Origin of the sequence: Microbacterium jejuense (assembly GCF_019511665.1) — a bacterium.
Classification (GTDB): Bacteria; Actinomycetota; Actinomycetes; order Actinomycetales; family Microbacteriaceae; genus Microbacterium; species Microbacterium jejuense_A.
Genome location: NZ_JAEUAW010000015.1, coordinates 1 through 54,546, shown reverse-complemented (window position 1 = coordinate 54,546; position 54,546 = coordinate 1). Strand labels below are relative to the sequence as shown.

Here is a 54,546-nt window from a genome sequence, read left to right as displayed (position 1 = left end):
GCCGCTCCAGCGGGTCGCCGTGCCGCGTGGTCGCGACGTAGAGCGCCGCGAACTCGGCCACGGCGTGCGCGCCGCCCGGGATCTCGCCGACCGGCGCCGTGAGCGCCGCGTCGCGCCGTGTTCGTCGCCACCATGCCCATGCCAGCGCGGCGAGCAGGCCGACGGCGACGGCGATCATGATCGCCAGGGCCCCCTCGCGGGTCATGCGCGCACCCCCGGGGCGTTCAGGACCGCGCCGTCGGCGACGGTGACGGTGCCGGCGTGCAGCGTCCACCGCACGTCGCCCGGGAGCTCGCGCCCGAGGTACGGCGAGTTTACGCTGCGTCCGCGCAGGTCGTCGGTCGTGAACGTGCGTCGCGGCGAGGGATCGTAGAAGGCGAGGGATGCCGGCTGCCCGGCCGTCAGCGGCGTCCCGTGCCCCGCGAGCCGGCCGATGCGCGCGGGCTCGCGCGACATGATGCGCGCGACGTCACCCCACGTGATGAGGCCGGTGTCGACCATCGCCTGCTGCACGACGCGCAGCGCGCTCTCCAGGCCCACCATGCCGTTGGCGGCCGCGTGCCACTCGCACGCCTTGGCCTCGGCCGGGTGCGGTGCGTGGTCGGTGGCGACGATGTCGATCGTGCCGTCGGCGAGGCCCTCGCGCACGGCGAGCACATCCTCCTCACGGCGCAGCGGAGGGTTGACCTTGAAGCGCGCGTCGTAGTCGCGCACGAGCTCGTCGGTGAGGAGCAGGTGGTGCGGCGTGACCTCGGCGGTGACGTTGACGCCCCGCTTCTTGGCCCACCGGAGGATGTCGACGGAGCCGGCCGTCGACAGGTGGCACACGTGCAGGCGCGAGCCGACGTGCTCGGCGAGGAGCACGTCCCGCGCGATGATCGACTCCTCGGCGACCGCCGGCCAGCCGGCGAGGCCGAGCTCGGCCGACACGGCGCCCTCGTTCATCTGGGCGCCCTCGGTGAGGCGCGGGTCCTGCGCGTGCTGCGCGATGACGCCGTCGAACGCCTTCACGTACTCCAGTGCGCGCCGCATGATCAGCGGGTCCCACACGCAGAAGCCGTCGTCGCTGAAGACCCGCACACGGGCACGGGAGTCGGCCATGGCGCCGAGCTCGGCCAGGCGCTCGCCCTTCTGCCCGACCGTGACGGCGCCGATGGGCTGCACCGTGACGAAGCCGGCGGCCTCCCCCAGTGCGAGCTCCTGCTCGACGACGCCGGCGGTGTCGGCGACGGGCGACGTGTTGGGCATCGCGAACACGGCGCTGTAGCCGCCGGCCGCGGCCGCCCGCGATCCGGTGAGGATGGTCTCGGATGCCTCGTACCCGGGCTCGCGCAGGTGCGTGTGCAGATCGACCAGACCCGGCAGCAGCACCAGACCGTCGGCGTCGACCACGGTGGCACCCGCGCGGCTGAGGCCCGGGCCGATCTCGGCGATGACGCCGCCGTCGACGAGGACGTCGGCCGCCGTCGTGCCTTCGACCAGGGCTCCGCGGAAGAGGATGGTCTCGCTCATCGGGTGTTCTCCTTCGCGATCTCGGTCGTCGGGTCGTCCGCACCCGCCAGCAGCAGGTAGAGCGCCGCCATGCGCACCGAGACGCCGTTCGTCACCTGCTCGAGGACGGTCGAGCGCGGCGAATCCGCGGCTTCTGCGGAGATCTCCAGGCCCCGGTTCATCGGTCCGGGGTGCATCACAATGCTATCGGCGCCCAGCGCGCGCAGCCGAAGCGGGTCGAGTCCCCAGCGGCGCGAGTACTCGCGCTCGGTCGGGAAGTAGGCGGCGTTCATCCGCTCCAGCTGGATGCGCAGCATCATGAGGGCGTCGGGGCCGGCGGCGATCGCCTCGTCGAGGTCGTACAGCACGCGCACGGGCCAGCCCGACACGTCCTGCGGCACGAGCGTCGGGGGCGCGACGAGCGTCACCTCGGCGCCCAGGGCGTCCAGCAGCCACACGTTCGAGCGGGCGACGCGGGAGTGCAGGATGTCGCCCACGATCGTCACGGTGACACCGGCGAGGTCGCGTCCGCGGCTGTCGCCTGCGAAGCGGCGCTTGCGGATCGTGAACGCGTCGAGCAGCGCCTGCGTCGGGTGCTCGTGCGTGCCGTCGCCGGCGTTGACGACACCAGCGCTGATCCAGCCGCTCGTGGCCAGCGTGCGCGGCGCCCCGGAGGCTCCATGACGGATGACGACGGCATCCGCCCCCATCGCCTGCAGCGTCTGAGCGGTGTCCTGCAGGGACTCGCCCTTCGAGACGCTCGAGCCCTTGGCCGAGAAGTTGATGACGTCCGCCGACAGGCGCTTGGCTGCCGCCTCGAACGAGATGCGCGTCCGGGTCGAGTCCTCGAAGAAGAGGTTCACGACGGTCTTGCCGCGCAGCGTCGGGAGCTTCTTGACCTCGCGGCGCTGTGTGTCGGCCATGTCTTCGGCGACGTCCAGGATGCGCAGCGCGTCCTCGCGCGCGAGGGTCTGGGTGTCGAGCAGATGCCTCATGCCCCGATCACCGCCCCTCGATCGTCACGGAGTCGCTGCCGTCGTTCTCGGTGAGCAGCACGTTGACGCGCTCCTCCCGGGAGCTCGGCAGATTCTTGCCGACGAAGTCCGGGCGGATCGGCAGCTCGCGGTGTCCGCGGTCGACGAGGGTCGCCAGGCGCACGGCGGCGGGACGCCCGATGTCCTGCAGGGCGTCGAGGGCCGCGCGGATGCTGCGGCCCGAGAACAGCACGTCGTCGACCAGGACGACGACCTTGCCGTCGATGCCGCCGTCGGGGATGTGCGTGCGCTGGGGCGCGCGGGTCGGATTGCGGTGCAGGTCGTCGCGGTACATCGTGACGTCGAGCGACCCGATGGGGACGGGGGCACCGCCGAACTGCGCGACGAGCGCGCCGATGCGGTTCGCGAGCGTGACGCCGCGAGTGGGGATGCCGAGGAGGACCAGGCCATCGGGTCCCTTGTTGGACTCCAGGATCTCGTGCGAGATCCGAGTCAGGGCCCGGGCGATGTCGGCCTCATGCAGCACGATGCGCGTGCTCATCCGCCGCTCCCTTCTCCGCCTCACAGGACGGGGTTAAAGGTTGCTGTGATCGCCCACCAGTCTACGACACGGAGCCGGGGCGGATCGTCGCGATCCGCCCCGGCTCCGATGTGCGGGTCAGTTCTGCCCCGGCGCGGCGCGGAGCGCTCGGGATGCCACGACCATCGCGGCGGCCACGAGCACGATGTCCTTGAGGATGTACTGCGCGGTGAGTGTCGGGCCGGGGGTGAACAGGTCGCCGGTGAAGAACGCCAGCGGCGACAGGATGCCGACGAACGTGACGGCGAGCAGGGCGAGTGCGAACCGCTGGAAGACGCCGATCACGAGCAGGAGGCCCACGAGGGACTCCATCGCCGCGGTGAGGGCCATCGCCGGGTAGCCGGTGACGACCCCGAACGACAGAGCGTCCCATGTGCGGACCACGAGGGCTTCGATGGGGCTCACGCCGGGGAAGAACTTCAGCGCGCCGAACACGAGGAAGACCAGGCCGAGGGCGACCCGGAGCGCGGGGATGCTCCAGCGCTCGAGGAAGACCTTGACCGCGGCCTCCGCGCGGGCCTCGAGATCGAGGGCGGCGCGCAGCGGGCTCGTGCGGCGGGCGGGCGGTGCGACGACGCCGGCGGCGCCGTGGACGGGAACGGTGGTCATGACGGACTCCTTCGAGTTCTGATCGCCCGTCTGGCGGGCACGGTGATCAGGACTCGCTCCCCCGGCTCGGTGATACGCCGCCGGCGACATTCAGCGCCGCTGCACAACGAAGCGCCCGCCTGAGCGGGCGCTTCGTTGTATGAGCTCTACAAAGGCGGGTCTCAGGCGGCCGGTGCGGCCGTCGTGCGCTCGTCCTCCACCTGCGACGCGCGGATCGGGTGCCCCTGGCTCGTGAGGCACCGGCCGGAGGCCAGGTCCCACTTCCAGTCGTGCAGCGAGCACGTGAGGACGCCGTCCTCGATCTTGCCGGTCTTGGTGAGGTCCGCGCGCAGGTGCGGGCACCGGCGCTGCACGGTCCACTCCCCGAGCTGCGCGTCCTCGGTCTGGTCGGTCTGCTCGGCGTACCAGTTCTCGACGTACTCGATGCGGTCGCGCGACAGGCACTTCAGGAAGGTCGTGAGGAACTCGTTGAATTTGCCGCTGCGCCCCACCTCGAACTGCATCGACAGGAAGATCGAGTTCGACCAGTCGATCTCGTGGTCGCGGATGTTCGTCGAGACGAGGTCGGCGGGGATCGTGTACCAGTAGATGCACTCCTCGCCGTCGTACTCGCGCACCTTGGCCTTGGGGAAGTCGACGACCATGTCGAGGTCGCCGATGCGGAACCGCACGTTGCCGCCCACGCCGTTTCGGATCGTGCGGGCGCGGCGCAGGAGCGGCTCCCACCACTCCTTGATCGCGGCCAGCATCTCTTCGGGCGGCAGCACGGGGGCGCGGGATGCCTCCTCCGCACGGATCTCATCCTGGCGGGTGTCGCGCTGCTCGGCGAGGTACGACCACTTGTCGTCGAAGATGCGGTCGATCTCGGCCTGGGTGTAGAGAGTCTGCGTGATCGAGACGTCGCGGCCGGCGATGTCGACGACCGTGCCCGGCAGGAACTCGTACCCCTTCTGGTCGGGCCGCTGCTCGCGCATGTGGGCGAGGAACTCGCGCTGATCGGTGAAGATGGCGTCGCCGTCGAGGCCCTGGCCGTTGTAGCGGAACAGCTCCTCGCGCAGGAACATCGGCGGCCCCGCCATCGGGAAGACGTGCTCGGCGTCGACCTTCTCGATGTAGTACATCGCGCGCTTGTTCTGCGCGTCGCGCTTGAGCTTCGCGAAGTTCTGCTTCGCGTCCTGCGGCAGGTCGTAGACCATGGGCCACCAGATGGCGCCCGACACCTGCGTGAAGTACACGTCCGGCTTCGAGAACGCCATCAGCTTCTCGAGGTCGAGCGGGTGCGAGTCGTTCTGGTTCAGGATGCTGGCCGTGCCGTCGTCCACGCTCAGCGACGAGTCGCCGATGGGGCCGTCGCTGGGCGCGCGCAGAGGGGTGACCATGAGCTTCAGCGGTCCGAACTCCAGCGGCACGCCGGCCTGCGTGTAGACGATGTTGTCGTAGCCGAGCCTGCGGAGGTCCTGCTCGAGGTCGTCCGTCGGGTACTCGGGCAGCAGCACCTTGATGTCCTTCGGCACCACGCGCTCCATGAGGGCCGGATCGAAGTGGTCGCGGTGGCGGTGCGACACGTACAGGAAGTCCGCGTTGCCGTACTTCTCCCAGTCGAGGCCCCGGTTGTCGGGGAACGGGAACCAGGATCCGAAGAACGTCGGACCGATGACCGGGTCGCAGAGGATGCTGCCGCCCGCCGTCTCGATGAACATTCCGGCGTGGCCGAGGCCCGTGACGCGCATGCGAGGCCCTTCCCTTTCGATCGGTGGAACCCGTCGATTCTAGGCGAGACGCCCCCGTTCGCCTTGATCGACCGGCCGTGCAAAAGCGTCCGCCCGGCGAGGGCTCAGGTCGACGGCCACGCGCCTTCCTGGCGCACCAGGGCGAACAGATCCCCCACCGGCGCGAGATGCTGCAGCTTGTCGGGGTTGAGCTGGTTGGCGATCGCGCCGATCGCGCCGTCGTGCACATGCAGGGTCAGCACCGACAGCGTCGCGCCGTCGCTGCTGCGGAACACGATGCACGGCTCGCCGTTGGCGCGGGTCATCCGCAGCGTGACGCCGAGCGTGGCGCCGCGGCGCATCAGCCCGACCAGGAACCGCGCCACGGCGAGGTCGCCGGTCATCGGGCGCTGGATCGCGGGCGCCCTGCCGCCGCCGTCCGCCGTGAACACGACGTCGTCCGACAGCACGCGCATCACCGCGTCGACGTCGCCGGCGCGCAGTGCATCGACGAACTCGCCGACCAGCCGCGCAGCGTCGGCGTCGTCGGCGTTGTACCGGGCGGAACCGGTGGTCACGCGCTGCCGCGCGCGATGCAGGATCTGGCGGCAGGCGGCCTGGTCGCGCTCGACGATCCGGGCGATCTCGGCGTAGTCGAACCCGAGCGCCTCGCGCAGCACGAAGACCGCGCGCTCCACCGGGCCGAGGCGCTCGAGCATCGTCAGCACGGCCAACGACACCGTCTCGTCCTGCTCGATGCGGTGCGCGGGGTCCTCGTCGTCGACGAGGAGCGGCTCGGGCAGCCACGGTCCCACGTACAGCTCGCGCGTGCGGTGCGCAGACCGCAGCGCGTCGATCGACAGGCGCGTGGCGACGGTGGACGCGAAGGCGTCGGGCCGGTCGATCGCCTGCCCGCCTGCCGTGCGCTCGTGCAGACGCAGCATGCCCGCCTGCACGACGTCCTCGGCATCGGCGACGCTGCCGAGCATGCGGTACGCGATCGAGAACATGAGCGGGCGGAGCGTCGGAGCTTCGACGGCGAGATCCATGCCCCGAGCCTGTCACAACGGGGTGGGGTCCTCCGTCGAAGGGGGTGAAGAGAGAGGAAGAACCCATGAAGATCTTCATCGCAGGTGCGACCGGCGCCGTCGGATCCCGCCTCGTCAGCCCGCTCGTCGCCGCCGGTCACGAGGTCACCGGCACCTCGCGGAGCGAGGCCGGCGCCCGTCGGGTCGATGCCGCCGGCGGACACGGCGTCGTGATGGACGGCCGGGATGCGGCATCCATCCGACGGGCCGTGCTCGACGCGCAGCCCGACGTCGTCGTGCACCAGCTGACGTCGCTGTCGGCGGGCTTCGACTTCAAGAGGTTCGACGAGGTGTTCGCCGTCACCAACGAACTGCGCACGCGCGGGACGGACGCCCTGATCGCCGCGGCGCACGAGGCCGGGACGGAACGCATCGTCGTGCAGAGCTACACGGGGTGGCCCAACGAACGCACCGGAGGCCCGGTGAAGACCGAGGCGGACCCGCTCGATGCGCACCCCGTGCCCGCCGCCGCGAACACCCTCGCCGCGATCGCCCACGCCGAACGCGCGACGGTGGCCGCCGGCGGCCTCGCGCTGCGGTTCGGCAGCTTCTACGGTCCCGGGCAGTCGCTCGGCGAGGGCGGCGAGATGCTCGAGGCGGTCCGCAAGCGCCAGGTGCCGATCGTCGGCGGCGGCGCCGGTGTGTGGTCGTTCTGTCACATCGACGACGCGGCGTCGGCCACGATCGCCGCCATCACCCGCGGCGACGCCGGCGTCTACAACATCGTCGACGACGAGCCGGCGACCGTCTCGGTGTGGCTGCCCGAGCTGGCGCGGGCCATCGGCGCCAAGGCGCCGCTTCGCGTCCCGGCGTGGATCGCCCGCAGCCTCATCGGCGACTTCGGCGTGGCATGGATGACCACCGCGCGCGGTTCGTCGAACGCGAAGGCCAAGGCGCAGCTCGGCTGGACGCCGCGCTACGCCAGCTGGCGGGAGGGATTCCGCACCGGCCTCGGCACGCGCTGACTCAGGCCTCGAACAGGCCGCGGATGTCGTCGGCGGTGAGAGCCTTTCCGAACAGGGCGTCGTCGTCCATGACCGCGCGGAACAGGCGTGCCTTGCGCTGCTGGAGGGCCATCACCTTCTCCTCGATGGTCCCGTTCGCGATGAGCCGATAGACCATGACGCTGCGCTCCTGGCCGATGCGGTGCGCACGGTCCACGGCCTGCGCCTCTGCCGCCGGGTTCCACCACGGGTCGAGCAGGAACACGTAGTCCGCCTCGGTGAGCGTGAGCCCGAAACCCCCGGCCTTGAGGCTGATCAGGAAGACGGGCGCCTCACCGCCGCGGAATGCGGCGACCGCGGCATCCCGGTCCCGCGTCGAGCCGTCGAGGTACGCGTAAGGGATTCCGCGCGCCTCGAGCTCGGCGGCGGCGAGTCCCAGGAACGACGTGAACTGGCTGAACACGAGCGCGCGGTGACCCTCGGCGAGCACCTCGTCGAGCTGCTCGAACATCGCGCCCAGCTTGCTGGGCGCGATGTGGGCGTGCGCGGGGTCCACGAGCTCGGGCGCGAGCGCCAGCATGCGCAGCAGCGTGAGCGACCGGAACACGATGAAGCGGTTGCGATCGAGGTCGTCCAGCAGTCCCAGCACCTTCTGACGCTCGCGCTGCAGGACGGTGTCGTACAACGCACGGTGCGCGGCGCCGAGCTCGATGCGCACCTCCTGCTCCTGCTTGGGCGGCAGATCCGCCGCGACCAGCTCCTTCGTACGGCGCAGCACCAGTGGGCGGATGCGGCGGCGCAACCGCGCCAGACGCCCCGCGCGGTACTCCCCGCCCTCCTGGTTCTCGGGCACCTTGCCCTTCTCGATCGGCCCGACGTACTCCTCGCGGAACCGCCGCGCCGAGGCGAACAGGCCGGGCGCCGTCAGCGACAGCAGCGCCCACAGCTCGGTGAGGCTGTTCTCCATCGGCGTGCCGGTGATGGCGAACACGACGTCGGCGCGCAGGTCGCGTGCGGCCCGATACACCTTGGTCTGGCTGTTCTTCACGAACTGCGCCTCGTCGAGGACGAGTCCAGCCCACTCGACCGCCGCGAACTCGGGCTCGTCCAACCGCAGGAGCGTGTACGACGTGACGACGAGATCTGCGGATGCCGCCGCCTGCGCGACCGTCATCCCCCGCTTCGCGCGCGTCGCGTCGACCACCTCGACGCGCAACCCGGGCGTGAAGCGCGCGGCCTCCGTCCGCCATGTCGACAGGACGGACGTGGGCGCCACGACGAGGAACGGGCGCCGCTCGCCCTGCTCGACCGCGTGCGTGATCAGCGCGAGCAGCTGCAGCGTCTTGCCGAGCCCCATGTCGTCCGCGAGGATGCCGCCCAGGCGGTGCTGCCACAGGAACGCGAGCCACTCGAAACCGGTCCGCTGATACGGCCGCAGCTCGGCGTCGAGTCCCGACGGCGGTGGCGCTGACGGCACCGAGTCGACATCGCGCAGCGCCTCGACGGTGGCTCGCCACGAGACGGCCGGCACGGCCTCGTCGGCGAGATCCTCGAAGTCCGCCCACAGCGCCGTCTGGTACCGGCTGATGCGCGGGCCCGTCTCCCATTCGTCGAGGTCGCCCGCCTCGTCGATCAGGTCTCGCAGCCGCTGCAGAGACGGATGCGAGAGCGAGAAGTAGGCGCCGTCGCTCAGCAGGATCTTCCTGCGTCCGCGCGACAGCGCGGTGAACAGCGTCCCGAACGGGATCGTGCGCCCGTCGATCGACACCACGACGCCGAGGTCGAACCAGTCGGCGTCGGTCGTCTCGACCGTGCTGATCTCGATCCTCGGGTCGCCCGCGAGTTCGCGGTAGCGGGGCCGCTCCCCCGACAGCTCGACGTCGACGTCGGGATCGGCCTCCAGCAGGGGAAGCAGGACGGCGGAGAACTCCGCCGCCTCCAAGCCGCTCAGGGTACCGGCGGCCGCGAAGTCCACCGGCGAGGAATCCCGCCACAGAGCCTCGACGCGATCACGGACGGCGAGCTCGGCGGCCGCGTCGCGGTCCTCGCCGTCGGCGCCGCCGAGTCCCACCAGCGGGCCGTCGCCGTACCGCCACGCCACGGTGAACACGATGCGATGGCCGTCGTCGAAGCGCACCGACACGACGAGTCGAGGGCCCGCCGCGGGGGCCACAGCGATACCCGGTGCGGCGACCTCGACGCGCCGGGCGATGCGTGGCAGGTGGTCGCGCACGAACTCGACCGCGTCGTCCGCGGGTACCCTGACCGGCTCCCGGGCGGCGAGCAGGGCCGGCACGGGGTCGGGCAGCGCCACCCGCGCGAGCAGCAGGTCGATGCGGTCGTGCGAGACCACGAAGCGATAGAGACCGGTGCGTCCGACGGGTCGCACGGTCGCGGCATCCACCCGCTCGCCGTCGAGGACGACGACCGGTGCGACCTCCAGCCCGCCGCCGGTCCGGCGCGCCTCGACCGACACCGACGCGTCCTCGGCCAGCGCGACGGTCGTGCCGCGCCGGGTCGGGACGACAGGGATGCCGCGGTCCGCAGCGGCGGCGAGGTGCGGCCACAGCAGGCTCGACTCGATGTCGTCGAGGGTCAGCCACTCCGAGACGTCAGAGAACGCCCCGAACGAGCGCACGTCGCGACCGATGCTGTGCAGCTCGGCGAACCAGCGCGCCTGCGCCGGATCGAAGGCCGTGGACGGCCGGCGCAGGGCGTCCCACGAGACGCCGCCCTTGATCCACGACGTCGAGCGGCTCGAGCGCTGCAGCGGGCGCAGACCCACCAGCACGTCCGCGCCGAACTGGTGCAGACCGCGCGGCGTCGCCGTCTCGACGCGCGCCGGCGCCCAGCTCGAGGTGCCGTGCCGCACCCGCTGGCGCAGCTCGACCCCGAGCGCGAGCGGCACGCGGTCATGGGCGGGCGAGGTGCCACGGGCGAACACGCTGCGCCACTCGGCGCCCTCCGGCGCCGCGGGCGCCTGCTGCGCGAGCCGGTTCGCCGCGAGCAGCACCGCGACCGTGTGCTTGCAGTCGAACTGGACGGGGCATGTGCACGACGTCGCGGCGATCGGCCGGTCGGACCGCTGCGGATCGAGCCGGATGCGGCAGCGGTACGCCTGGCGGCTGCTTCCGGCCACGCTCGCTTCGAGCACAGAGGTGAACGGATCCCACGTCAGCTGCTGGACCGCGCCGTCGGCGAAGTAGGCGACGCCGCGCTCGTACGTCCCGCTGTCGGTGAACCGTCGGATGTGCGCCGGGTCGGTGAACGGCGGCGCAGCGTTCGTCGGGGTCACGGCATCCATCCTGCCAACAGCCGCGGACACGCGGCCGGGCGAAGCCGGCTCAGGATGCGCGCGCGATGTTGGCGAGCACGCCGTGGACGAAGGCGCCCGATTCGTCGGTCGAGAACTCCTTGGCGAGCTCGACCGCCTCGTCGATCGCGACGGCGGTGGGCACCTCGTCGTTGAACAGGATCTCCCACACGCCGATGCGCAGCACGGCACGGTCGACCGCCGGCATCCGGGTGAGGGTCCAGTCCTTCGCGAACGTGGTGATCTGCTCGTCGATCGCGTCACGGTTGTCGATCACGCCGTCGACGATGTCGCGGGCGTACAGCCATGACGCCTGCCGGGCGGGCTCGCCCGCGGCGCGCTTCGCCTCGGCGGCGAGGATCGTCGCCGGCTCGTCGCCGCGGACGTCCGCCTGGAACAGGATGTCGAGCGCGCGCTTGCGCGCCTTCGTGCGGGCGCTCACGCCTTACTTCTCGCGGCCGAGGTACTCGCCCGTGCGGGTGTCGACCTTGACCTTCGTGCCGGTCTCGAGGAACAGCGGAACCTGGATCTCGTAGCCGGTCTCGAGCGTCGCGGGCTTGGTGCCCGCCGACGAGCGGTCGCCCTGCAGGCCGGGCTCGGTGTAGGTGATCTCGAGGACGACGGATGCCGGAAGCTCGATGTAGAGGGGGTTGCCGTTGTTGAGGGCGATCTGCACCTGCTGGTTCTCGAGCAGGAAGTGCGCGGCGTCCCCGACGGTGGCGGCGCCGACCGTCAGCTGGTCGTAGTCGGCGACGTCCATGAAGACAAAGCTCTCGCCGTCGTTGTAGAGGTACGTGAAGTCGCGGCGGTCGACGTTCTCGATGTCGATCTTGGCGCCGGCGTTGTAGGTGCGGTCGACGACCTTGCCCGAGACGACGTTCTTGAGCTTCGTGCGGACGAACGCGCCGCCCTTGCCGGGCTTGACGTGCTGGAACTCGACGACGCTCCACAGCTGTCCGTCGATGCTGAGGACGACGCCGTTCTTGATGTCTGCGGTGGAAGCCATGAGGTGAGTATGTCCGTTCGTCGGGGAAAGTCGTGCGGGGCCGACGCACGCGATGGCGCACAGCCGACAGGACATTCTACGGGATGCCTCGCGGCGAGGCGGATCGTCAGCCCTCCGCCTGTCCTGTCAGGATGTCGATCAGCCGGGTCGTCGCGGTGGCGTAGCCCGCGATCCCCTCGCCCACGACGTGCACGACGGCGACGTCGGCCACGTAGGAGTGGTGACGGAACTCCTCGCGGGCACTCACATCCGAGATGTGCACTTCGGCCACCGGCAGTCCCACCGCCGACAGCGCGTCGCGCAGCACCACGGACGTGTGCGTGAGGCCACCGGGATTGATCACGATGCCGGCGCAGTCCTCGCGCGCCGCGTGGATCGCGTCGAGCAGCACGCCTTCGTGGTTGCTCTGGATCGCCCGGACCTCGAAGCCGCGCCGGGCGGCGGCATCCGTCGTCGTCTGCTCGACATCGGCGAGCGTCTGCGTGCCGTAGATGTCGGGTTCGCGCGTGCCGAGGAGGTTGAGGTTGGGTCCGTTGACGAGGAGCAGGCGGCGCGGCGTGGTCACCGGCCCACCCTACCGTCGCCTCAGGCGGGCTGCACCGGCGACGACGGCTGCGCGTCCTCGGCGCGGTATTGCGCCAGCAGGGCCTTCTCGCGCTCGAACTTCGGGAAGGCGAAGAACACGAGCACCGCGCCGATGACGACCGCGATGATGCCGGCGAGGTACGCCCACGTCTGGCCCTGTTCGAACGACTCCCGTGCGGCCTTGATGATCGCGTCGGAGTACTGCGGATACTGCTCGGCGACGTCGGCAGCGCTGGCGAACGACTTCGTGAGCTGGCTCTGCACCGACGCCGTGATCTGATCGGCGTTCGGGGCGTCGCCGATGAGCTTCGCCGCGGATGCCGCGTACCCGGCCGTCAGCAGGGCGCCCAGGATCGACTGCATGATGGCGCCGCCGAGGTCGCGCTGGAGATCCGCCGTGCCCGAGGCCATGCCGGCTCGACGCACCGGCACCGCCCCCGTCAGCGAGTGCGATGCCGGCGTGCCGGCGAGTCCCACGCCCGCCCCGACGAAGGCGTATCCGAGCCCGACGGCCCAGTAGTCGGCGGTGCCGGTCCACAGCAGCAGCATCGTGAGGAATCCCAGCAGCACCGCGGCGTACCCGACGAGGAGCGTGAAGCGGGCGCCGCGGGACTCGACGAGCTTGGCCGACCGCGGCGCGAGCAGCACCATGAAGACGGCGGCGGGGAGGATCGCGAGACCGGACTCGAGCGTCGAGTAGCCGAGGACGTTCTGGAGGTACTGCTGCCCGATGAACATGGCACCCATCAGCGCGCCGAACACGATGATGCCGGCGCATGCGGCCACCCAGAAGACGGGCCGGGCCGCGATGGCGAGGTCGTACAGGGGGTTCTTCGCCCTGCGCTGACGGATGACGAACGCGATGAGCGCGGCCGCCCCGATGATGGTGAGGCCGAGCACCAGCGTCCCGGCGTCGGGGACGGCGGCGAAGTTGATGGCCAGGATGATGCCGCCGACGAGGATCACCGAGAGGATCCCGCCGAGGTTGTCGACGGGATCCGTCGACTCGTTGACATGGCTCGGCACCACCTTGATGACGAGTGGGATCGCGACGAGGATCAGCGGGATCGTCAGCAGGAACACCGAGCCCCAGTGGAAGAACTCCAGGAGCACTCCCGACAGCAGCGGGCCGAGGGCCGAGATCGCCCCGCCGGTCGCAGACCACAGCGCGATCGATCGTGTCCGGGCGGCACCCGACCACAGTGCCGTGATGAGGGCCAGCGTCGTCGGGTACGCCATGCCGGCCGCGAGGCCGCCTACGATGCGCGCGATGATGAGCACGTCGATGCTCGGCGCGAAGGCGGCCACGAGTCCGGCCGGCAGCGAAAGCAGCACGCCGGTGAGCAGCATCATCTTGCGGCCGTACCGGTCGCCGACGGCACCCAGCCACAGGACGGACGCCGCGAGGCCCAGCGAGTACCCGACAGCCACCAGGTTGAGCTCCGTCTGCGAGGCGTCGAACGCCTTGCCGATGTCGGGCAGAGCGACGTTGGCGACCGACAGCGGGAGGTTCGCCACCGCGGCGACGAGGATGAGGGTGGACAGGATCGCCCCCGCCTTGGCCGGCGCGTCAGTGGTGACGCTCATGACGACTCCCTTCGACAGGCGCATCTCCTGCGCGGCGCCAGTCTGGCAGTCGGGGCGAGCCGGCCGCATCACCTGATCCTGGTGAGACCGCTCAGGCTCAGAGGGAGCGCGCCATCTCGAGCTCAGGGCCGATCGGGCCGGTGAACGTCACTCCCGTGGGCGTGAACCCGTTGCGCCGATAGGCGGCTTGCGCGCGGACGTTGTCGGCGTGCACGTCGAGGGTCAGCCGGTGGAGACCCTGGGATGCCGCCCACGCGGCGGCCGCGTCGAACAGGGCGTCGATCGTGCCGGTGCCGCGGTGCGCGGGGTTCACGTAGACCCCGACGACGTCGGCACGACGGTCGTCGACGTACCGGCCGAGGTGGTCGGTCTGTCCCGTCGCGCGGATGAGCACCGAGAGGCTTCCCACCCAGCTGCCGTCCTCCTCCTCGGCGACGAACTGCGCGGCGACCTCGCTCTCGGCCGCCTGCACCGTGCGCTCCCGCCAGAACCCCTCGGTGCGCGTCCTCGCCTGCGCAGGGGTCTCGAGGAACGCGATGGCGGCGTCGGGATCGCTCGTCGCCTCCAGGCGCAGCGCGCGCACGTCGGGCCATTCGTCCGCCCGCACGCGTCGCACTGCGCGCACGCTCATCCCGCGACCTCCTGGTACGCCGCGAACAGCAGCGACTCGTCGGGCGCCTGCAGCACGGTGGGCTTCGCGATGTCGTCGAGCACGATGAAGCGCAGCATGCCGCCGCGGCTCTTCTTGTCGCGCTGCATGGTCGACAGCAGCTGCGGCCAGGCGCCGGGTCGGTAGCTCGTCGGGAGGCCGAGGGACTCGAGGATGTCGCGGTGGCGCTGGGCGGCGGCATCCGGAAGCCGGCCCGCCAGCCGCGACAGCTCCGCCGCGAACACCATGCCCACCGAGATCGCCGCGCCGTGCCGCCAGCGGTACCGCTCGGCGTGCTCGATCGCGTGGCCGAGCGTGTGGCCGTAGTTGAGGATCTCGCGCAGCCCCGCCTCACGCAGGTCCTCGCCGACGACGCGCGCCTTCATGTCTATCGCCAGCTCGATGGTGCGCCGGAACGCGTCGCTGTGCGGATCGACCGCCGTCTCGGGGTCGGCCTCGACCAGGTCGAGGATCTCGGGCGCCCAGATGAATCCCGCCTTCACGACCTCGGCGTAGCCGGCGACGCGCTCGTTGCGCGAGAGGCTGTCGAGCAGGTCGAGGTCGCACAGCACGGCGCGCGGCGCCCAGAAGGCGCCGACGAGGTTCTTGCCCTCGGCGGTGTTGACGCCGGTCTTGCCGCCGACGGCCGCGTCGACCATGCCGAGCACGGTGGTCGGCACCTGCACGACTTCGACGCCGCGCAGCCAGGTGGCGGCGACGAAGCCCGCGAGGTCGGTCACCGCGCCGCCGCCGAAGCCGACGACGGCGTCGGTGCGGGTGAAGTCGGCCTTGCCCATGACCTGCCAGCAGAAGGCGGCCACCTCGATGCGCTTGCCCGCCTCGGCGTCGGGGATCTCGGCGAGCAGCACCTCGCGCTCGCCCACGAGCTGCGTCCGCAGGCGCTCCGCCTGCTCGGCGAGCGTCGGCGGGTGGATCACGAGCACCTTGCGCGCCGCGGGCGGCAGCGCCTCGCCGAGGGACGAGAGGATGCCGCGCCCCACGGTGATGTCGTAGCTCGCGTCGCCGTGCACGCTGATGGTCGTGGCATCCGTCATGCCGTCTCCTCCGGGTCCAGCTCGCCGCGCACCCACGAGACGAGCGCGTCGACGATGTCCTGAATGGGGCCGCTGGACGTGTCGAACGTCACGTCGGCGAGCTCTTCGTACACGGGGCGGCGCTCCTCGTAGATCGCCGTCCACCGTTCGATCGCGTCGTCGCCCTGCAGCAGCGGGCGGTTCGAGTCCCGCACACGTCCCGCGACGACACGGGGTGCGACGGTGAGCAGCACGACGCGGCGCCGGGCGAGGTCGGCGCGGGTGTCGGGATGCAGCACCGCTCCCCCGCCGAGCGACACGATGCCGCCGGTCGCCAGGCCCTCGGCGACCGCGGCCCGCTCCAGTCCGCGGAAGTGCGCCTCGCCGTGCTCGGCGAACAGCCGCTCGATCGGGCCGTGGTCGCGCACCACCGCGGCGTCGGTGTCGAAGAACGGCACTCCGAGGGCCCGCGCGGCCTTCTTGCCGATGCTGGTCTTGCCGGCCCCCATCGGGCCGATCAGCACGACGGCGTCAGAGCGCGAGGTCATGGCTGACAGCGACCTCGCCGGTCAGGGCGGTGTCGCTCTCGGCGGCGGTGCGCAAGGCGTCCGGGATCGCCGCGAGGTAGCCCTCGAGGTTGCGCCGGGTCTCGGCGACGCTGTCGCCGCCGAACTTCTCGAGCACGACCTCGGCGAGCACGACCGCGACCATCGCCTCGGCGACGACGCCCGCAGCCGGGACGGCGCAGACGTCCGAGCGCTGGTGGTGGGCCTGAGCGGCATCGCCGGTGGCGACGTCGACGGTGTGCAGCGCCCGCGGGACTGTCGCGATCGGCTTCATGCCCGCGCGCACGCGCAGCACGGTGCCGGTGGACATGCCGCCCTCGGTGCCGCCCGCCTTGTCGCTGGAACGGGTGATGCCGTCCTCTGCGGTGTACAGCTCGTCGTGCGCAGCGGAGCCGCGACGGCGCGTGGTCTCGAAGCCGTCGCCGACCTCGACCCCCTTGATCGCCTGGATGCTCATGAGCGCCTGTGCGAGCTTCGCGTCGAGGCGGCGGTCCCAGTGCACGTGCGAGCCGAGCCCCGGCGGGAGGCCGTACGCGAGCACCTCGACGATGCCGCCGAGCGTGTCGCCGTCCTTCTTGGCCGCATCGACCTCTTCGACCATGGCCGCGCTCGTGGCCGGGTCGAAGCAGCGCAGCGGGTCGGCGTCGAGCGCGTCGACGTCGTCGGGCGTCGGCAGGGCGGAACCGGCCGGCACCTGGACGGGACCGATCGACAGCGTGTGGCTGACGAGGCGGATGCCGAGCTCGCCGAGGAACGCGCGGGCCAGGGCGCCGAGGGCGACGCGCGCCGCGGTCTCGCGCGCGCTCGCGCGCTCGAGGATCGGCCGGGCTTCGTCGAAGCCGTACTTCTGCATGCCCACGAGGTCGGCGTGGCCGGGGCGCGGACGCGTGAGCGCGGCGCCGCGGCCGCGGGACTTGTCGGTGAGCTCGACGGGCTCGGCGCTCATGACCTCGACCCACTTGGGCCATTCGGTGTTGCCGATGCGCAGCGCGATGGGGCTGCCGAGCGTGTAGCCGTGGCGCACGCCCGACGAGATCGTCAGCTCGTCCTCTTCGAACTTCATGCGCGAGCCGCGGCCGTAGCCGAGCTTGCGGCGCGCGAGATCCGCCTGGATCGCGGCGCGGGAGATCGGGACGCCCGCAGGCAGGCCCTCCATGACGGCGACGAGTTCGGGGCCGTGGGATTCGCCGGCCGTGAGCACGCGGAGCATTGCTCCAGTCTCCCACGCCCGGCGCGCCGGTTACGCCGCGGCGGTGCCCTCGAGCACTCCCCGCATCGCCCGGAGCACGCGGTCCTCGGCGTCCAGGGGGGTGTCGGGGTCGCCATGGCGGAAGATCCGGATCTGCAGCAGTGCCTGGTGCAGCAGCATCCCGAGCCCTGAACGCGCTGTCGCTCCCGCACGGTCCCACGCCGCCGACAGCGCGGTCGGCCAGTGGCCGTACACCACGTCGAGCAGCAGACCGCCGGTGTCGGCGAGGGCGTCGGCCGCGGCATCCTGCACCGGCGCATCACCGGGGAGCGTCGCGATCGTGAGCGGCACCTCGTGCGAGAGGGATGCCGCGAACGGCGCTGCCGTGACCTCGACGCCGAGGCGCTCGCCCAGAGCCACCAGGGGCGCGACGGCCTCGGGACGGCGGGCGACCACCTGGATCTCGCGCGCCCCGAGCTCGCTGAGGGCCACGACCGCGGAGGTCGCCGTCGCGCCGGCGCCGACGATCCGTGCGCTCGGCACCGTGGTGAGTCCGTCGTCGGCGAGGGTGCGGACGATGCCGCCGACGTCGGTGTTGAACCCGCGCGGCCCGTCCGGATCGAGCAGCAGGGTGTTGACGGCGCCGGTCAGCTCGGCACGACGGTCGAGGTTCGCCGCCGCCGCGTACGCCACGCCTTTGAGCGGCATCGTGAGCGACAGCCCGCGCCACGCGTCATCGAGCGTCGCCAGCTCAGCCGCGAACGATCGTTCGCCCACGCGGCGACGACCGTAGCTCCAGTCGAGCCCCAGCACGTCGTACGCGGCGGCGTGCAGCTGCGGCGAGCGGCTGTGCGCGATCGGATCGCCCCACACCTCCAGGCGCGCGGCTGCCGGGTTCAGCACCCCGAGTCCGGGTGCTCGGAGCACCACTGCTGCATCTGCTTCACGTACTTCAAGTGCTCGTTGTACGTGTTGGTGAAGATCGTCTCGCCGGTGTCCATGTTGACTGTCACGAAGTAGAGCCACGGACCGTCGGCGGGGTGCATCGCGGCGTCGATCGCCACATCGCCGGGGTTGGAGATCGGGCCGATCGGCAGCCCCGTGTGCACGTAGGTGTTCCAGGGGTTGGGGTCGTTCTGCGCCTCGTCGGACGTGCTGGCGGAGCCCGCGTGCAGCTCGCCGTAGCCGTACTGCGCGGTCGAGTCCATCTGCAGCTTGCCGAAGGTCTCTTGGTTGTTCGCGTCGAGCCGGTTGAGGATCACGCGCGACACCTTCTGCATGTCGGCCTCGTACCGCGCCTCGCGCTGGATGATCGACGCTGTCGTGAGGATCTCCTGGCGCTTCTCGACGGGTACGCCGGCGGCATCCAGCGACTGGATCGTGCGGTTCACGAGCGTCTGGATCGCGGCCTGGGCGGTTGTGCCCGGGTCGAACGTGTACGTCGCCGGGAACAACCAGCCCTCCAGCGGCTGCCCGCCGGCCGCGGCGATCGCGGGGTCCACCGAGATGCCGTAGACGGAGGGGTCGGCGGCCGCCGCCTGCAGGTCGGCGAGCGGGATGCCGGTGCCCTCCGAGATGCGCTCGAGTGTGCCGTCGACGCTGTAGCCCTCGGGGATCTGCGCCGTGTTCTCCTGCCGATTGGCGGGGTCCATCAGCGCCGCGAGGGCGGCCTCGCTCGTCATCTGCTTCTGCAGCTTGTAGACGCCCGGCTGGAAGTTGGGGTTCTGGCCGGTCTCGATCAGGTAGTCGTAGAAGGCGCCCGCGGTCTTGGTGACGCCTGCGTTGAACAGCGCCTCCGAGATCGGCTGACCCGTGTCGCCCGACATGATCGTGATCGACGTCTCGCCGTTCGCGAGGCCGGCCTCGTAGTCCTTGGGCTCTTCCCAGCCCATGACCTTGCGGATCTGGGGCTCGTACGTGTTCCAGACGTACAGCCCGCCCGCGGCGATGCCGCCCAGGATCAGCAGCACCACTCCGAGCGCGATCCAGCCGCCGATGCGGCGGCGCTTCTTGTTCTTGGCCGGGGGCACGTGTCCGATGTCGTCCGTCGAGGTCGACCCGCTGAACAGGTCGTCCAGCGTTCCCGTCGCGGGGCGCTGCTCTGCCCGTTCGGGCGTCTTCTCGGGCATCGTCGCCGTCCGGGTGGCCGCGGCGGTCACCGTCGCGGTCGCGCCGGTGTTGCCCCGACTGTAGGGCATCGCGGGCGCCGTGTCTCCGGAGAACAGCCACGGATCGGTCTCGGGCGTCGCGTCGACGTCACTGCGGGTGGGGCGCGGAGCGCGCAGCGGCACCGGCTGGAACCCGCTGCCCGGTGCGTCCTCCGGCGCCGGCTCCACTGGTCCGGGGGTGGGTTCCGGTGCCGTGGAACCGCTCCCGACGACCGGCGTCGACCCCGTGATGAGGGACTCCCACGACACCGCGGGCGCCGAGTGCTGCGCCGGGGCGGCCTGTGCCGGCGCGGGCTGCGCCGGCGCGGGGGTCTGCGGGTTCGCCGTCGGGGTCGCGCCGGTGGCCGCCTGCCGGGCGGCGGCCTCACGGGCGGCGCGGCGCGACAGCGGCGCTGCCGCGCCGTCGGGCGATGAGTCGGGCATCAGGCGGGCTCCTGGGGGACGGGGGTTCCGGGCGGGCGGCCGGTGCTCTTCTCGACATCGAGTGCCTGCTGAAGCAGCACGACAGCGGCGACCTGGTCAACGATGCTACGCGACGATCGCTGGGATCGCCCCGAACTGCGCAGTGCCGCGTGTGCCGAGACGGTCGAGAGCCGCTCGTCGACGAGGCGGACGGTGAGTCCTGACGCGGCTGCGAGGGCCGCCGCGACGTCGCGCGCATCCTGGGTCGACGGCGTGTCTTCGCCGCGCAGATTCAGGGGCAGACCGACGTACAGCTCGAACGCCGAGTGCTCGTCGGCCAGAGCGACGATCCTCGCCACGGTGGCCTCGTCCCGTGGCACCGTCTCGACAGGGGTGGCGAGCAGGCCGTCGGGGTCGCACTTGGCGACCCCGACGCGCGCCTTGCCCACGTCGACGCCGAGTCGGGTGCCCCGCCTGAAGTCGCTCACGCCGCGACGGCGTCCTTCACCGAGCCGAGCGCGGCCGGCAGGGCCGCCGCATCCGTTCCGCCGCCCTGCGCGACGTCGTCGCGACCACCGCCGCCGCCGCCGAGCACTCCCGCGGCCGCCTTGGCGAGCACTCCCGCCTTGGCGCCGGCGCTTCGTGCGGCGTCGTTGGTGGCGACGATGACGACCGGACGATCGTTGACGACGGCGCCGAGCGCGACGACCGCCGCGTCCGAGCCGAGGCGCTCGCGCACCTGCAGGGCCAGCGAGCGCACGTCATCGGCGGATGCCGCCGACCCGAGCGACTCGGCCACGACGAGGGTGTCGCCGACGCGGGTCGCGGCGGCAGCCAGCGCGGGCAGGCGGTCGCCGAGCGCCTTCGCCTCGAACGCGGCGATCTTCTTCTCGGCGGCCTTGAGGTTCGCCTGAAGCTCCGCGATGCGCTGCGGCAGCTGTTCGCGCGGCGCCTTGAGCGACGTCGTCAGCTGCGACACCAGCGCCCGCTCGGCCGCCAGCGACCGGAAGGCGTCCAGCCCCACGAGGGCCTCGACGCGGCGGTTCGAGGCGCCGACCGACGATTCGCCCACGAGGCTGATGAGCCCGATCTCGGCGCTCGTCGACACGTGGGTGCCCGCGCACAGCTCGCGCGACCACGGTCCACCGATGTCGACCATGCGGACCGTGTCGCCGTACTTCTCGCCGAACAGCGCCATGGCGCCGAGCGACTTCGCCTCGTCCAGCGGCAGCACGCGCGTGGTCACCTCGAGGTTGTCGCGCACCGCGTTGTTGGCGATCTCTTCGATCTCGCTCTTGGTCTCGTCCGACAGCGCCTGACCCCACGAGAAGTCGAAGCGCATGTAGCCGGCGCGGTTGAGCGACCCCGCCTGCGTCGCCGTCTTGCCGAGCGTGTCGCGCAGGGCGGCGTGCACCAGGTGGGTGGCGGAGTGGGCCTGGCGGGCGGCGCGGCGGTTGGCGGCATCCACGACCGACGTCGCCGGCTGGCCGACGCCGACCTCGCCGGACGACACCTCGACGGTGTGGCTGATGAGGCCGGGGACGGGCTTCTGCACGTCGAGGACCTCGAGCTCATAGCCCGGGCCCACGATGACGCCCTTGTCGGCGACCTGGCCGCCCGACTCGGCGTACAGCGCGGTCTCGGCGAGGATCACCTCGGCGATCTGGCCGGTCGTCGCACGGTCCACCGACACGCCGTCGACCAGGATGCCGAGCACGCGCGACTCGGTCTCGAGGTCGGAGTAGCCGGTGAAGCCGGTCTCGCCGAGCGCACGCAGGTCGCGGTAGACGCTCGTGTCGGCCAGCTGGCGCTTGCGGGCGCGGGCGTCGGCCTTGGCACGGGCGCGCTGCTCCTGCATGAGGGTGTCGAACGCCGCGCGGTCGACCGAGAGGCCCGCCTCCTCGGCGATCTCGAGCGTCAGGTCGATCGGAAAGCCGTACGTGTCGTGCAGGAGGAACGCCTCGGAGCCGGCGATCGTCGTGCCGCCGGAGGACTTGGTCTCGACGAGCGACTCCTCGAGGATCGACTCCCCCGCCGCGAGCGTGCGCAGGAACGTCGCCTCCTCGGCCAGCGCGTACTGCGAGATGCGGGCCCAGTCTGTCTCGACGACCGGGTACGCCTCCTTCATGGCGTCGCGGGAAGCCGTGAACAGCACCTCGAACGTCGGCCCGTCGACGCCCAGCAGACGCATGGAGCGGATGGCGCGGCGCATGAGCCGGCGCAGGATGTAGCCGCGACCGTCGTTGGACGGCGTGACGCCGTCCGACATCAGCATGAGCGACGAGCGCACGTGGTCGGCCACGACCCGGAAGCGCACGTCGTCCTCGTGGTTCGCGCCGTACGTGCGGCCCGAGAGCTCCACGGCCTTGTCGAGCACCGGACGCACCTGGTCCGTCTCGTACATGTTGTCGACGCCCTGCTTGATGAACGCGATGCGCTCCAGGCCCATGCCGGTGTCGATGTTCTTGTTGGGCAGCTCGCCGACGATGTCGAAGTCGTACTTCGAGCGGACGTTCGTGATCTCGTACTGCATGAACACGAGGTTCCAGATCTCGACGTAGCGGTCGTCATCGGTCGCCGGTCCGCCGTCGACGCCGTAGGCGGGGCCACGGTCGAAGAAGATCTCCGAGCAGGGGCCCGCGGGGCCCGGAAGCCCGGTGCTCCAGTAGTTGGTGTCCTTGCCCAGGCGCTGGATGCGCTCCGCGGGCAGGTCGGTCAGCTGCAGCCAGAGGTCGTGCGCCTCGTCGTCCTCTTCGTAGACGGTGACCCAGAGGTCCTTCGGGTCGAAACCCAGACCGCCGTCCGCCTCGGAGCTCGTCAGCAGCTCCCAGGCGTAGCGGATGGCGCCCTCTTTGAAGTAGTCGCCGAACGACCAGTTGCCGAGCATCTGGAAGAACGTGCCGTGACGCGGGGTCTTGCCGACCTCTTCGATGTCGTTGGTGCGGATGCACTTCTGGTTGTCGGCCGCCCGCGCATACGGAGCCGGCACGTCGCCCGACAGGTACGGGATGAACGGCACCATGCCGGCCACCGTGAACAGCAGCGCCGGGTCGTCGGTCACCAGCGACGCCGAGGGGACGATGGTGTGGCCGTTCTTCTCGAAGTAGGCGAGGTAGCGCTGCGCGATCTCAGCGGTCTTCATGCGGGTCCTTGCTGTACGTGCGGATGCGTGTCGGGCGGCACGCCGACTCGCCGGCTCTGCCGGTGAGCGGTCGTGCGCGGGTCAGTCGGTGAGCTTGTCGGCCGCGCCCTTGGCGGCGTCGGCGACCGCGTCGGCGGCGGTGGACGCCGCGTCCTTGGCGGTGCCGGCGGCGTCGGCTGCGGCATCCCGCACATCGTCGACGATGCCGGCGAACCGGGCCTCCTGCTCGCGGTAGGCGTCGCCGATGCGGTCGGTGAACTCGGTGATGCGCGCGTCGACGTCGGCGAGGATCTCGTGGCCTCGCGGGTCCTTGTTCATGAAGTGCGCCGCCACGAACCCTCCGGCGATGCCGAGCAGGAACCACACCAGGTTCTTCATGTCACCACTTCCTTGCGGGCCGCCGGGGCGCGGCATCCCTCCATCGTAAGGGGAAACGACGAAGGGCGTCGGGTGACCCCGACGCCCTTCGTGCTTCGGTCGTCGAGCGAGCGAAGCGAGACGAAACGCTTAGCGCGCTGCGTAGTACTCGACGACGAGCTGGACGTCGCAGACCACGGGGACCTCGGCGCGCTTGGGGCGGCGCACGAGACGGGCCTGGAGCTTGTCGAGCTCGACCTCGAGGTAGCCCGGAACCGGCGGCAGGACCTCGGCGTGACCGCCGAGAGCTGCGACCTGGAAGGGCTCGATGCCCTCGCTCTTGGCCTTGACGTGGATGAGCTGACCCGGCTTCACGCGGAACGACGGACGGTCGACGAGCTGGCCGTCCACGAGGATGTGGCGGTGCACGACGAGCTGGCGCGCCTGCGCGGTGGTGCGGGCGAAGCCGGCGCGCAGGACGAGCGCGTCCAGACGCATCTCGAGCTGCTCGACGAGGTTCTCACCCGTCAGGCCCTGGGTGCGGCGAGCCTCGTTGAACTGGATGCGCAGCTGCTTCTCGCGGATGCCGTACTGCTCGCGCAGACGCTGCTTCTCGCGGAGGCGGACGGCGTAGTCGCTGTCCTGCTTGCGCTTGGTGCGGCCGTGCTCACCCGGAGCGTAGGGGCGCTTCTCGAGGTACTTGGCGGCCTTCGGGGTGAGGGCCACGCCGAGAGCGCGGGACAGACGGACCTTGCGGCGGTCCTGGGACTTCGTTGCCACGAAGTGTTCCTTTCGATGACGCTGCCGTGTCTTTCACGGCTCGCGGACGTATCGCCCTGTCTTCGCCCTGTCCGGACTGCACGCCGGGGCACGCCGGAAGGTAGGTGAAGAAGAGAGGGGATGCCCGAAAACTGCGTTTCGAGCCGCTCAAGCTTATCAGACGCGGGGCTTCGACCCGGTCAGGCGTCGTTCAGGTGCTCAGTCGCCGTCGAGGATGCGGCGGATCTTCTCCAGGCGGGCCTGCACGTCGCGCTCGGCGCCCAGCGCCTTCGGCTGGTAGTAGCGGCGGCCGCGCAGCTCGTCGGGGAGGTACTGCTGCGGCGAGATGCCGATCTCGGAGTCGTGCGGGTACACGTATCCCTTGCCGTGGCCGAGCCGCTTGGCGCCCGGGTAGTGGGCGTCGCGCAGGTGGATCGGCACTCGGCCGAAGCCGCCACCCCGCACATCGGCGATCGCGGCGTCGATCGCCAGGTATGCCGCGTTGGACTTCGCCGTGGTGGCGAGGTACACGGTGGCCTCCGCGAGCGGGATCCGGCCCTCTGGCATGCCGATGAACTGGACCGCGTCGGCGGCGGCGACCGCGATCGGCAGCGCCTGCGGGTCGGCGAGGCCGATGTCTTCGGCCGCCGAGATGATGAGGCGGCGCGCGATGAACCGCGGATCCTCCCCCGCCTCGATCATGCGTGCGAGGTAGTGGATGGCGGCGTCGACGTCGGAGCCCCGGATCGACTTGATGAACGCGCTGATGACGTCGTAGTGCTCGTCGCCCTGCCGGTCGTAGCGCAGCAGCGCGCGGTCGACGGCCTGCGCCACATGGTCGGCCGTGATCTCGGGCACCTCGCCCGCGTCGGCGGGCTCGGGCGCTGTGACGTCCTCGTCGTCCTCGCCCTCTTCGACCGAGGGGACGGCGAGGGATGCCGCCGCCTCGAGCGCCGTGAGCGCCCGGCGGGCATCACCCGAGGCCAGGCGCACGAGGGCATCGCGTGCGTCGTCGCCGAGCTTCACGGCGCCGCCGAGGCCGCGGGCGTCGGCCACGGCCCTGTCGAGCAGCATCGCGAGGTCTGCGTCGGTCAGCGGCTTCAGTGTGAGCAGCAGGGATCGCGACAGGAGGGGTGAGATGACCGAGAACGACGGGTTCTCGGTGGTGGCGGCGATGAGCACGACCCACCCGTTCTCGACACCCGGGAGCAGCGCGTCCTGCTGCGCCTTCGTGAAGCGGTGGATCTCGTCGAGGAAGAGGATCGTGGACTGGCCGTACAGGTCCCGCTGCGTCAGCGCCTCCTGCATGACCTCGCGCACGTCCCTCACGCCGGCGGTGACGGCCGACAGCTCGACGAAGCGGCGCCCCGAGGAGCGCGCGATCGCCTGCGCGAGAGTCGTCTTGCCGGTGCCCGGCGGCCCCCACAGGATCACCGACGTCGCGGCTCGGGCCGCGGCATCCGGATTCGCCAGCGTCACCAGCGGAGAGCCCGCCCGCAGCAGATGGGACTGCCCCGCGACCTCGTCGAGCGACGACGGGCGCATGCGCACGGCCAGCGGCGTCAGCCCCTGGAACAGCGCGGTCGGCGTACTCACCGTTCCAGGCTATCCCGGGGGTGCGACACCGGATCCGTCCCGGTTTGGCCGCCGTCGCGGCGCACCGTAGGATCAACCCGCCCCGGACGGTGGACCGGAGTGCGCCTGGACGAGACAACGAGGAGGCCCCGTGGCCGGCGGTGGCAAGGATCGAGACGCACGTGCCGCACGTGAGCGGACGCGGACCTATCAGGCCCGCCGTCAGTTCCACGAGGAGCAGGCCCGACGCCGGAGCCGGGACAACCTGATCGCCGGGATCGTCGGCGGCATCCTCGTGCTCGGCATCGTGGGGATCCAGACCGCGTACTTCGTGGCCGGTCCCGGTGCGCCCGAGCCCACGCCGACCTCGACGTCGACGCCGGCCCCCACCCCCACCTCCACCGACGCGCCGACACCGAGCCCCACGCCGACGCCGACCCCCTGAGGGCGCGGGTGGCGGCGCGGCCGACGCCGTCCGCAACGACATCGGCATGAGGCATCCGCCGTACTAGGCTGTGAGCCGTCCTACTCCCACAGACGGCGCGAGCCGCGATGAGGTGCATCCCGTGACTGCCGCAGCAGACCCCCAGCCCGAGACCGACGCCCCCGAGCTCCCCGAGAACGGCGAGCCCGAGACGACCCCCGCCGAGACCGCTGCCGCCGACGGCGCGGCCGAAGCGGATGCCGCGACCGATGACGCCCCCGCGACCGAGGCCTCCGAGACCGAGGCCGACGCGGTCGACGCCGCGACGGTCAAGACGGAGGCCGCTGACAGTGAGGCCGTGGAGGTCGAGGCGGTCGAGATTGTCGACGTCGTCGAAGACGCCGAGGGCGATGTCGTCGCCGTCGAGGTGACCGAGGTCGTCGCCGAGGCCCCCGCCGGTGCCGACGAGCCGTGGGGCCGCGTCGACGACGACGGCACCGTGTCGGTGCGCGAGGCCGGCGGATGGCGCGTCGTGGGCCAGTACCCCGACGGATCGCCCGAAGAGGCGCTCGCCTACTTCGAGCGCAAGTACGCCGATCTCGCGAGCGAGGTCACGCTGCTCGAGGTGCGCCACCGCCGGGGCGGCGCGTCCGCCTCCGATCTGCGCGCCACCGCGCGCACGATCAACGGGAAGCTCGAGGGCGCCGCCGCCGTGGGCGACCTCGCGAGCCTGGTCGCCCGTGTCGCCGCTCTGACCGAGGCCCTCACGGCGCAGTCCGAGACCGAGGCCGTCGCCGCCCGCGAAGCCGTCGACGAGGCCGTCAAGGCGCGCACCGAACTCGTCGAGAAGGCCGAGGCCCTCGCCGCCCGCGACCCGCGCACCGTGCAGTGGAAGCAGGCGACGGCCGAGATCAACGGCCTGTTCGACCAGTGGCAGTCGCAGCAGCAGAACGGCCCCCGCCTGCCGAAGTCGACCGCGCAGCAGCTCTGGAAGCGGTTCCGCGACGCCCGTGCCACCGTCGACAAGCACCGCCGTGCGTTCTACGCCGAGCTCGATGAGGCCCACAAGGGCGTCCGCGATCGCAAGACGCGGCTCGTCGAGAAGGCCGAGGCCCTCGCGCCCAAGGGCGAGGACGGCATCCCCGCGTACCGCGACCTGCTCGACGAGTGGAAGACCGCGGGCCGTGCCGGCAAGAAGGTCGACGACGCGCTGTGGGCGCGGTTCAAGGCTGCCGGCGACGCGCTGTACGGCGCCCGCGTCGAGCGCGAGACGGCCGACGCCGAGGCGTCGCGCGAGAAGATCGAGGCCAAGCGCGCGCTGCTCGACGAGGCGAAGGCCGTCGGCGACGAGCGTGACATCGCCAAGGCTCGGTCGATCCTCACCGGCATCCAGCGCAAGTGGGACGAGATCGGCCGCATCTTCCCGCGCGACGCCGAGCGTTCACTCGACGACGAGCTGCGCCGCATCGAGAACGCCCTGCGCGGACGCGAGGACGCGGACTGGAAGCGCAACGATCCCGAGCAGAAGGCGCGCGCCAACGACATGACGCGTCAGCTCACGGACGCGATCCAGAAGCTCGAGGACGAACTGGCCGCCGCGAAGAAGTCCGGCGACAAGAAGGCGATCGCGCAGGCGACCGATGCGCTCGAAGCACGCAAGTCGTGGCTCAAGGCGCTCGGCGGCTGACATCGACGCCGATCTGAACTGAGCCCTGCGGCCGGCACGATGTGCCGGCCGCAGGGCGTTTCACGTCTGTTGTCCACAGGCGGCGGGATGCGGCATCCCTCCATCCGCCCCGTGCGGCACACTTCACGCATGGGTTCGCCGTTCCTGTATTTCGTCGACGACCGGCTGTCTCAGGCCGAGCTCACCGCCGCCTGCCTCGACGGACACCTCGTCGAGCTCGGCGACGCGTACATGCCGGCCGACGCCGTCGAGACCGCGGCGCTCCGCGCGGGCGCGCTCTCACGGCTGCTCGGCGAGACGCTGGCGGCCACGCATCTCACCGCGGCGTGGATCCATGGCGGACTGCTGCACCCGCCCGCGCGTCACACCGTGCAGCGCGCGGTGCCGCGCCGCCTTCACCTCATGCCCGACCGCCACGTCGTGTACCGCGACTCAGCGGTGCCCGCCGACGACCTCGAACTGGTGGGCGGCGTGCGGGTGACCACGCCCGCGCGGACGCTCGTCGATCTGGCGAGGACCACGGATGCCGCTCACGCACGCGCCGCCGGCCTGCTGGCGCGTGCCCACCCCGCCGCGATCGCGCCGGCGATCGCTCGGCTGGAGCACGGCAGGCTCCCCCACAAGAACGTCGCGCTCGGCGTGCTGCGGTCGATCGACGCGGAGATCGCGCGCGTCAGGACGACGTGACGCGGTACACGTCGTAGACGGCGTCGATGCGGCGTACGGCGTTCAGGACGCGGTCGAGGTGGACGATGTCGCCCATCTCGAACACGAAGCGGCTGAGCGCGAGGCGGTCGTTCGTCGTCGACACCGTCGCCGAGAGGATGTTGACGTGATGCTCGCTGAGCACACGGGTCACGTCGCTCAGCAGACCGGAGCGGTCGAGGGCCTCGACCTGGATCTGGACGAGGAAGACGCTCTTGGTCGTGGGCGCCCACTCGACGTCGATCAGGCGCTCGGGGTCCTCCATGAGCGACTTCACGTTCGTGCAGTCGGCGCGGTGGACAGAGACGCCGCTGCCGCGCGTCACGAAGCCCAGGATCTGGTCACCGGGCACCGGCGTGCAGCACTTCGCGAGCTTCACGAGGATGTCGGGAGCACCGCGCACGAGGATGCCCGAGTCGCCGCCGCGCGGGGCGCGAGAGCGCCCGACCGGCGGAAGGTCGATCGGACCGGTGGCCGTGTCGTTCGCGGCGACCAGCGCGGTGACCTTCTCGATGACCGACTGCGTCGAGACGTGGCCCTCGCCGACCGCGGCATAGAGTGCCGACACGTCCTCGTACCGCAGCTGGTGCGCCACCTCTGAGAACGAGTCCTGGCTCATGAGCCGCTGCAGGGGCAGGTTCTGGCGCCGCATCGCGCGGGCGATGGACTCCTTGCCCTGCTCGATGGCCTCTTCGCGCCGTTCCTTCGTGAACCAGCCGCGGATCTTGTTCCGGGCTCGCGTGCTCTTGACGAAGCCCAGCCAGTCCTGCGAGGGACCTGCGTCGGGGTTCTTCGAGGTGAACACCTCGACCACGTCGCCGCTCTTGAGCTCGGACTCCAGCGGCACGAGGCGTCCGTTGACCTTCGCGCCCATGGTGCGGTGGCCCACCTCGGTATGCACCGCGTAAGCGAAGTCCACGGGTGTCGCCCCCGCGGGCAGACCGATCACCCGGCCCTTCGGCGTGAAGACGTAGACCTCTTTCGCCCCGATCTCGAAGCGCAGGGAGTCGAGGAACTCGCCGGGGTCGGCGGTCTCGGCCTGCCAGTCCGAGATGTGCGCGAGCCACGCCATGTCGGTGTCGACGGCCTTGGAGTCCGACTTGCCGCCGTTCATGCGCTCTTTGTACTTCCAGTGCGCCGCGACGCCGTACTCGGCCTGCTGATGCATCTCGTGCGTGCGGATCTGGATCTCGACCGTGCGCCCGCCGGGGCCGATCACTGTCGTGTGCAGCGACTGGTACAGGTTGAACTTCGGCGTGGCGATGTAGTCCTTGAATCTGCCGGGCAGCGGCGTCCAGCGCGCGTGGATCGCGCCGAGCACCGCGTAGCAGTCACGCACGCTGCCGACGAGGATGCGGATGCCGATGAGGTCGTAGATGTCGTCGAACTCGCGGCCGCGCACGACCATCTTCTGGTACACGGAGTACAGCTGCTTGGGGCGGCCCATGACGCGGCCGCGGATGCGCAGTTCGCGCAGATCGCTGTCGACGGCGTCGATGACGTTCTGCACGTACTGCTCGCGCTGCGGGGTGCGCTGCTTGACGAGGCTGTCGATCTCGGCGTACAGCTTCGGCTGCAGCACGGCGAACGAGAGGTCTTCGAGTTCGGACTTGATCGCCTGGATGCCGAGCCGGTGCGCGAGCGGGGCGTAGATCTCAAGGGTCTCGGTGGCCTTCTTGCGCGTCTTCTCAGGCGGCACGAAGCCCCACGTCCGCGCGTTGTGCAGACGGTCTGCGAGCTTGATGAGCAGCACCCGGATGTCGCGCGACATCGCCACGATCATCTTGCGGACGGTCTCGGCCTGCGCGCTCTCGCCGTACTTGACCTTGTCGAGCTTGGTGACGCCGTCGACGAGCATCGCGACCTCGTCGCCGAACTCGGCGGTCAGCGTGTCGAGCGAGTAGTCGGTGTCTTCCACCGTGTCGTGCAGCAGGGCCGCCGCGATCGCGCGGGGTCCGAGGCCGAGATCGGCGAGGATCTGCGCGACGGCGAGCGGATGCGTGATGTACGGCTCGCCGCTCTGCCGGGCCTGACCGGAATGCGCGCGCTCGGCGACCGAGTACGCGCGCTCGATGATCGAGAGGTCGCCCTTCGGATGATGCGTGCGAACCGTGCGCAGCAGCTGCTCGACGTCGTCCCGGCGGGCCGAGCGCGAGAAGATGCGCGGCACCAGGCGGCGCAGCGACGACGATTGGGCGGGCGGGATGGTCTCGGTCACGCGATCGCCTCCCCTCCGCCGAATCCCACAATCCTACGCCCGCGACCGAGGGCGATCGGCCGCGCGCGACCGGGCCGGCGTCGTGCCGGCCCGGTCGTCGCGTCAGACCGGAGTGCCTGCGAGGGCGCGCGCGTCGGTGACGCGCTGGTCGCGCGCCTTGATGGCCGGCTCGTTCTCGCGAAGCAGCGAGTACAGCGGCGAGGCGACGAACAGCGTCGAGTACGCGGCGACGATGGTGCCGACGAAGATCGACAGCGACAGGTCGGTGAGCGTCTGCGCGCCGACCCAGATCAGGCCGATGAACAGGATCGCGCCCGTCGGCAGGATCGCGACCACCGTCGTGTTGATCGAGCGCACGAGCGTCTGGTTGACCGCGAGGTTCACGGACTCGCCGAACGTGCGCCCCGACACCTCGCCGTCCTCGCTCGTGTTCTCTCTGATCTTGTCGAACACGACCGTCGTGTCGTACAGGGCGTACGACAGGATCGTCAGGAAGCCGATGACGGCGGCGGGCGAGATCTCGAAGCCGAACAGCGCGTAGACGCCGATCGTGATCACGAGCACGTCGACCAGGCCGATGATCGCCGAGACCGACATCTTCCACGTGCGGAAGTACAGCGCGAGGATCAGGAAGGTCAGCGCGAGGAAGATCGCGAGACCCCACAGCGACTGGCGTGTGACATCGGCTCCCCAGCTGGGACCGATGAACGAGGCGCTGACCTCGCTCTCGGGCACGTCGTACGCCTCGGCGAGGGCGGCGGTCACCTGGCGGCTCTCGCTGTCTTCGAGCTGGTCGGTCTGAACGCGGACGCTGTCCTCGCCGACGGTCGTGACCTTGGTGGTGGCGTCGGGGACGACCGAGTGCACGGCCTCGGTGGCGATCAGCTGGTCGACCGGCGTTGCCACGCCGCTCACCGTGAACTGCGATCCGCCGGTGAACTCGATGGAGAACTGGATCGGGCGGAACAGCGGCACGAGGGCCGAGGCGACCACGAGGATCGCGGCGATGAGGAACCACAGACGCCGGCGGCCGACGAAGGGGAACGACGTCTTGCCGGAGTAGAGGTCGTTGCCGAGCTGGCTCATGGAGCGCATCAGTCGTCTCCCTCCTTGAGAGTCGTGACGGGTTTACCGCTCTCGGCGGCCGTCTGCTCCGCCTGCTTGCGCTCGGCGATGGTCTGCCGGCGTGCGGCCTCGCCGCGCGACTTGGCATTTCGGCGTCCAGCGGTGCCCGTGGTGAGCACCGGGTCGCGGAACTGGGCGCGACCGCGGTACACGGCGCCGAGCGCGGTCGGGTCGAGACCCGACAGCGGATGCCCCGAGCCGAAGAACTTCGTCCGTGCGAGCAGCTGCAGCACCGGGTGGGTGAACAGGATGAAGATCAGGACGTCGATCGCGGTCGTGAGCCCCAGGGTGAAGGCGAAGCCCTTGACCGTGGCATCCGCGAGGATGTAGAGCACGACGGCGGCGAGGATGTTGATCGACTTCGAGATGTAGATCGTGCGCTTGGCGCGACCCCAGCCGTCCTCGACCGCCGCGGTGATCGACTTGCCGTCGCGCAGCTCGTCTCGGATCCTCTCGAAGTAGACGATGAACGAGTCGGCGGTGAAGCCGATCGTCACGATCAGACCCGCGACACCGGCCAGCGACAGGCGGAAGCCCATGCGCCACGCCAGGATGCACAGCGTGAGGTAGGTCAGCACCGCCATCACGGCGAGCGAGGCGATGATGATGAAGCCCAGCGCGCGGTAGACGATCAGCGAGTACACGGCCACGAGCGCCAGACCGATGAGGCCCGCGATGAGGCCGATCGCCAGCTGCTGCGAGCCGAGCGTCGCCGAGATCGAGTCCGAGCTCACGACGGTGAAGCTCAGCGGGAGCGCACCGTACTTGAGCTGGTCGGCCAGGACCTTCGCGCTCTCCTGCGTGAAGCTGCCGGTGATGCTCGGCTTGCCGTCCGTGATGACGCCGTTCATCGACGGCGCCGACAGCACGTAGCCGTCGAGGACGAACGCGAACTGGTTCAGCGGAGCGGTCGCGCCGTACAGGCGCTGGCTGATCTCACCGAACGTCTGGGTGCCCTCGGCGTCGAACTGGAGGTTGACGGCCCACTGGTTGTTGGTGGTCTGCAGGCCGAAGGTCGCGTCATCGATCGACGAGCCGTCGAGCTCGACAGGACCGAGGATGTACTTGACCGTGCCGTCGGCGTCGCACGTGATGAGCGGCTCGTCCTTGGGCGCGTTCGCCGGGTCGTTCGCCGGATCCGAGCAGTCGTAGGCCAGGTACTCGGCCTGCAGCGCCGGCGTGATCCAGGCCGTGTCGCTGCCGTTGGTGGGCGACGCGGTCGGCGTCGCCTGCAGCGAGGGATCGGGCGTCGGGTACGGCGTCTCGTTGCCGTCGTCGCCGACGAACGTGTTCGCGGGGGCGCCGGTGTACAGGACCGCGCGCAGCTGCAGCTGCGCGGACGCCTCGATGCGGTTGCGCGTCTCTTCGTCGGCCTGGCCCGGGATCTGGACCACGATCTGGTTGCCGGCCTGCGTGGTGACGTCGGCCTCGCCGACGCCCGAGGCGTCGACACGCTGGCGGATGATGGTGACCGCCTGCTGCATCTGCTCGGTCGACGGGTCGGCGCCGTCCTCGGTCTGGGCCTCGAGGACGATCTGCGTGCCGCCCTGCAGGTCGAGCGCGAGGGACGGGACCCACGAGCTCTTGCCGAACACGTAGACGCCGAGCGCGTTGATGCCGACGAGGATCGCCACGATGGCGAGAAGGCCGGTCAGCGCGCGCCACGCATGCCGGACGGGAGTGGATGTCGCCACGTCTTCGCTTTCTGGAGGTGCCCGAACGGGCGAACGGTCAGACCTTAGTCCTGTGCCTTGGCGCCGGGCGTGGAGTCGCCCTTGTCGGCGTCCTTATCCTTCGCCGCGGCGGCATCGTCGCTGATCGAGCTGATGTCGCCGTTGGCGACGCCCTCGGCGTACTCGGCGTGGCTCTCTTCGGCCTCGAGGTACTCGTCCTCGGTGACCGCGCCGGCGCCGGGCGTCACGACGCGCAGGATGGCCTGGCTGTGGACCTTGATCTCCACGCCGGGGGCCAGCTCCACGATGGCGGGCTGGTCGAGGTTGTCGGCGTCGTACGACACGATCGTGCCGTAGAGGCCGCCCTGCAGCAGCACCTCCGAGCCGGGCACGGTCTGCCGCGCCTTCTCCTCCTGCTCGGCCTTCTGCTTCTGCATACGGCGGCGTGAGCTCCAGAACATGAAGACGAGGAGCACGACCAGCAGGATGATGAGGCCGTAGTTGCTCAGGAAGGCAGCGAAGTCCATGGAGCCGGTGGCACCTTTCGGGTCAGGCACGCGCCGTGGCGGCGGTGCCTTGCAGGAGGAGGGTAGGCGAACGCCTGCAGCGATTATAGGTCATCGAATCCGAGCACCGATTCGACGCTCGCGACGCCGAGGTGCGCGTACGCCTCGGGCATGGCGATGCGGCCGCGCGGCGTGCGGCCCATGAAGCCGATGCGCACGAGGTACGGCTCGACGACGGACTCGATGGTGTCGGGCTCCTCGCCCACGGCCACCGCCAGCGTGCTGAGGCCCACCGGACCCCCGCGGAAGCGGCGGACGAGTGCATCCAGCACCGCGCGGTCGAGGCGGTCGAGCCCGATCGCATCGACGTCGTAGAGGTCGAGGGCGGCGTCCACCGTGGCGATGTCGGCTCCGGTGCGACCGTGGACGACGAGATAGTCGCGCACGCGGCGCAGCAGGCGATTGGCGATACGGGGCGTGCCACGCGAGCGACGGGCGATCTCGGCGCGCGCCGCCGGCGGCAGCGAGACGCCCAGCATGACCGCCGAGCGCTCGATGACCCTTTCCAGCTCTTCGGGTTCGTAGTACTCCAGATGCGCCGTGAACCCGAAGCGGTCGCGGAGCGGGTTGGGAAGCAGCCCCGAACGAGTCGTGGCGCCCACGAGCGTGAACGGCGCGAGGTCCAGCGGGATGCTGGTGGCGCCGGCGCCCTTGCCGACCATGATGTCGATGCGGAAGTCCTCCATCGCGAGATAGAGCATCTCTTCGGCCGATCGGGCCATCCGGTGCACCTCGTCGATGAACAGCACCTCCCCCGGGGTGAGGCTCGACAGGAGCGCCGCGAGGTCGCCCGCGTGCTGGATCGCCGGGCCGCTCGACAGCCGCAGCGGGCGGTTGCTCTCGTGCGCGACGATCATCGCCAGGGTGGTCTTGCCGAGCCCGGGCGGCCCCGACAGCAGGATGTGGTCGGCGGGCCGCTGCTGGATGCGCGCGGCATCGAGCAGCAGCTGCATCTGTCCGCGCACCTTCTGCTGACCCACGAACTCCGACAGCGAGGTCGGCCGCAGCGCCCCCTCGATGGCGAGCTCGGTCTCGTCGACGGGCTCGCTGTCGTCGCGGACGTCAACCACCGACGGTCTCCTTCCGTGCCGGGCCCAGCGCCGCCAGCGTCAGGCGCAGCAGCGCCGGCACGGATCCGCGGTCGGACTCGGAAGCCTCGGATGCCGTCGCCTCGACGGCCTCGGCCGCCGTGCGCTCGGACCAGCCGAGGCCGACCAGCGCCTGCACGACCTGGGCCGGCACCGCGGCGGAGGCGGCGGCATCCACTCCCCCCGAACCGGGGGCACGGGTCACCGCGATCTTGCCGGCGAGCTGCACCACGATGAGCTTCGCCGTCTTGGGGCCGATGCCCGACACGCGGCGGAACGGGGCGTCGTCGTCGGCGGCGACCGCATCGGCGATCTGGGGCACCGTGAGGGTCGCGAGCACGCCGAGCGCCGATTTGGGTCCGACGCCGGTGACCCCCAGCAGCTGGCCGAACACCGTCAGCTCTTCGCGGGTCTCGAAGCCGAACAGCGACAGGGCGTCCTCGCGGACGATCAGCGTCGTGTGAAGGAGGACGGTGTCGCCGAGGTGGGTCGTGCGTGCGACCTGCGGGGTCACCGCGACGTGGAGTCCGACTCCCCCGACCTCGACGACGACCGAATCCGCATCGACGTGCACGGCGGTGCCGCGGACTGAGGAGATCATGCTGCGAGCCTACGGTGCGGTTCGGACGTTTGTTCGACCGACACGCGTGTCAGCGACGCGCGAGGCGCTCCGCATCGGCCCACGCGCGCTGCGCGGGCGTGAGGGGCGACGACGAGCGCCCCATCGACGCCGGGGCGCCCCGCCATGCGTGGCACAGCGCCAGGGCGAGGGCATCAGCGGCGTCGGCCGGCTTCGGAAGCTCTTCGAGGCGAAGGACGCGGGCCACCATCGTCTGCACCTGGCGCTTGTCTGCGTTGCCGTACCCCGTGATCGCCGCCTTGACCTCCGACGGCGTGTGCGTCGCCGCGGGGATGCCGCGCTCACCCGCGATCAGCAGAGCGATGCCGCTCGCCTGGGCGGTGCCCATGACCGTCTGGCGGTTGTGCTGTGCGAACACGCGCTCGACGGCGACGACGTCGGGAGCGTGCGCCTCGAGCACGGCCCGCAGCCCTGCGGCGATGACCGCGAGGCGCTCCTCGATCGGCGCGTCGGCGTCCGAGCGCACGACGCCCACATGGACGAGCTGCGCGGACCGGTCGGCCGCGACGTCGACCACCCCGACGCCGCAGCGGGTCAGGCCGGGGTCGATTCCGAGGACGCGGAGGGACCCGCGCGAGCTGCCGGTGCGCACTCCCCCACGCTAGATGAGAGAAGCGGATGCCTCGGCCAGGCGCGCTGCGCCGGGCGGAGGCATCCGCTCCAAAGAGTTGTGCTCAGTCTTCGTCGGACTCGAGCTCGGCCTGCACCTCGGCGGTGAGGTCGAAGTTGCTGTAGACGTTCTGGACGTCGTCGCTGTCTTCGAGCGCGTCGATGAGGCGGAAGACCTTCCGCGCCGTGTCGGCGTCGACCTCGACCTTGAGGTTGGGGACGAACTCGACGTCGGCGGACTCGTACTCGATGCCGGCATCCTGCAGCGCCGAGCGCACCGCCACGAGGTCGGACGCCTCGGTGATGACCTCGAAGCCCTGTGCGTGCGGCTCGACCTCTTCGGCGCCGGCCTCGAGGACCGCCAGCATGACGTCGTCCTCGCTCGTGCCCTCGCCGCCGACGACGATGACGCCCTTGCGCGTGAAGTTGTAGGCGACGCTTCCCGGGTCGGCGAGCGTGCCGCCGTTGCGCGTCAGCGCCGTGCGCACCTCGGCGGCCGCACGGTTCTTGTTGTCGGTCAGACACTCGATCATGAGCGCGACGCCGTTGGGGCCGTACCCCTCGTACATGATGGAGGCGTACTCGACGGACTCGCCGCCGATGCCCGCGCCGCGCTTGATGGCGCGATCGATGTTGTCCTTGGGGACGGACGTCTTCTTCGCCTTGAGCACGGCGTCGAACAGCGTCGGGTTGCCCTGCAGGTCAGGCCCGCCGAGCTTTGCGGCGACCTCGATGTTCTTGATGAGCTTGGCCCACGACTTCGCACGGCGCGCGTCGATGACCGCCTTCTTGTGCTTGGTCGTTGCCCACTTGGAATGCCCGGACATGGTCCTCCTGAAATACGCTCGTCGGCGGAACGCGCGTGAACGCCTCGCCCGACGGACTAGTTTATCCCCCGGCTACAGGGCGAACTCGAAACCGAACCGCGACGACAGCAGTGCGACGAGGTCGCGCGGCACCTTCGTGAGGTACGCCGGGGCGGGCGCCAGCGTGTCGGGCGCACCGATGAACGGGAAGTACACCGGGCCCTCGGTGAGCGCCTCGACGCGGTCCCTCACGGCGACGATCTCGGATCCGACGCGACGCAGGCTCGGCAGAGTGATCGGCGCTGCGAGGCGCAGCGTGTCGCTGATCGGCATGCGCCAGTGCGGCAGGTCGTCGCCGCGCCGGTCGCGGGTCTCCTCGCCCAGCGGGCCGAGCACGCGCCCCCACGCCGCGATCCCCGGGACGGGAAGCGTGCGGTCCCACACGAACAGCGTGTCGCCGGGCTCGGTGTAGCCGACGAGCTCGTGCGACCACTCGAACCGGTGCTCGTCCCGCGCCTTGGGGGCCGAGAGCGCATCGCCGACGACGCCGCGCGACGGCGCGATCATCCAGTAGCGCTCCTCGGGGTGCTCGCGCCACCAGGCGTTGATCGTCATGGCTGAGAATCTACCCCGCAGCGTCGCGTGCACGGGTTCGGCTCACGCGCTCGCGCACGAGATCGAGCAGGAGCGCGTGGAAGCGTCGCTCCCCGGTCACCTCGGGGTGGAACGACGTGCCGAGCAAGGCGCCCTGGCGGACGGCCACGACGCGGCCGTCGTCGAGGGTCGCGAGCGCCTCTGCCCCGGGACCGACCTCCTCGACGAGCGGTGCGCGGATGAACGCCGCGTGGACCGGCGGGCCCCCCAGCGCCTCGACGTCGAGGTCGACCTCGAACGAGTCGACCTGGCTGCCGAACGCGTTGCGCCGCACCGTCACGGCGAGCCCGCCGAACGTCTGCTGCCCCGGCGCGCCGTCGGCGATGCGGTCGGCGAGCAGGATGAGGCCGGCGCACGTCCCGTAGACCGGCATCCCGTCGGCGATCGCCTCGCGGATCGGATGCCGCATCCCGAACGCGCGGGCGAGCTTGTCGATGACGCTCGACTCGCCGCCCGGGATCACGAGGCCGTCGACCGCGGCGAGCTCGTCGGGCCGCCGGACCGCCACGACGTCGGCGCCCAGGTCCGCGAGCACGCGGGCGTGCTCGCGGACGTCGCCCTGCAGCGCCAGGACGCCGACGCGCGGAGCCGTCACCAGCCGCGCTCGGCGAGCCGGTGCGGGGCGGGAAGGTCCGCGACGTTGATGCCGACCATCGCCTCGCCGAGCCCGCGCGACACGTCGGCGATCACCTTGGGGTCGTCGTAGAAGGTCGTCGCCTTGACGATCGCCGCCGCGCGCTCGGCCGGGTTCCCGGACTTGAAGATGCCCGACCCGACGAACACGCCGTCGGCGCCGAGCTGCATCATCATCGCCGCGTCCGCGGGCGTCGCGACGCCGCCGGCGACGAAGAGCACGACGGGCAGCTTGCCGGTCTCGGCGACCTCCGCCACGAGCTGGTAAGGCGCCTGCAGCTCCTTGGCGGCCACATAGAGCTCGTCCTTGCTCATGGAGCGCAGCGCGTTGATCTCGGCGTTGATCTTGCGGATGTGCTTGGTCGCCTCCGAGACGTCGCCGGTGCCGGCCTCGCCCTTCGAGCGGATCATGGCCGCGCCCTCGTTGATGCGGCGCAGCGCCTCGCCGAGGTTGGTGGCGCCGCACACGAACGGCACCGTGAAGTTCCACTTGTCGATGTGGTTGACGTAGTCCGCGGGTGAGAGCACCTCGGACTCGTCGATGTAGTCGACGCCGAGCTGCTGCAGCACCTGCGCCTCGACGAAGTGGCCGATGCGCGCCTTCGCCATCACGGGGATCGAGACGGCGTCGATGATGCCGTCGATCATGTCCGGGTCGCTCATGCGCGACACGCCGCCCTCGGCGCGGATGTCGGCGGGCACGCGCTCCAGCGCCATGACGGCGACGGCGCCGGCGTCCTCGGCGATCTTCGCCTGCTCGGGCGTGACGACGTCCATGATGACGCCGCCCTTGAGCATCTCGGCGAGGCCGCGCTTGACGCGGTCGGTTCCCGTGTCGGCAGTGGTCACTGGGGTTCTCCTTCGACGGGTCGCGCGTGCGGCGCGACGGATGAGGACAATGCGGATATTGACCTAGGCCAAAAGATAGCATGGTCTGCGTCCTACAATCGGCGGACCGGCGAACAGCAGGGACGGTGCCATGACCTCCGACATCCGCGGCCGATCCGCGACCGAGATCGCCGACAGCGTGCGGGCCCTCATCGAGCGCGCGCACCTGCGTCCCGGTGACGCCCTCCCCCCGGTGCGCTCGCTCGCGGACGAGCTCGGGGTGAACCGCAACACCGTGGTGGCCGCGTACCGGCAGCTGACGCAGGCGGGCGTCGTCGTCACGCGCGGTCGCGGCGGCACGCGCGTGGCCGACCTGTCCCCCGTCGCGCAGGAGGGTTTCGCACCCGACAGCGTGCTGCGCGACGTCGGCACGGGCAACCCCGACCCGAACCTCATCCCCGACATCTCGCCCGCGCTGGCGAGCATGGCCGGGCGGCCGGTCCTGTACGGCGAGCCGGTCATCGATCCCGGCCTGGAGCAGTGGGCCCGCGGCTGGATGGCCCGCGACCTCGACGCCGACGATCTGCGCCTCACGATCACGAGCGGCGCCGCCGACGCCGTCGAGCGTCTTCTCGCCCAGGCGCTGACGCGCGATGACGCCGTCGCGCTGGAGGACCCGTGCTTCCTCACGAGCATCCACACGGTCCGCATCGGCGGCTACCGCGCCGTCCCCGTGCCGGTGGACGACGAGGGCATGACCGTCGGAGGACTGCGCGCGGCCCTCGAGCAGGGCGTGCGCGCCGTCGTGCACACGCCCCGTGCGCAGAACCCGACGGGTGCCAGCCTGTCGGCGGAGCGCGCCGCGCAGCTGCGCGACGTCCTGCGCGACCACCCGTACGTCCTGGTGATCGAGGACGACCACTTCTCGATGCTCTCGCAGCAGCCCTTCCACTCGCTGATCTCGCCCGGGCACCGCCGCTGGGCGCTCGTGCGCTCGGTGTCGAAGTTCCTCGGGCCCGACATGTGCCTGGCGGTGACCGCATCCGATCGCGAGACGGCGGAGCGGCTCGCGATGCGCCTGACACCGGGCACCACATGGGTCAGTCACCTGCTGCAGCGGCTGACCCACGCGCTGGTGACGGATGCCGCCACCGCCGCATCGATCACACGTGCGGGCGCGCACTACGCGTCGCGCAACGCGGCGTTCGTGTCGCTGCTGCAGCAGCACGGGCTGGAAGCCGCCGCCGGCGACGGCCTCAACCTGTGGCTCCCGCTGCCCGTGGCCGCGCGCGCCGTCTCGGAGCAGCTCATGCGCCGCGGCTGGCTGGCGCGGGCCGGCGACGAGTTCGTGCTCGCCGGCGACGAGCCTTCGCAGCGCCTGCGGCTGACCGTCCACGACCTGGACGACGCGGATGCCGCACAGCTGGCCGCCGACCTCGCGGGCGCCGTGGCCGCCGCACGCGGCAGGGCCCTCGTGCGGGAAGTGGGATGATCGAGCGGTGAAGATCCTCTCGATCCAGTCGGCGGTCGCCTACGGCCACGTCGGCAACTCGGCAGCCGTGTTCCCGCTCCAGCGCATCGGCGTCGAGGTCATGCCGGTGTACACGGTCAACTTCTCCAACCACACCGGGTACGGCGCGTGGCGCGGTCCGATGATCAGCCCGGACGACGTGCGCGAGGTGATCCTCGGCATCGAGGAGCGCGGTGCGTTCCCCGGCATCGACGTTGTCCTGTCGGGCTACCAGGGCGGCGAGGGCATCGCCGACGTGATCCTCGACACGGTGGCCCGCGTGAAGGCCGCGAACCCCGACGCCGTCTACGCGTGCGACCCCGTGATGGGCAACGCCAAGTCGGGCTGCTTCGTCGCCCCCGCCATCCCGGTGCTGCTGCGCGACCGTGTCGTGCCGGCGGCCGACATCATCACGCCCAACCAGTTCGAGCTCGGCTTCCTCACCGAGACCGAGCCCGCCGACCTCGAGTCGACACTCGCCTCCGCCGACCTCGCTCGTGCGATGGGGCCGAGCACGGTCCTCGTCACCAGCGTCGAGCGCCCCGACCGCCCCGAAGGGACGATCGAGATGCTCGCGGTCACCGACGACGGCGCATGGATCGTCCAGACGCCGCACATTCCCATGAAGGCGAACGGCTCGGGCGATGTCACCGCCGCGCTGTTCACGGCCCACTACCGCCGCACCGGCGACGCAGCCGACGCGCTGGCCCGCACGACGTCGAGCGTCTTCGACCTGCTCGAGCGCACGCACGCCTCGGGCGAGCGCGAGCTTCAGCTCATCGAGTCGCAGGAGGCGTACGCCAACCCGCGTCTGCAGTTCGCCGTCGAGCAGGTGCGCTGACGGCTGTCGAGAAGGGGATGCCGCGGCCCGCGGCATCCCCTTCTCTGCTGTCGGGGCGCTCTCTCTGCGCTCAGGCGTTCCAGGCGTCCGCGACCGCGCGTCGCACGTCGCCCAGCAGCTGGGGCAGCGCCTTGGTCTTGGCGATGATCGGGAAGAAGTTCGCGTCGGAGGCCCACCGCGGCACGATGTGCTGATGCAGGTGCTCGTCGACGCCCGCACCCGCGACGTGGCCCTGGTTCATGCCGATGTTGAACCCGTCGCAGCGCGACACCTGACGCAGCACCCGCATCCCCTGCTGCGTGAGAGCGCCGATCTCGGCGACCTCTTCGTCGGTCGCCTGGTCGTACGTCGCGATGTGGCGGTACGGGCAGACCAGCAGGTGCCCCGAGTTGTACGGGAACAGGTTCAGCAGCGCGTACGCGGTGCGGCCGCGGAAGACGATGAGGCCGTCCTCGTCGGACTTGCGCGGCGCCTCGCAGAACGGGCAGTCCGTGCGCAGCACTTCGGGACCCGCCTGGATGTAGGCCATCCGGTGCGGGGTCCACAGCCGCTGGAACTCGTCCGGCACGCCCGGAAGGGTCGCGGCGTCGACGAGGGCCGGGTCGGCGGCATCCGTCTCCGCAGCGCCGCCGGGTCCGGCCTCGTCGTTCACGCGCCCTTCGACAGGCTCAGGGACCGTGACTTCGCGTTCGCGACTCCCCGCAAGCGGGTCGTCGTTCACGCGAAGTCCTCCGCCGTGTTGACGAGGGTATGGGTGGCGATCGCCTCGCGCACGCGGCGCACCGCATCGGCGATCGGCACGCCGTTCTCCTGCGAGCCGTCGCGGAACCGGAACGAGACGGTGCCCGCGGCCTGATCCTGCGCACCGGCGATGAGCTGCAGCGGCACCTTCTGGGTGGTGTGCGTGCGGATCTTCTTCTGCATGCGGTCGTCCGAGTGGTCGAGCTCGGCGCGGACGCCTTCGGCCTTCAACTGGTCGACGACCCCGCCGAGGTAGTCGGCGAACTCCTCCGCCACCGGGATCCCCACGACCTGGACCGGCGACAGCCACACCGGGAACGCACCCGCGTAGTGCTCCAGCAGGATCGCGAAGAACCGCTCGATCGACCCGAACAGTGCGCGGTGGATCATGATCGGGCGCTTCTTCTGGCCGTCGCGGTCCGTGTACTCCAGCTCGAAGCGCTCCGGCAGGTTCGGATCGACCTGCACGGTCGACAGCTGCCACGTGCGGCCGATCGCGTCACGGGTCTTGAGGTCGATCTTCGGCCCGTAGAACGCGGCCTCGCCCGGAACCTCGGTGAGCTTCAGACCACTGGCCAGGGCGACGTTGCGCAGCGCGTTCGTGGAGTACTCCCAGAACTCGTCCGACCCGATCCACTTGTCCTTCTCGTCGTCACGCATCGACAGCTCGAGCTCGAAGTCGTCGAGACCGAAGTCGCGCAGCATCGAGATGACGAACTCGAGCACGCGGGTCGCCTCGCCCTCGAGCTGCTCGGGGGTGACGAACAGGTGCGAGTCGTCCTGCGTGAAGCCGCGCACGCGGGTGAGGCCGTGCAGGGCGCCGGACAGCTCGTTGCGGTACACCGTGCCGTTCTCGGCCAGACGCATCGGCAGATCACGGTAGCTGCGCGCGCGCTCCTTGTAGATGAGGATGTGCATCGGGCAGTTCATGGGCTTCAGGTAGTAGTCCTGGCCCTGCTTGGTGATCTCGCCGTTCTCGTCCCGTTCCTCGTCCATCACGATGGGCGGGAACATGCCCTCCTTGTAGGTGACGAGGTGGTTCGAGGTGAGGAACAGGTCCTCCTTCGAGATGTGCGGCGTGTAGACGTAGGTGTAGCCGCCGGCGATGTGACGGCGACGTGCGTGCTGCTCCATCTCGCCCCGGACGATGCCGCCCTTCGGGTGCCACACCGACAGGCCCGAGCCGATCTCGTCGGGGAACGAGAACAGGTCCAGCTCCTTGCCGAGCTTGCGGTGGTCGCGCTTGGCCGCCTCCTCGAGGCGGGTCTGGTACGCGCGCAGCTCGTCCTTGGTCGGCCAGGCGGTGCCGTAGATGCGCTGCAGCTGCGGGTTCTTCTCGCTGCCGCGCCAGTACGCGCCCGCGACGCGCTGCAGGGCCCACCCGTTGCCGATCAGGCGGGTGTTGGGCAGGTGTGGTCCACGGCACAGGTCCTTCCACACGGTCTGGCCGTCGCGGTCGACGTTGTCGTAGATCGTCAGCTCGCCGGCGCCGACCTCGACGGAGGCGCCCTCGGTCTTCTCGGCGCCGCCGCCCTTGAGGCCGATCAGCTCGAGCTTGAACGGCTCGTCCACGAGCTCCGCCCGCGCCTCCTCGTCGGTGACGACGCGGCGGACGAAGCGCTGGCCCTCGCGGACGATGCGCTGCATCTCCTTGTCGATGGCCTTGAGGTCCTCGGGGGTGAAGGGATGCTCCACTCCGAAGTCGTAGTAGAAGCCGTCGGTGATCGGCGGGCCGATGCCGAGGTTCGCCTGCGGGTTGATGCGCTGGACGGCCTGCGCGAGCACGTGCGCCGTCGAGTGGCGCAGGATCGCCAGCCCGTCGGGGCTGTCGATGGTGACCGGCTCGACGGCATCCGTCTCGGTCACCACCGTCGCGAGGTCTTTCAGTTCGCCGTTCACCCTCAGTGCGACCACGGATCGGTCGGGGAACAGGGCGAAGCCGTCGGCGGGATAAGGCACAGCGTCAGTCACGGAAACTCTCCTGGGAATGGCTCGGATCAAGGCTACTCAGCTTCGGGCGCACGCCGCGCCCCGCCCGCTCAGGCGCCGAGCGTTCGCGTGTCGGCCTTGTATGCCGCCGAGTCCATCGACCAGACGAGTTCCACGCGACGATTCTACCCAGTGACCGGGGCGTACTCGGCGTAGCCTGGGGCGATGCGACGCGACCGCCTCGACTCCACGGCCATCGCATCGGCCGGCTACGACGCCGGCACGGCCGTGCTCGAGCTGGAGTTCACGTCCGGCGAGGTCTATCGGTACTTCGCGGTGCCGCCGTCGATCCACCGCGGGCTGCTCGCGGCCGAGAGCGCGGGACGCTTCTTTCGCGAGCGCATCCGCGACGTGTACCCCGACGAGCACGTGCGCTGATGGCGAGCAACAAAAAAACCCCCGGTGAACCGAGGGTTTCTTGCGTGCGCGATACTGGGATCGAACCAGTGACCTCTTCCGTGTCAGGGAAGCGCGCTACCGCTGCGCCAATCGCGCCTAAAGAGGCTGTTCAGTTGTCGGCGAGGTGGCGACGGGATTCGAACCCGTGTAAACGGCTTTGCAGGCCGGTGCCTAGCCGCTCGGCCACGCCACCGCGTGTGGTTTGACCCCACGTGCCGTGATCCCTGGAGGGGATCCCTGCACTTGAGCGGATGACGAGACTCGAACTCGCGACCCTCACCTTGGCAAGGTGATGCGCTACCAACTGCGCTACATCCGCATTTCGTTCCCTTCGCTCTCGCGCCGGGCACTTGTAAGACTTTAGCCGATGCTCGGCCGCATGCAAAACCAGATGCAGCCCGCGCGTGTCACACCGTTGTGGTTCGAGGCACCCCTCGGCATCCGGTACTATCGTTACTCGTCCCCCTCGGGGGCGCGGGCGATTGGCGCAGTTGGTAGCGCGCTTCCTTCACACGGAAGAGGTCATCAGTTCGAGTCTGGTATCGCCCACCACAAGAAAGGCCCGGTTATCCGGGCCTTTCGCATTTCCACCGACGCGCTCGCCGCGCCGCCGTGGGGCAAACGTGGGGCATGCCGCCCCATGCATGCGAAAGAGGGCCCCTCGCCACTACGGCGAGGGGCCCTCTTTCGTTGCGTCGGCGCCGGCTACTTCACCGCTCGCAATCCGCCGGCCGCCGGCGCCGTGGGTGCCAGCTGCGGCGGCCGCAGCGCGTGCGCGACGTCGTCGTGAGTGGCCGGCTGGAAGTGGGCGTAGATCTCCGTCGTCGTGATGCTCGCATGCCCGAGCAGCTCGGCGATGCGGCCGAGCGGGACACCGTCCTGAGCTAGCCAGCTCGCGTACGTGTGGCGGAGATCATGCAGCGATGCGCCCAGGTCCTCGAGGCCGGCCGCCTTCACCGCCGGCGCGAACACCCGCTGCGTGAAGTTGCGGTCGTCCCGCACTCCCCCACGAGCTGCAGGGAAGGCGAGCCCTGACAGGCACCGCCGAGAGTGACGGTGAGGCAGCCCACACGGCTTCGGCGGATCCGGGACATCCAGGTAGTCGACCACCCACTGCAGCAGCGGCACCTGCCGCGACCGCCGGCCCTTCGGGTACGGCTTGATCTCGATGCCATCCGTCACGTCGACGACCGTCACGACGCCGCGCTCGAGGTTCAGGTTGTGCACGTGCAGACCCGCGAGCTCGCCCCACCGCACACCGGTCCCGACAAGGAAGTCGAGCACGGCGCGATCGGCGCGGTTCGACACCTGGTCAGCGATCGCCGCGTACTGCTCGCGCGTGAGGAACACCGGCGTTGGCTCAGGGTTCGGCGGCAGCTTGATACGGACCGCCGGGTTGGCGACGATCACCTCGGCATCCACCGCGGCGGTCAGGCTCGACACGAACGGCCCGAGCACTCGCCGTGCCGTCGACGGCTTGCGATACTTCGGCTCGTCATCGGTGCCGAGGTTCTCGGTCACCAGCCCCACAGCCCACGCCTGCACATCCTGCCGGCGGATCTCAGCGAGGGGCACGTCACGCCAGCGCGGCATCACGTGGTTGCGGATCATCGACTCCTCGCTCGCCGACGTCTGTGGCTCGATCGCACGCGACGGCCACCAGATGTCGTGCCACTCCCCCCACGTCGTCAGCCCGACACGAGGGTCACGCCACCCAGGCCGTTTGACCTTGGCCTCAGCCTCGATCGCCGCGTCCTTCGCCGCCTTCTTGTGCGCGAACGTGCCGGCAGAACGGCGCTCGCCGCTGGGCAAATAGTAGAGCCCGCGGTACCGGCCGGAGGGCAGCTTCTCAGTCCAGGCCATGACCGCCTCCCTCCACCGGGGTCAGGGCTCGGGGTTGGTGGCCTCCGCGACGACGGCCACGATCGAGAGCCCAAGTGCCGCGCAGATCGCGTCGAGCTGCCCGAGCTTGATCTCGCGTTCGGCTCTCAGCAGCTTCGAGATCTGCGACTGCGAGACGCCGGATCGACGCGCGAGCTCGGTCTGCGTAACGAACAGCTCGTCGCACGCGTCGACGAGGATGCGTGCGACCGCACGACTCAGGGCCCCCACGTCCGTCACGGTGCGACCGTAGCGACGCCGCGGCCGGCCGGGCGACGTTGCCGCGTTCTAGTTCATTTGGGGTAGAACCCTTGCTTAAACCACGGCCCGAGATGAGACTGCTCTCATCTGTGAACGCTTTCCCAGACTCCCCATCGACCCCAGAACGAGTGAGCATCCCCCGCATGACCAGCCACATCATCTGTTCCCAAGAGTGCGACGTACCCTGCGCCCTGCAGGCGATCGGTCGCATCTGCCCGCCCCTCGCCGTCGCGCGGGCGGAGCTGCGGAAGCTCATCGCGTCCCCCGCCGACGCCGCTCAGCCTCGATCCGCCGCGTGATCCGCGCATCGAACTCCTCGGCGGTGTAGCCGAGGATGCTGACCGAACGCATGAAGGTCTGGTACGGGATCGGGGTGTCGCCTCGGAGGTAGCCGGCGAACGCGTCGTACTTCGTGCCGAGGCGTGCCGAGTGTTCGGCGACAAAGGCCTTTGCGCCTCCCGGCAGGCCTCGAACGTCGTCTCGGAGCTGCGCAACCGCGGCCTCGGTCCACTCGTCGTCGGTGATGTTCATGCTGGCGATCATACGGTTCATGTGGTCATCCATCCTGCTCGTTTGGTGATCCAGAGCATTCTTTTGTCCGCTTGATACTTGCGTTTGGAGAATCGTCCAACTAGCTTGGGCGCATGACCAATCGCGCCTCTCACGCTCTCCCGGAGCCGGCTGACTTCGCAGAGGTCGCGCTGGCGAAGCTGTACCCGCGCGGTCCGGTCCCCTGGGCATGGCTCGAGCGTGAGACCGGCGTCGACGCCGAGACGCTCAAGAGCCAACTGGAACGCCCTGCCCTGCTGCGCCTCGAAACTGCGCGCCGCATCGCAACGGCCCTCGACCTCAGCGTGTGGGGCACAACCCCCGCGGCGGTGGTCTGATGCTTCGCCGTCTCACCGTCGCCGAGGTTGCCGACGCGACACGCCGGCACCCCGTCACCGTCCGCCGCGCCCTTGAGGGCCGCGAGCTCCACGGCACCCAGGCAACCAAGGGCGGCCGCTGGACTGTCCGCGAGGACTGCGCCGAGGCATGGGCCGACGGCGAGAAGTGCGCACACCAGGCCGGCAACGTCGTCCAGTTCGGCGCTCCCCGCAAGGTCGCGGGAGGTGCGCGATGAATGACCGCATCCCCGACGACTTCGACACGCGGTACGCGATCGACGGCGTGCAGCGCGCGATCGACCGCGGCCGCGACCCCTACCAGGGGATCGAGTCGGCCCAGAGCATGATCGCCTACGTCGTCTCGACGGGCGGCACCCTCGCCGCGGCACGCAGCTACGCGATCGAGGCAGCGCTGCACCGTGACCGCAAGCTCACGCCCGCGGAGTTGGACGTCAAGCGTGGCGCCCGCCTGCAGCACTACCCCACCAGTTCGACGTCGGCCCCCACTGACGTCGCCGCGGCCGCGGAACCCCAGACCACGGCCGCACAGTCCGGGGCGCCTGAGGCGCTTCCCTCCGCCGCTACCCCCAAGGCGGGCGCCCCGGACCTTCTCACTGCAGGTGCAGCATGACCGGGCAGTACGCCGGCATCCTCGCCGTGCTCGCTCTCGTGTTCGCGACGATCGCCATCGTCCTCGCACTCGCCGCGATGACGACCCTCGCGCGCGCCGCACGGGCGCCCCGTCGCAACACACACCGCCTCGGTGCCCTAGTGCTGCAGGACGTCATCGACCAGCAGGTCGCCAACGCGCACACGACCACGCACCGCCCGCCGACGCACATCTTCTCCGGCTCCGCCGACGAGGGCGAGCGGTGACCGCCGTGGTGGAGCTCGCGCAGACCCGCAAGCTCATCCCCCGCTGGATCGGGCACGGCGACCTCACCATCGTCGTCGACGGCGCCGTGTACGCCCGCGCCGACCAGGTCGAGCAGCTCGCCGGCATCCGCCCCTGGTCCGGCGGCGAGACGCTCCTCGGCGACACGTGGGCGCGCGAGATCGACGGGCAGGCGTACTACGACCTTGACGACGCGATCGCGCGCTGCGAGGCCGCCGGCACCGCTCAGGCCACCGAGTTCCTCGACTGGCTGCGCACCACCATCGAGCAGCTGCTCACCGACGAGGTCCTCGACCTCGCGCACCGCGCACCCGCGTTCATCGGCTCGTACCCGGTCGCGCTCGCCGCACGCATCCTCTCGGACGACCCGGCCATCACGATCGGGCAGCACGGCCTGTTCGCTCACCTCGAGCACATCGGCTGGATCGAACGCGCCGGCACCGACTGGGCGATGACGAACCTTGCCCGCCGCAACGGCTGGCTCACCGTCCGCGACGTCACCATCCCCGCCGCGAACCGCGCCCACCGACGCACCTACCCGCAGTTGCACGTCACCCCTGACGGCCTCCACCACCTCGCGAGGACGCTCCACGCACTGCACCCCGACCGGGCGCCCGAGCGGCCCCCACACCCGCAGCTCTTCGACTAGGAGCCCACAATGCGACCCGACACCCGACACCCCGACAACCCCACCGCGAAGGACTGGGGCATCGGCTTCCTCGCCGTCCTGTTCGTCGTCATCATCGCGCCCGCGCTCGCCGAGGGCCTCACCTGGCTGGTGCACCCGTGACCGCCGCAGTGAAGCTCTGCGAGCTCGTGCCCGGCGACCAGGTGCTCGACCTCGTCGCCGCCGGCACCGTCGAGAACGTCGAGCAACTGCGCCACAACGACGGCCGCATGTCCGATGCGATCCGCGTCGACTTCGCCGACGGCACGAGCCTCGCCGGCCCCTCCGCTTGGACGGTCATCACGATGCGAGAGGCGGTCGACGCATGACCTGCCCCGCCGACCACAAGCACGACCACACCTGCTACATCCAGCACGGATGCCGTGACGACGCCTGCAAGGCCTACCGCCGCGACTACCAGTACTGGTACCGCCACATGGTCGCCGCAGGACGTCAGGACGTCCTGCGCTCCATCATCGACGCTCGTGGCGCTCGCCGCCGCCTGCAGGCGCTCACCGCAATCGGTTGGTCACAGCGCGCACTCGCACACCGGCTCGGCGTCAGCCACGACCAGGTGCACGTGTGGCTGTATGCCGACCGCGTCACGTTCGCCACCCACGAGGCCGTCGCAACCCTCTACGACACGCTCTCCGACCGCGAGCCGCCACAGACCAACCGTGCCGAGAAGCGCCAAGCCTCGTACGCCCGCACCGTCGCACGGCGGAACGACTGGGCACGCCCCATCGACTGGGACGACATCGACCTCGACGACGCCCCGCAAACGGGCGAGCCGGTCGACGTCGACGAGGTCGCCGTGCAGCTCGTCGTCGACGAAGGCACATATGTCCCCCTCACCCGCGCCGAGCGACACATCGCCGTCACCGCCCTCAACGGGCGCCGCTACAACGACCAGGAGATCGCCCACATGCTCCGCGTCTCCGACCGGACCATCCAGCGCGACCGCGAGTACCTCGGCCTGCCCGCCCACCCTGAGCCCTACGAGGAGCGTTTCGCAGCATGACCGCCACAACACCCGGCCCTCGCTGGTACGTGCGCCCCGAGGCGGTGCCGATCCGTTTCGGTGAGGCACGCCGCAGCGCGATCGTCTGGGCCGTCTACCGGTACAACGCGCGCAACGCCAAGGGTGAGCCCATCCTGCACGCCGGCAACCGCACCCGGTTCCCCAGCCTCGGCGCCGCTTTCCGGTGGGCGCGCAACGAGGCCCGCCGCACGTACTGGAGCCGCACCCGATGAGCATCCACCACCTCGAACAAGCCGCCGAGATAGACCTCCACGCCACCACCAAGCTCGTGCTCATGGCGCTCTGCGACGACGCCTCCAAGGAGACGCGCGTCGCACACCCCGGCATGCAGAAGATGCTCACCTGGTCGGGCGCGAAGGAACGCCGCGTGCAGCAGATCGTCGACGAGCTCATCGGCCGTGGCCTCGTCGCCCGCACCGCGTTCGCGTTCCCCGGCCGCCGCGCCGAATTCCTCGTCTTCCCGACCCCCGCCGAGTACTCGCAGCTCGACGAGATCGACCCCCGCCTCAACGCCGGCCACCCTGTGGATAACCCTTCAGAAATGGGTGCAGTGGGTTGCGGTCGGCCGAACGCCGGCCTCGAGAATGGGTGCAATCTCCACGCGAATGGGTGCAACCCAGATTGCACCCCTCCCGTAAGCACCCCCCTGACTATTACTGGTCAGGTCCCAGAAGTACCTACAGACGCGAACGCGCTCGCCGCGGGGACCGGACCCAAGCCCACACCCGCCACCGTCTCAGCGACCTACGGCCACCCCCTGCACCACGCCGACGTGTTCGCCTCGGTCGGCACCTGGCTCCCGTCGACGTTCGACGACGCGCAGCTCGACGCCCTCGCCGACGAGATCATCGCCGCCGCCCGTCCGGCCCGCGTGTTCGACCCGACGGCGTACGTCATCCAGACGATCCGCAACACCGTCCGCACCGACGAGCGACGCCGCGGCCGCTGGCTGATCCGCGCCGACGAGATCGCACTCGAGCACGCCGAGCTCACGCAGAGAGGAGCCCGGTTCTGATGACCACCACGCCCACCGCCCTCGAGGTCTCTGGTCACTCGCACCCCGAGCCCGACCTGTGGATCCTGTCGTTCAGCTGGCCAACCAACCCGATCCCCGCGAACGGCCCCCAGGGCAACTGGCGGTACCGGCACCGCGCCGTCGCCGCCGCGAAGGACCTCGCCCTCAAATTGACGATCGCCGCCCGCATTCCGGAGATGGCGAAGTGCGAGGCGCTGCTCACCCAGTGGTACGCACTCAACCGCCGGCGCGACGTCGACAATCTCGCCCGCCTCGAAAAGCCCCTGTTCGACGCCCTCGTCGTTGCCGGCGTCGTCCGCGACGACACCCCCGACCTCATGGTCAAGCCGCGCGCCGAGATCCGTCACGTCAACGACAGCGACGGCCTCGTCACCAAGCCCGGCTTCACCCTCCACGTCCGCCGGCTGGCCGAGGTCGAGGAGTTCGAGCTGTGACCGGGCTACTCAGCCTTCGGCTGCCCCTCGAGCGCCGAGGTGAGGATCTTCAGGCCGTACGCGATCGAGTTCACCGCATCCGCCAGCTCCCAGAGTGTCTGGTCCCGGGACGCCGCGCTCTTCACCGCCTCGAGGCTCACTCGCTCAGCGTGAAAGAAGCTCTCGCGGGCCGCCTGGAACGCCTCGGCGGTGTCCATCGTCTCGGTGTCGTCAGCATTCGCCATGCCGCGCAGTCTACGGCCACCGCGCCCCTCCATGAGGGGGCTGCTCGATGACCGTGCGCTCGCCGAAAGTGACCGACGAGCAGTTGCTCGCGTTCGAACGCGACCGCGGGAAGCACACCACCCGCAAGGAGGCCGACATCCCGGCCGCACTCGGCATCACCCCCGCCCGCTACTACCAGCTCCTCGGCCGCCTCATCTGGACCGAGGACGCACTCCGCATCGACCCGATGCTCACCAACCGTCTCCGCCGGCAGTCGATGAACCGCCAGACGGAGCACCAGCAGCGCGCCGGCCGCGGCCGCTGACACCCAGGAGAGGAAGACCCGACATGACCACCAACGCCCCCGAGCTCACGCTCATGCAGATCGACCCGCGAACACTCGGCGTACGCGACCAGGCGCGCGCCGACGCCACCCCCGACGACGAGCTCGTCGCGTCGGTGAAGCGGCACGGCATCATGCAGCCCCCGACCGTCATGCTCGACGCCGACATCGACGGGTACGTCATCCTCGTCGGGCACCGCCGCGTCGGCGCCGCGATCGCCGCCGGCCTCGACGAGATCACCGTCATCGTCCGGGCCGGCGACGACACCGACGAGGTCCTCAAGCTCGAGCAGCAGATCGTCGAGAACGAACGCCGCAAGGCCCTCAGCGCCCGCGAGCTCGCCCAGGGCTACAGGAAGCTCGAGCTGTTCGGGAAGACGCCAGCCGACATCGCCCGCGAGCTCGGCGAGAAGCCCGACCGCGTCCGCGCCGGCCTCAAGATCACCGCCTCGGCCGCGGCCGCCAAGCTCGTCGACGAGGACCCGTCGATCGACTTCGAACAGGCCGCGATCATCGCCGAGTTCGAGGACCACCCGAACCTGCAGCAGAAGCTCATCGAGACCGCCACCACCAACCCGGCCAACTTCAAGCGCGACGTCGAGACCCAGCGCACGCAGCGCGAGGTCGACAGCCGCATCGCCACCCTCAAGGCGCAGCTCGACGCCGAAGGCATCGCGCTCGCCGAGGTCATCACCTACGACAGCGAATGGTGGCGCGGCAAAGACAACGCCGGCCGCACCCTCGACCGTCTCGGCATCCGCGTCGAAGAGCACATCGAGTGCCCCGGCCACGCCGCCATCATCCACAAGGCGCAGGCGTACTACCTCGCCACGCAGCCCAACGACTGGATCCTCTACGTCTGCACCGACTGGCAGGGCAACGGCCACGACAGCACGGCAGCTCGACCCGAGCGGACGCCCGAGGAGATCGAAGAGGACCTCAGAATCGAAGCCGAACGCGCGCGTGAGCGTCAGGCATGGCGCGAGGCGGAGCAGCTGCGCGAAGCGAACACCCGGGCACGCCGCGAGTGGCTCCACGGCTACCTCACCACCGGACGCCTCCGCCCCACCGCTGCTCACTTCGACCTCATGGCCGCCGCGCTCGGCGCCCAGATCAGCTGGGGCGACTGGATCCCCGCCGGCATCGCCATGCAGATCCTCACCGGCAGCGACGATCACAGCCAGTACGGCGTCGAAGCCGAAGACGCGCTCGCCGCCCTCATCGCAGAACCGTCGGTGCCCAGTCTCCGCATCCTCGTCGCCGCCGCGATCGCCACGTTCGAGAACGGCATCACGCTCGCCGGGGCCGTGAAGTACTTCGACTTCCTCCGGGAGGTCGGCTACGAGCTCACCGACACCGACCGAGAGCACCTGGCCACCGCAACGGAGCGCGCCGCCGCCGCGAACGACGACAACGGCGACGCCGACGAGGACGGAGGCGACGAGTGAGCGCCAGGACGGCGGCACCGCGGCCGCGTCCCCTCGTCGCCCGCCCGCGCATCGGCGACGTCGTGCAGGTCGGCCGCGTCCGCTGGATCATCCAGAACCTGCGCGGCGAGCACGTCGAGCTCGAAGCATCCAACGTCACCCCGCGCGTCTGGTGGACCACCACCCTCGCCGCGCTGCCGACCGAGAGCTGACCCATGACAGTCCAACTCCCCGCCGGCACCCAGCACGGCACCCCCGAGGGCTACGCCGCCGGATGCCGGCGGGAGAAGGACTGCCCCGCCACCCGCGACCACGGCATGTGCTGCCTCTACGCGCACGTCCGCTCCATCACCGACATCCGGTACCACCAGGCCCGCGCCCGCGACGCCCGCCCCGCCGCGATCGCACGCCGGCTCGGCATCACCCCACCCGAATCGACCGTCATCGCCCGCCAGGCCGACGTCGACGAGCAGTTCGCCGGCCGTCCAGACAACTACCGCTGGAAGCCGCGCCACCCGCGCACCACCCCAACCCCGACACCCACACCCAAGGAGCTGTCTCTTATAAACATCTGACGCGTCCGGA

General features: G+C 70.5%; 62 protein-coding genes and 4 tRNA genes (1 of these 66 only partly in view). 23 read left to right on the top strand and 43 right to left on the bottom strand.

Going from position 1 to position 54,546, the window contains the following annotated elements; all coding sequences use genetic code 11:
• The 7 genes from JNB62_RS16140 to sigJ all read right to left on the bottom strand — a co-directional run.
• Positions 1 to 205: the start of a PH-like domain-containing protein gene (locus JNB62_RS16140; RefSeq protein ID WP_220301924.1), read on the bottom strand. Its footprint begins 305 nt before the window's first position; 205 of the gene's 510 nt are visible here — the first part of the coding sequence; the start codon lies at positions 203 to 205; its stop codon lies beyond the left edge, outside the window.
• Complete coding sequence (locus JNB62_RS16135; protein WP_220301923.1) at positions 202 to 1,512, bottom strand: dihydroorotase; 1,311 nt, start codon at positions 1,510 to 1,512, stop codon at positions 202 to 204. The genes JNB62_RS16140 and JNB62_RS16135 overlap by 4 nt, the downstream gene beginning before the upstream one ends.
• Positions 1,509 to 2,486 (bottom strand): aspartate carbamoyltransferase catalytic subunit, encoded by a 978-nt coding sequence (locus tag JNB62_RS16130; protein WP_220301922.1) that lies wholly within the window; start codon positions 2,484 to 2,486, stop codon positions 1,509 to 1,511. Before JNB62_RS16130 ends, JNB62_RS16135 begins: the two co-directional genes overlap by 4 nt.
• 7 nt (positions 2,487 to 2,493) lie before the next feature.
• The gene (gene pyrR / locus JNB62_RS16125; protein WP_220301921.1) at positions 2,494 to 3,027 is read right to left on the bottom strand and encodes a bifunctional pyr operon transcriptional regulator/uracil phosphoribosyltransferase PyrR; all 534 of its coding nucleotides are present in this window, start codon (positions 3,025 to 3,027) and stop codon (positions 2,494 to 2,496) included.
• Positions 3,028 to 3,144: 117 nt separating this feature from the next.
• Positions 3,145 to 3,675, bottom strand: coding sequence for a DoxX family protein (locus JNB62_RS16120; RefSeq protein WP_220301920.1), 531 nt, complete (start codon positions 3,673 to 3,675; stop codon positions 3,145 to 3,147).
• Between the two features lie 161 nt (positions 3,676 to 3,836).
• Complete coding sequence (locus JNB62_RS16115; RefSeq protein WP_220301919.1) at positions 3,837 to 5,405, bottom strand: Rieske 2Fe-2S domain-containing protein; 1,569 nt, start codon at positions 5,403 to 5,405, stop codon at positions 3,837 to 3,839.
• Between the two features lie 104 nt (positions 5,406 to 5,509).
• Positions 5,510 to 6,433 carry an RNA polymerase sigma factor SigJ gene (gene sigJ / locus JNB62_RS16110; RefSeq protein WP_220301918.1) on the bottom strand — a complete coding sequence of 308 codons (924 nt, stop codon included), beginning with the start codon at positions 6,431 to 6,433 and terminating at the stop codon, positions 5,510 to 5,512.
• Positions 6,434 to 6,498: 65 nt separating this feature from the next.
• Between sigJ and JNB62_RS16105 the strand changes: the two genes are divergently transcribed.
• On the top strand, positions 6,499 to 7,437 hold the full coding sequence (locus JNB62_RS16105) for an NAD-dependent epimerase/dehydratase family protein (RefSeq protein ID WP_220301917.1): 939 nt from the start codon (positions 6,499 to 6,501) through the stop codon (positions 7,435 to 7,437).
• A 1-nt stretch (position 7,438) separates the two neighbouring features.
• Here the strand turns inward: JNB62_RS16105 and JNB62_RS16100 are convergent, their stop codons facing one another.
• From JNB62_RS16100 to JNB62_RS16025, 16 genes are all read right to left on the bottom strand, one after another.
• Positions 7,439 to 10,711, bottom strand: a complete 3,273-nt coding sequence (locus JNB62_RS16100) for a DEAD/DEAH box helicase (RefSeq protein WP_308291830.1) — start codon at positions 10,709 to 10,711, stop codon at positions 7,439 to 7,441.
• Between the two features lie 49 nt (positions 10,712 to 10,760).
• Positions 10,761 to 11,171: a transcription antitermination factor NusB gene (nusB, locus tag JNB62_RS16095; RefSeq protein WP_220301915.1), complete on the bottom strand. Its 411-nt coding sequence runs from the start codon at positions 11,169 to 11,171 to the stop codon at positions 10,761 to 10,763.
• Positions 11,172 to 11,174: 3 nt separating this feature from the next.
• A complete protein-coding gene (efp, locus tag JNB62_RS16090; RefSeq protein ID WP_220301914.1) occupies positions 11,175 to 11,735 on the bottom strand; it encodes an elongation factor P in 561 nt (186 codons plus the stop codon).
• Between the two features lie 106 nt (positions 11,736 to 11,841).
• Positions 11,842 to 12,300, bottom strand: a complete 459-nt coding sequence (gene aroQ, locus JNB62_RS16085; protein WP_220301913.1) for a type II 3-dehydroquinate dehydratase — start codon at positions 12,298 to 12,300, stop codon at positions 11,842 to 11,844.
• 20 nt (positions 12,301 to 12,320) lie between these two features.
• Positions 12,321 to 13,907, bottom strand: coding sequence for an MFS transporter (locus JNB62_RS16080; RefSeq protein WP_223231203.1), 1,587 nt, complete (start codon positions 13,905 to 13,907; stop codon positions 12,321 to 12,323).
• A 97-nt stretch (positions 13,908 to 14,004) separates the two neighbouring features.
• Positions 14,005 to 14,538 carry a GNAT family N-acetyltransferase gene (locus tag JNB62_RS16075; protein ID WP_220301912.1) on the bottom strand — a complete coding sequence of 178 codons (534 nt, stop codon included), beginning with the start codon at positions 14,536 to 14,538 and terminating at the stop codon, positions 14,005 to 14,007.
• Positions 14,535 to 15,611: a 3-dehydroquinate synthase gene (gene aroB / locus JNB62_RS16070; protein ID WP_220301911.1), complete on the bottom strand. Its 1,077-nt coding sequence runs from the start codon at positions 15,609 to 15,611 to the stop codon at positions 14,535 to 14,537. The genes JNB62_RS16075 and aroB overlap by 4 nt, the downstream gene beginning before the upstream one ends.
• A complete protein-coding gene (locus JNB62_RS16065) occupies positions 15,608 to 16,138 on the bottom strand; it encodes a shikimate kinase (protein ID WP_220301910.1) in 531 nt (176 codons plus the stop codon). Before JNB62_RS16065 ends, aroB begins: the two co-directional genes overlap by 4 nt.
• Complete coding sequence (aroC, locus tag JNB62_RS16060; protein WP_220301909.1) at positions 16,122 to 17,366, bottom strand: chorismate synthase; 1,245 nt, start codon at positions 17,364 to 17,366, stop codon at positions 16,122 to 16,124. Before aroC ends, JNB62_RS16065 begins: the two co-directional genes overlap by 17 nt.
• 30 nt (positions 17,367 to 17,396) lie before the next feature.
• Positions 17,397 to 18,275 carry a shikimate dehydrogenase gene (locus JNB62_RS16055; RefSeq protein ID WP_220301908.1) on the bottom strand — a complete coding sequence of 293 codons (879 nt, stop codon included), beginning with the start codon at positions 18,273 to 18,275 and terminating at the stop codon, positions 17,397 to 17,399.
• Complete coding sequence (gene mltG, locus JNB62_RS16050) at positions 18,242 to 19,936, bottom strand: endolytic transglycosylase MltG (protein ID WP_220301907.1); 1,695 nt, start codon at positions 19,934 to 19,936, stop codon at positions 18,242 to 18,244. Before mltG ends, JNB62_RS16055 begins: the two co-directional genes overlap by 34 nt.
• The gene (ruvX, locus tag JNB62_RS16045; protein ID WP_220301906.1) at positions 19,936 to 20,403 is read right to left on the bottom strand and encodes a Holliday junction resolvase RuvX; all 468 of its coding nucleotides are present in this window, start codon (positions 20,401 to 20,403) and stop codon (positions 19,936 to 19,938) included. Before ruvX ends, mltG begins: the two co-directional genes overlap by 1 nt.
• On the bottom strand, positions 20,400 to 23,057 hold the full coding sequence (gene alaS / locus JNB62_RS16040) for an alanine--tRNA ligase (protein WP_220301905.1): 2,658 nt from the start codon (positions 23,055 to 23,057) through the stop codon (positions 20,400 to 20,402). Before alaS ends, ruvX begins: the two co-directional genes overlap by 4 nt.
• 81 nt (positions 23,058 to 23,138) lie before the next feature.
• Complete coding sequence (locus JNB62_RS16035; RefSeq protein WP_220301904.1) at positions 23,139 to 23,435, bottom strand: ATPase; 297 nt, start codon at positions 23,433 to 23,435, stop codon at positions 23,139 to 23,141.
• Between the two features lie 129 nt (positions 23,436 to 23,564).
• Positions 23,565 to 24,194: a 30S ribosomal protein S4 gene (gene rpsD / locus JNB62_RS16030; protein WP_018170803.1), complete on the bottom strand. Its 630-nt coding sequence runs from the start codon at positions 24,192 to 24,194 to the stop codon at positions 23,565 to 23,567.
• Between the two features lie 198 nt (positions 24,195 to 24,392).
• Positions 24,393 to 25,769, bottom strand: coding sequence for a replication-associated recombination protein A (locus JNB62_RS16025; RefSeq protein WP_220301903.1), 1,377 nt, complete (start codon positions 25,767 to 25,769; stop codon positions 24,393 to 24,395).
• 130 nt (positions 25,770 to 25,899) lie between these two features.
• Here JNB62_RS16025 and JNB62_RS16020 point away from each other — a divergent pair, with 130 nt between their 5' ends.
• The 3 genes from JNB62_RS16020 (at position 25,900) to JNB62_RS16010 (ending at position 28,546) form a co-directional block, all read left to right on the top strand.
• Entirely contained in the window at positions 25,900 to 26,193 is a 294-nt protein-coding gene (locus tag JNB62_RS16020; protein ID WP_220301902.1) for a dioxygenase, read from the top strand.
• Positions 26,194 to 26,314: 121 nt separating this feature from the next.
• Positions 26,315 to 27,859: a DUF349 domain-containing protein gene (locus tag JNB62_RS16015; RefSeq protein ID WP_220301901.1), complete on the top strand. Its 1,545-nt coding sequence runs from the start codon at positions 26,315 to 26,317 to the stop codon at positions 27,857 to 27,859.
• 129 nt (positions 27,860 to 27,988) lie between these two features.
• Positions 27,989 to 28,546 carry a type IV toxin-antitoxin system AbiEi family antitoxin gene (locus tag JNB62_RS16010; RefSeq protein ID WP_220301900.1) on the top strand — a complete coding sequence of 186 codons (558 nt, stop codon included), beginning with the start codon at positions 27,989 to 27,991 and terminating at the stop codon, positions 28,544 to 28,546.
• On the opposite strand, the gene JNB62_RS16005 is transcribed toward JNB62_RS16010, so the two are convergent.
• From JNB62_RS16005 to pdxS, 11 genes are all read right to left on the bottom strand, one after another.
• Entirely contained in the window at positions 28,533 to 30,782 is a 2,250-nt protein-coding gene (locus tag JNB62_RS16005) for a RelA/SpoT family protein (protein WP_220301899.1), read from the bottom strand. The two genes, JNB62_RS16010 and JNB62_RS16005, sit on opposite strands and share 14 nt — an antisense overlap.
• A gap of 102 nt (positions 30,783 to 30,884) precedes the next feature.
• Complete coding sequence (gene secF / locus JNB62_RS16000) at positions 30,885 to 31,877, bottom strand: protein translocase subunit SecF (RefSeq protein ID WP_220301898.1); 993 nt, start codon at positions 31,875 to 31,877, stop codon at positions 30,885 to 30,887.
• Entirely contained in the window at positions 31,877 to 33,601 is a 1,725-nt protein-coding gene (secD, locus tag JNB62_RS15995) for a protein translocase subunit SecD (protein WP_220301897.1), read from the bottom strand. Before secD ends, secF begins: the two co-directional genes overlap by 1 nt.
• A gap of 44 nt (positions 33,602 to 33,645) precedes the next feature.
• Complete coding sequence (locus JNB62_RS15990; RefSeq protein ID WP_220301896.1) at positions 33,646 to 34,107, bottom strand: preprotein translocase subunit YajC; 462 nt, start codon at positions 34,105 to 34,107, stop codon at positions 33,646 to 33,648.
• 83 nt (positions 34,108 to 34,190) lie between these two features.
• A complete protein-coding gene (ruvB, locus tag JNB62_RS15985) occupies positions 34,191 to 35,216 on the bottom strand; it encodes a Holliday junction branch migration DNA helicase RuvB (protein WP_220301895.1) in 1,026 nt (341 codons plus the stop codon).
• Complete coding sequence (ruvA, locus tag JNB62_RS15980; protein WP_220301894.1) at positions 35,209 to 35,835, bottom strand: Holliday junction branch migration protein RuvA; 627 nt, start codon at positions 35,833 to 35,835, stop codon at positions 35,209 to 35,211. The genes ruvB and ruvA overlap by 8 nt, the downstream gene beginning before the upstream one ends.
• A gap of 49 nt (positions 35,836 to 35,884) precedes the next feature.
• Entirely contained in the window at positions 35,885 to 36,466 is a 582-nt protein-coding gene (ruvC, locus tag JNB62_RS15975; protein WP_220301893.1) for a crossover junction endodeoxyribonuclease RuvC, read from the bottom strand.
• Between the two features lie 82 nt (positions 36,467 to 36,548).
• Complete coding sequence (locus JNB62_RS15970) at positions 36,549 to 37,310, bottom strand: YebC/PmpR family DNA-binding transcriptional regulator (RefSeq protein ID WP_220301892.1); 762 nt, start codon at positions 37,308 to 37,310, stop codon at positions 36,549 to 36,551.
• A gap of 72 nt (positions 37,311 to 37,382) precedes the next feature.
• Complete coding sequence (locus tag JNB62_RS15965) at positions 37,383 to 37,904, bottom strand: hypothetical protein (protein ID WP_220301891.1); 522 nt, start codon at positions 37,902 to 37,904, stop codon at positions 37,383 to 37,385.
• A gap of 10 nt (positions 37,905 to 37,914) precedes the next feature.
• Entirely contained in the window at positions 37,915 to 38,538 is a 624-nt protein-coding gene (gene pdxT, locus JNB62_RS15960) for a pyridoxal 5'-phosphate synthase glutaminase subunit PdxT (protein ID WP_374451092.1), read from the bottom strand.
• The gene (pdxS, locus tag JNB62_RS15955) at positions 38,535 to 39,425 is read right to left on the bottom strand and encodes a pyridoxal 5'-phosphate synthase lyase subunit PdxS (RefSeq protein ID WP_220301890.1); all 891 of its coding nucleotides are present in this window, start codon (positions 39,423 to 39,425) and stop codon (positions 38,535 to 38,537) included. The genes pdxT and pdxS overlap by 4 nt, the downstream gene beginning before the upstream one ends.
• 130 nt (positions 39,426 to 39,555) lie before the next feature.
• Between pdxS and JNB62_RS15950 the strand changes: the two genes are divergently transcribed.
• Together JNB62_RS15950 and pdxY are read left to right on the top strand one after the other, a co-directional pair.
• Entirely contained in the window at positions 39,556 to 40,896 is a 1,341-nt protein-coding gene (locus JNB62_RS15950) for an aminotransferase class I/II-fold pyridoxal phosphate-dependent enzyme (RefSeq protein ID WP_220301889.1), read from the top strand.
• Positions 40,897 to 40,903: 7 nt separating this feature from the next.
• A complete protein-coding gene (gene pdxY / locus JNB62_RS15945) occupies positions 40,904 to 41,755 on the top strand; it encodes a pyridoxal kinase PdxY (RefSeq protein WP_220301888.1) in 852 nt (283 codons plus the stop codon).
• 70 nt (positions 41,756 to 41,825) lie between these two features.
• Here the strand turns inward: pdxY and JNB62_RS15940 are convergent, their stop codons facing one another.
• Positions 41,826 to 42,407, bottom strand: coding sequence for an HIT family protein (locus JNB62_RS15940; RefSeq protein ID WP_220301887.1), 582 nt, complete (start codon positions 42,405 to 42,407; stop codon positions 41,826 to 41,828).
• Positions 42,408 to 42,472: 65 nt separating this feature from the next.
• Positions 42,473 to 44,467, bottom strand: coding sequence for a threonine--tRNA ligase (thrS, locus tag JNB62_RS15935; RefSeq protein ID WP_308291829.1), 1,995 nt, complete (start codon positions 44,465 to 44,467; stop codon positions 42,473 to 42,475).
• A gap of 183 nt (positions 44,468 to 44,650) precedes the next feature.
• Here thrS and JNB62_RS15930 point away from each other — a divergent pair, with 183 nt between their 5' ends.
• Positions 44,651 to 44,863, top strand: coding sequence for a KTSC domain-containing protein (locus tag JNB62_RS15930; RefSeq protein WP_220301886.1), 213 nt, complete (start codon positions 44,651 to 44,653; stop codon positions 44,861 to 44,863).
• 45 nt (positions 44,864 to 44,908) lie between these two features.
• On the opposite strand, the gene JNB62_RS15925 is transcribed toward JNB62_RS15930, so the two are convergent.
• The 3 genes from JNB62_RS15925 to JNB62_RS15915 form a co-directional block, all read right to left on the bottom strand.
• Positions 44,909 to 44,980: transfer RNA gene (locus JNB62_RS15925), tRNA-Val, on the bottom strand.
• 26 nt (positions 44,981 to 45,006) lie between these two features.
• Positions 45,007 to 45,077: transfer RNA gene (locus JNB62_RS15920), tRNA-Cys, on the bottom strand.
• A 53-nt stretch (positions 45,078 to 45,130) separates the two neighbouring features.
• Positions 45,131 to 45,203, bottom strand: a tRNA-Gly gene (locus JNB62_RS15915).
• Between the two features lie 157 nt (positions 45,204 to 45,360).
• On the opposite strand from JNB62_RS15915, the gene JNB62_RS15910 reads away from it, so the two are divergent.
• Positions 45,361 to 45,436: transfer RNA gene (locus JNB62_RS15910), tRNA-Val, on the top strand.
• 153 nt (positions 45,437 to 45,589) lie between these two features.
• Here JNB62_RS15910 and JNB62_RS15905 read toward each other — a convergent pair.
• The 3 genes from JNB62_RS15905 to JNB62_RS15895 form a co-directional block, all read right to left on the bottom strand.
• The gene (locus JNB62_RS15905) at positions 45,590 to 46,747 is read right to left on the bottom strand and encodes a tyrosine-type recombinase/integrase (protein WP_220301885.1); all 1,158 of its coding nucleotides are present in this window, start codon (positions 46,745 to 46,747) and stop codon (positions 45,590 to 45,592) included.
• Positions 46,748 to 46,768: 21 nt separating this feature from the next.
• A complete protein-coding gene (locus JNB62_RS15900; protein WP_220301884.1) occupies positions 46,769 to 47,005 on the bottom strand; it encodes a helix-turn-helix domain-containing protein in 237 nt (78 codons plus the stop codon).
• A gap of 273 nt (positions 47,006 to 47,278) precedes the next feature.
• Positions 47,279 to 47,578 (bottom strand): hypothetical protein, encoded by a 300-nt coding sequence (locus tag JNB62_RS15895; RefSeq protein WP_220301883.1) that lies wholly within the window; start codon positions 47,576 to 47,578, stop codon positions 47,279 to 47,281.
• 92 nt (positions 47,579 to 47,670) lie between these two features.
• Here JNB62_RS15895 and JNB62_RS15890 point away from each other — a divergent pair, with 92 nt between their 5' ends.
• From JNB62_RS15890 to JNB62_RS15845, 11 genes are read left to right on the top strand one after another with little or no spacing between them, the layout of a single operon-like run.
• Positions 47,671 to 47,913 carry a hypothetical protein gene (locus tag JNB62_RS15890; RefSeq protein ID WP_220301882.1) on the top strand — a complete coding sequence of 81 codons (243 nt, stop codon included), beginning with the start codon at positions 47,671 to 47,673 and terminating at the stop codon, positions 47,911 to 47,913.
• Positions 47,913 to 48,149, top strand: coding sequence for a helix-turn-helix domain-containing protein (locus JNB62_RS15885; RefSeq protein ID WP_220301881.1), 237 nt, complete (start codon positions 47,913 to 47,915; stop codon positions 48,147 to 48,149). The genes JNB62_RS15890 and JNB62_RS15885 overlap by 1 nt, the downstream gene beginning before the upstream one ends.
• Positions 48,146 to 48,544, top strand: a complete 399-nt coding sequence (locus JNB62_RS15880; protein WP_220301880.1) for a hypothetical protein — start codon at positions 48,146 to 48,148, stop codon at positions 48,542 to 48,544. The genes JNB62_RS15885 and JNB62_RS15880 overlap by 4 nt, the downstream gene beginning before the upstream one ends.
• Complete coding sequence (locus tag JNB62_RS15875; RefSeq protein WP_220301879.1) at positions 48,541 to 48,789, top strand: hypothetical protein; 249 nt, start codon at positions 48,541 to 48,543, stop codon at positions 48,787 to 48,789. The genes JNB62_RS15880 and JNB62_RS15875 overlap by 4 nt, the downstream gene beginning before the upstream one ends.
• Positions 48,786 to 49,457 carry a phage antirepressor KilAC domain-containing protein gene (locus tag JNB62_RS19635; RefSeq protein WP_220301878.1) on the top strand — a complete coding sequence of 224 codons (672 nt, stop codon included), beginning with the start codon at positions 48,786 to 48,788 and terminating at the stop codon, positions 49,455 to 49,457. Before JNB62_RS15875 ends, JNB62_RS19635 begins: the two co-directional genes overlap by 4 nt.
• 9 nt (positions 49,458 to 49,466) lie before the next feature.
• Positions 49,467 to 49,598 (top strand): hypothetical protein, encoded by a 132-nt coding sequence (locus JNB62_RS19460; protein WP_262985929.1) that lies wholly within the window; start codon positions 49,467 to 49,469, stop codon positions 49,596 to 49,598.
• Complete coding sequence (locus tag JNB62_RS15865; protein WP_220301877.1) at positions 49,595 to 49,804, top strand: hypothetical protein; 210 nt, start codon at positions 49,595 to 49,597, stop codon at positions 49,802 to 49,804. Before JNB62_RS19460 ends, JNB62_RS15865 begins: the two co-directional genes overlap by 4 nt.
• Positions 49,801 to 50,496, top strand: coding sequence for a hypothetical protein (locus JNB62_RS15860; protein WP_220301876.1), 696 nt, complete (start codon positions 49,801 to 49,803; stop codon positions 50,494 to 50,496). Before JNB62_RS15865 ends, JNB62_RS15860 begins: the two co-directional genes overlap by 4 nt.
• The gene (locus JNB62_RS15855; RefSeq protein WP_220301875.1) at positions 50,493 to 50,729 is read left to right on the top strand and encodes a hypothetical protein; all 237 of its coding nucleotides are present in this window, start codon (positions 50,493 to 50,495) and stop codon (positions 50,727 to 50,729) included. The genes JNB62_RS15860 and JNB62_RS15855 overlap by 4 nt, the downstream gene beginning before the upstream one ends.
• Entirely contained in the window at positions 50,726 to 51,532 is an 807-nt protein-coding gene (locus JNB62_RS15850) for a helix-turn-helix domain-containing protein (RefSeq protein ID WP_220301874.1), read from the top strand. The genes JNB62_RS15855 and JNB62_RS15850 overlap by 4 nt, the downstream gene beginning before the upstream one ends.
• Entirely contained in the window at positions 51,532 to 51,987 is a 456-nt protein-coding gene (locus tag JNB62_RS15845; protein ID WP_220301873.1) for a hypothetical protein, read from the top strand. The genes JNB62_RS15850 and JNB62_RS15845 overlap by 1 nt, the downstream gene beginning before the upstream one ends.
• 5 nt (positions 51,988 to 51,992) lie before the next feature.
• Here the strand turns inward: JNB62_RS15845 and JNB62_RS15840 are convergent, their stop codons facing one another.
• Positions 51,993 to 52,211, bottom strand: coding sequence for a hypothetical protein (locus JNB62_RS15840; protein ID WP_220301872.1), 219 nt, complete (start codon positions 52,209 to 52,211; stop codon positions 51,993 to 51,995).
• Between the two features lie 47 nt (positions 52,212 to 52,258).
• Here JNB62_RS15840 and JNB62_RS15835 point away from each other — a divergent pair, with 47 nt between their 5' ends.
• From JNB62_RS15835 to JNB62_RS15820, 4 genes are read left to right on the top strand one after another with little or no spacing between them, the layout of a single operon-like run.
• The gene (locus JNB62_RS15835; RefSeq protein WP_220301871.1) at positions 52,259 to 52,516 is read left to right on the top strand and encodes a DUF3263 domain-containing protein; all 258 of its coding nucleotides are present in this window, start codon (positions 52,259 to 52,261) and stop codon (positions 52,514 to 52,516) included.
• Positions 52,517 to 52,539: 23 nt separating this feature from the next.
• Complete coding sequence (locus tag JNB62_RS15830; protein ID WP_220301870.1) at positions 52,540 to 53,982, top strand: ParB/RepB/Spo0J family partition protein; 1,443 nt, start codon at positions 52,540 to 52,542, stop codon at positions 53,980 to 53,982.
• Positions 53,979 to 54,173 (top strand): hypothetical protein, encoded by a 195-nt coding sequence (locus JNB62_RS15825; RefSeq protein WP_220301869.1) that lies wholly within the window; start codon positions 53,979 to 53,981, stop codon positions 54,171 to 54,173. Before JNB62_RS15830 ends, JNB62_RS15825 begins: the two co-directional genes overlap by 4 nt.
• 3 nt (positions 54,174 to 54,176) lie before the next feature.
• Complete coding sequence (locus tag JNB62_RS15820; RefSeq protein ID WP_220301868.1) at positions 54,177 to 54,536, top strand: hypothetical protein; 360 nt, start codon at positions 54,177 to 54,179, stop codon at positions 54,534 to 54,536.
• Positions 54,537 to 54,546: the final 10 nt, after the last annotated feature.

Excerpts from the sequence above, each read along its gene's own strand:
- pyrR (WP_220301921.1), bottom strand. The coding sequence starts at position 3,027 with ATGAGCACGCGCATCGTGCTGCATGAGGCCGACATCGCCCGGGCCCTG.
- sigJ (WP_220301918.1), bottom strand. The coding sequence starts at position 6,433 with ATGGATCTCGCCGTCGAAGCTCCGACGCTCCGCCCGCTCATGTTCTCG.
- JNB62_RS16105 (WP_220301917.1), top strand. The coding sequence starts at position 6,499 with ATGAAGATCTTCATCGCAGGTGCGACCGGCGCCGTCGGATCCCGCCTC.
- ruvA (WP_220301894.1), bottom strand. The coding sequence starts at position 35,835 with ATGATCTCCTCAGTCCGCGGCACCGCCGTGCACGTCGATGCGGATTCG.
- JNB62_RS16130 (WP_220301922.1), bottom strand. The coding sequence starts at position 2,486 with ATGAGGCATCTGCTCGACACCCAGACCCTCGCGCGCGAGGACGCGCTG.
- JNB62_RS15840 (WP_220301872.1), bottom strand. The coding sequence starts at position 52,211 with ATGGCGAATGCTGACGACACCGAGACGATGGACACCGCCGAGGCGTTC.
- JNB62_RS16120 (WP_220301920.1), bottom strand. The coding sequence starts at position 3,675 with ATGACCACCGTTCCCGTCCACGGCGCCGCCGGCGTCGTCGCACCGCCC.
- JNB62_RS15820 (WP_220301868.1), top strand. The coding sequence starts at position 54,177 with ATGACAGTCCAACTCCCCGCCGGCACCCAGCACGGCACCCCCGAGGGC.
- JNB62_RS15905 (WP_220301885.1), bottom strand. The coding sequence starts at position 46,747 with ATGGCCTGGACTGAGAAGCTGCCCTCCGGCCGGTACCGCGGGCTCTAC.
- JNB62_RS15930 (WP_220301886.1), top strand. The coding sequence starts at position 44,651 with ATGCGACGCGACCGCCTCGACTCCACGGCCATCGCATCGGCCGGCTAC.
- secF (WP_220301898.1), bottom strand. The coding sequence starts at position 31,877 with ATGCGCTCCATGAGCCAGCTCGGCAACGACCTCTACTCCGGCAAGACG.
- JNB62_RS16010 (WP_220301900.1), top strand. The coding sequence starts at position 27,989 with ATGGGTTCGCCGTTCCTGTATTTCGTCGACGACCGGCTGTCTCAGGCC.
- JNB62_RS16075 (WP_220301912.1), bottom strand. The coding sequence starts at position 14,538 with ATGAGCGTGCGCGCAGTGCGACGCGTGCGGGCGGACGAATGGCCCGAC.
- JNB62_RS16035 (WP_220301904.1), bottom strand. The coding sequence starts at position 23,435 with ATGAAGAACCTGGTGTGGTTCCTGCTCGGCATCGCCGGAGGGTTCGTG.
- aroC (WP_220301909.1), bottom strand. The coding sequence starts at position 17,366 with ATGCTCCGCGTGCTCACGGCCGGCGAATCCCACGGCCCCGAACTCGTC.
- JNB62_RS16135 (WP_220301923.1), bottom strand. The coding sequence starts at position 1,512 with ATGAGCGAGACCATCCTCTTCCGCGGAGCCCTGGTCGAAGGCACGACG.
- JNB62_RS19460 (WP_262985929.1), top strand. The coding sequence starts at position 49,467 with ATGCGACCCGACACCCGACACCCCGACAACCCCACCGCGAAGGACTGG.
- JNB62_RS15895 (WP_220301883.1), bottom strand. The coding sequence starts at position 47,578 with ATGAACCGTATGATCGCCAGCATGAACATCACCGACGACGAGTGGACC.
- JNB62_RS15885 (WP_220301881.1), top strand. The coding sequence starts at position 47,913 with ATGCTTCGCCGTCTCACCGTCGCCGAGGTTGCCGACGCGACACGCCGG.
- JNB62_RS16080 (WP_223231203.1), bottom strand. The coding sequence starts at position 13,907 with ATGAGCGTCACCACTGACGCGCCGGCCAAGGCGGGGGCGATCCTGTCC.
- JNB62_RS16115 (WP_220301919.1), bottom strand. The coding sequence starts at position 5,405 with ATGCGCGTCACGGGCCTCGGCCACGCCGGAATGTTCATCGAGACGGCG.
- JNB62_RS15860 (WP_220301876.1), top strand. The coding sequence starts at position 49,801 with ATGACCTGCCCCGCCGACCACAAGCACGACCACACCTGCTACATCCAG.
- efp (WP_220301914.1), bottom strand. The coding sequence starts at position 11,735 with ATGGCTTCCACCGCAGACATCAAGAACGGCGTCGTCCTCAGCATCGAC.
- aroB (WP_220301911.1), bottom strand. The coding sequence starts at position 15,611 with ATGACGGATGCCACGACCATCAGCGTGCACGGCGACGCGAGCTACGAC.
- JNB62_RS15855 (WP_220301875.1), top strand. The coding sequence starts at position 50,493 with ATGACCGCCACAACACCCGGCCCTCGCTGGTACGTGCGCCCCGAGGCG.
- JNB62_RS15880 (WP_220301880.1), top strand. The coding sequence starts at position 48,146 with ATGAATGACCGCATCCCCGACGACTTCGACACGCGGTACGCGATCGAC.
- JNB62_RS15970 (WP_220301892.1), bottom strand. The coding sequence starts at position 37,310 with ATGTCCGGGCATTCCAAGTGGGCAACGACCAAGCACAAGAAGGCGGTC.
- JNB62_RS15850 (WP_220301874.1), top strand. The coding sequence starts at position 50,726 with ATGAGCATCCACCACCTCGAACAAGCCGCCGAGATAGACCTCCACGCC.
- JNB62_RS15875 (WP_220301879.1), top strand. The coding sequence starts at position 48,541 with ATGACCGGGCAGTACGCCGGCATCCTCGCCGTGCTCGCTCTCGTGTTC.
- JNB62_RS15830 (WP_220301870.1), top strand. The coding sequence starts at position 52,540 with ATGACCACCAACGCCCCCGAGCTCACGCTCATGCAGATCGACCCGCGA.
- JNB62_RS15965 (WP_220301891.1), bottom strand. The coding sequence starts at position 37,904 with ATGACGATCAACGCCTGGTGGCGCGAGCACCCCGAGGAGCGCTACTGG.
- JNB62_RS15845 (WP_220301873.1), top strand. The coding sequence starts at position 51,532 with ATGACCACCACGCCCACCGCCCTCGAGGTCTCTGGTCACTCGCACCCC.
- alaS (WP_220301905.1), bottom strand. The coding sequence starts at position 23,057 with ATGAAGACCGCTGAGATCGCGCAGCGCTACCTCGCCTACTTCGAGAAG.
- JNB62_RS16065 (WP_220301910.1), bottom strand. The coding sequence starts at position 16,138 with ATGACCTCGCGCTCTGACGCCGTCGTGCTGATCGGCCCGATGGGGGCC.
- mltG (WP_220301907.1), bottom strand. The coding sequence starts at position 19,936 with ATGCCCGACTCATCGCCCGACGGCGCGGCAGCGCCGCTGTCGCGCCGC.
- JNB62_RS15950 (WP_220301889.1), top strand. The coding sequence starts at position 39,556 with ATGACCTCCGACATCCGCGGCCGATCCGCGACCGAGATCGCCGACAGC.
- JNB62_RS15990 (WP_220301896.1), bottom strand. The coding sequence starts at position 34,107 with ATGGACTTCGCTGCCTTCCTGAGCAACTACGGCCTCATCATCCTGCTG.
- JNB62_RS15835 (WP_220301871.1), top strand. The coding sequence starts at position 52,259 with ATGACCGTGCGCTCGCCGAAAGTGACCGACGAGCAGTTGCTCGCGTTC.
- JNB62_RS15890 (WP_220301882.1), top strand. The coding sequence starts at position 47,671 with ATGACCAATCGCGCCTCTCACGCTCTCCCGGAGCCGGCTGACTTCGCA.